This window comes from Reyranella soli, assembly GCF_007992495.1.
GTDB classification, from domain to species: domain Bacteria; phylum Pseudomonadota; class Alphaproteobacteria; order Reyranellales; family Reyranellaceae; genus Reyranella; species Reyranella soli.
On sequence record NZ_BKAJ01000045.1, the window covers coordinates 55,592 to 110,209 of the forward strand.

The window sequence follows — 54,618 nt, forward strand, 5'->3', positions numbered from 1 at the left end:
GAAGGCAGCGGATGTCATGAAGTCTCCTGATTGATCTTCTACAAGGTGACCAGGTGCATGCCCGGCTTGGTCTCTTCCAGCAAGGTCACGATGCCCGCGACCGTGAAGGGAACGTCGCGGCGCAGGCCGGCACGGTCGATGCCGAGCGAGCGCAGGCCCATTTCGCACACGATGAAGCGTGCGCCAAGCTCGACGCAGGCGGCCAGCAGGGTCTCGAAGTCACCGACGCCGACCTTGCGGTTGACGGCGTCGCGGTGCCAGTCGGCGAGGGCAGGCGGCGGCCCTTCGAGGGCACGGATGCCGGCCATGGTGAAGAACAGCACCGCGGGCTTGTTGACGGCGAGCGCCGCCGCAGCCAGCGCCAGCGCGTAGTGCACGCTCTCATAATCGCCCGCGCGGACGATCACCGACACGCCGCCTTCGGGGGATTTCATTTCACCCCGCCCAACGAATCGCTGCACGTCGGGCAATCGTCGCGCTTGGCGATCGCCATCTCGTCGAAGGAGCCGGCCAGCGCGTCGTACATCAGCAGGCGGCCGGTGAGCGATCGGCCGATGCCGAGGATCTCCTTGACCACTTCGGTCGCCTGCAACGCGCCCAATGTGCCGGCCAGCGCGCCTAGAACGCCGGCCTGCGCGCAGCTCGGCACCGCGTCTTCCGATGGCGCCTCGGGGAACAGGCAGCGCAGGCAGGGATGGCCGGCGCCGTGCCAGGCCTTGTAGGTCGAGATCTGGCCGTCGAAGCGCAGGATGGCGGCGGCCACCAGCGTCTTCTTCAGGCGATAGCAGACGTCGTTCAGCAGGTAGCGCGTGGCGAAGTTGTCGCTGCCGTCGGCCACGATGTCGTAGCCCGCGATGATGCGCTCCGCATTCGCTGCGGTAAGTCGCTCACCGTGCGGTTCGACGCGCACTTCCGGATTGATGTCCGACAGCGCGCGGCGCGCGCTTTCGACCTTGGAGACGCCGATGTCCGCGGTGCGATGGATGACCTGCCGTTGCAGGTTCGACAGATCGACACTGTCGTGGTCGATCACGCCCAAGGTGCCTACGCCTGCGGCGGCAAGATATTGCAGCAGGGGCGCGCCAAGCCCGCCGGCGCCGACCACCAGCACCCGCGCGGCGATCAGCCGCGACTGGCCCACGCCGCCGATCTCCGCCAGCACGATATGGCGCGCGTAGCGGCGAATCTGCGGCTCGGTGAGCTCGGGCAGCATCGACATGGTCCGCTTATAGCATGTCCGCTATAGAAGCCGGCCCCAATGACAACCTCCGCCACCTCGACTCGCCCGACCCTGACCCCACTGCTGTTGGTGTTATTGGCGCTGCTGTCGTCCTTCACGCCGCTCAGCATCGACATGTACCTGCCGGCCCTGCCGGTGATCGCCGTCGATCTGCGCGGCACGGCGGGCGACATCCAGCTCACCCTGTCGGCTTTCATGATCGCCTTCGGCGCCGGCCAGATCTTCTATGGCCCGGCGGGCGACCGCTTCGGCCGCCGGCCGGTCATCCTGAGCGGCCTGGTCGTCTACGTGCTGGCGAGTGCGGGCTGCGCCTTCGCGGCAGAGGCGGGTCATCTCATCCTGCTGCGTATGATGCAGGGGCTGGCGGCCTGCGGCGGCGTGGTGCTGGCGCGTACCATGGTGCGCGACCTCGCCGAGAAGGATCAGGCGGCGCGCGCCATGTCGCTGATGATGGCCTGCACCTCGATCGCGCCCATGTTGGCGCCGCTGATCGGCGGCCAAGTGCTGTGGTTCCTGGGCTGGCGGGCGATCTTCTGGGTGCTGGCGAGCGTCGGTGTCTTCGCCCTGGTCGCGGCCTGGCTGCGCCTGCCCGAGACGCTGAGGCCCGAATATCGCCAGCCGCTGGTCCTGTCCTCGATCCTGAAACGCTTCGGCCAGCTGTTCCGCCACCGCGCCTTCATGGGCTACGCCTTCACCAGCACCTTCATGTTCTCGGCTTTGCTGTCCTTCCTGTCGGGCTCTCCCTTCGTGTTCATCGAGAAGTACGGCGTGGCACCGCGCGCCTATGGCCTGATCTTCGGTGGCATGGTCGTGTTCATGACGCTGGGCAGCCTGCTCAATGCCAAGTTCGCGCCGGTGTTCGGCGCCGGCCTCATCCTGCGCTACGCGGTGATCGTGCCCGCAGTGTCGGGGACGGCGGCGCTGATCATGGGCCTCATCGAGGCGCGCTACGGCACGATCGGCATGTGGCCGTTCCTGCTGTGCTTCGGGCCGCAGATCGCGACCATCAGCCTGATCGGTCCCAACTCGATGGCGATGGCCCTGCAGCGCTATCCGCACATGGCGGGCACGGCATCGTCACTGATGGGCGTCATGCAGTTCGGCATCGGCGCGATCTTCGGCGCTGTCGTGGGTCAGACTTTCGACGGCACCATCGCACCCATGACCACGGCGATGGGCGTCGCGGGTATCCTCTGCCTGCTGTCGCACCGCGCGTTGGTGCGGCGCGGCTAGCGGCGCAGGTCGAGGACCAGCAGCGTGCCGGCCTCGTTGCCGACCGCGAGCTTGTAGCCGTCGGGCGACCAGGCGAGGCCGGTGATCGCGGAGCCGTCGGCCATCTTCAGCACGACCGAGCGCCGGGTCTTGATGTCGCCGAGCTGCAGCTCGCCTGAGTCGTAGCCGCCGGCGACGAACTCTGCTGCCGGATGGGCGGCCACGACGGAGATGAGGCCGGCACCTTCCTCGCCGAACTGCAGCGGTGGCTTGCCTTCTGGGCCCTTGCCGGAGAACGGCCAGGCGGTGAACACCGGCTGCGCCGAGGTGTAGAGGAAGCGCGCATCGGCGGTCCACGACAGCGACTTCACCTTGGCGGGATAGCCCTGCATGCGCATGTCGGTGGCCTGCGCCATGCGCCAGACATGGATGTCGTTCTCCTGCGTGCCGGTGGCGATGAACTTGCCGTCGGTGCTCCACTTCAGGGCGACGTGGCTGCCGCGCCAGACGAATTTCCGCGGCGGCAGGGTGACCTGGCCGATGCTCCATACCGTGACGCCGCCATAGTGGGCGCAGGCGATGCGGCTGCCGTCCTTGCTGAAGTCGAGACCGGCCACCGTGCTCTCGTGCGGGCCGAACTCCTTGACCTCGCCACCCTTCACGACAAAGGCGGTCTTGCCGGCCGACGCAGCGACGGCGCCGGTCGCGCGATGGCCGGCGAGGTGCTCGAACCACTTGCCCTTCTGGTTGACGATCTCGCTCGCCGTGCCGTCGGTCGCGATGCGCAGCAGCCTTCCGTCATCGCCGCCGCTCACGAAGCCGTCGCCTGCCGGATCGCCGACCAGAGCCAGCACCACGCCGCCGTGCAGCGGCTCGGCAGCCGGCGTCTCGCCAGCGTTGATGTCGCCTGGCAACAGGCGCACGCGGCCGTCGCCCAGGGCGAAGGCCGCAATCGAGCCGTCCTTGCTGAAGGCGCAGGCGGCGACGGGTGCGTCGCCGGCAACGGCGCGGCCCGGCGGCAGGGTCTGGTGCCAGGCCGGATTGGAAAGATCGAGCTTCACGTCGTTACTTCAGGCAGTCGTTGAAGCCGCGCTGGAGGTTCTCACCGTCGAGGTTGCGGCCGATGAAGACGAGCTTGCTGAAACGCTTCTCGCCTTCCTTCCAGGGCGTGCCCCAGTCGGAATCCATCATCATGTGCACGCCCTGATAGACGTAGCGCCGCGGCGCGCCGTCGATGGCCAAGATGCCCTTGCTGCGGAAGATGTCGGGGCCGCGCAGCTGCAGCAGGGCGCCCATCCACTTCTGGAAGCGGTCGGGATCGACCGGCCGGTCGGCAGTGAGGGACAGGCTTTTGACCTCTTCCTCGTGGTCGTGATCGTGGCCGTGATGCAGGAAGTCGGGTTCGAACTCGAGGATGCGCTTCAGGTCGAACGCACCCTTGTCGAGGATGGCCGACAGCTCGATCTGGCTCTTCTGCGTGCGGAAGATATGGGCGTAGCGATTGATCGAGTTGATCTTGCCCTCGACCTTCTTGAGCTCGTCCTCGCTCACCAGGTCGGTCTTGTTGAGCAGGATCACGTCGGCGAAGGCCACCTGTTCCTCGGCTTCGTCGCCCTGCTCGAGCTGTCCCAGGAAGTGCTTGGCATCGACCACGGTGACGATGGCGTCGAGCCGCGTCTTGGCCTTGACCTCGTCGTCGGTGAAGAAGGTCTGCGCCACCGGCCCCGGATCGGCGAGGCCCGTCGTCTCGACCAGGATGCCGTCGAACTTGTCCTTGCGCTTCATCAGGCCTTCGATGATGCGGATCAAGTCGCCGCGCACGGTGCAGCAGATGCAGCCGTTGTTCATCTCGAATACTTCCTCGTCGGCATTCACCACGAGGTCGTTGTCGACGCCGAGCTCGCCGAATTCGTTGACGATGACGGCGTATTTCTTGCCGTGCTGCTCACTCAGGATGCGGTTGAGCAGGGTGGTCTTGCCGGCGCCGAGATAGCCGGTCAGCACGGTCACGGGGACTTGGGGCTGGGCCATGGAAAATCCTTGGAAAATCGGCCTCTGAGATAGGGTGCCCGGGGCTCTTAGTCCAGCCGGTAGACGGGCCGATTTCGTTTCGGCCGCAACCGAACTGTTCGCCTGCCACCGCATGCTAGCACGGGCCATGTCCCGGTTTTTCTATGGTTGGCGCATCGTCGCTGTCTGCCTGGTTGCCGCGGTGTTCGCCAATGCGCTTGGCCTGTTTGGTGCCGGCGTCTATTTGCATGTTCTGGTCGAGTCCAAAGGGTGGTCGACCGGCGCAGTCTCGAGTTCGATCGCGCTATTCTATATCAGCAGCGCGCTGCTGCTGGTTCCCGTGGGCGGGATCATCGGCCGGGCCGGCCCGCAACCGGTCTTTGCCGTTGGCGCCGCAGCCCTCGCCGCCGGCGTGGCCGCGGTCGGCCAAGTGACGCAACCCTGGCAAACCTACGTGGTGTTCGTGGTGATGGGCATCGGCTGGGCCTGCCTGTCGATGACGGCGGTGGCCACGACTCTCGCCCCCTGGTTCGAGCGCCACCAGGGTCGCGCCGTGTCGATCGCCTCGCTCGGCGCCAGTGTCGGCGGCATGGTGGGTGCTCCAATTCTCATCGCCGGTATCGCGTGGCTGGGCTTACCCGCGACCACTGGGATTTCCGCTGCGACGACGTTGGCCGTGGTGCCGCCGCTTGCGTTGCTCGTGATGAAACGCCGGCCACAGGATCTCGGCCTGTTGCCCGACGGTGCTGTCGACGTGCACAGCGTGACTTCCAGCACCACCCAGTCCTGGAGTCGCCGCAGCGCGCTTCGCACCGTCGCTTTGCGCAGTGTGATGCTTGGCTTTGCCATCGGCATGATGATGCAGATTGGTTTCGTCACCCATCAGGTAACGCTGCTTTCGCCGTCGCTCGGCGCGGGCGGCACGTCGCTTACGGTTTCGGCGACTGCAATCGCGGCGTTGCTCGGCCGCTTGGTGCTCGCACGCTTTGCCGACCAGATGAGTGCACGCCTGACGGCGTCGGTCATGATGACGCTCGCAGCCGCGGCCCTCGCGATGCAGGCTTTGTTTCCGGTGCCGGCCGTGCTGATTCTGGGCAGCGTGCTCATGGGTCTTACCATCGGCAATGTCACGACCTTGGCGCCGATCATCGTGCGTCGTGAGTTCGGACCCGAGTCGTTCGGGGCGCTTTATGGAGTGGCCTCCTGCGTCATCCAGCTCGGCATGGGATTGGGGCCCGGCTTCTATGGGCTGCTGCACGACGCATCCGGCAGCTATCGTGTGCCGTTCCTCTTGGCGGCAGCAGCCGATCTCGTGGCAGCGTTGGTCGTGTCCGCTGGTGCGGCCAGAGCCGTTAGCCTTCAACCCAGGCGATAGACGAGCTGGCGATAGCCGTGCAGGACGGTCTCGCCCGCCGGCAGAAGGCCGACCTTGTCGGCGACGCGCCGGGAAGCCTGGTTGTCGGCATGGATGAAGGCGACGAAGGAGTGCATCCGCAGGTTTTCGCGCGCATATTGCAGCATGGCGCCGACAGCCTCGCTGGCGACGCCGCGGCCCCAATGGGCCCGCACCAGGCGCCAGGTCAGCGCGTTGCAGGCCGGCAGATGGCAAAGCCCGAGGCCGCATTGGCCTAGAAAGCCCGGGCGGTCGCGCCATTCGATCGCCCAGCGGTGATGGGACGGCCGCCCGTCGACGATGTTGGCGCGGACCTCGGCGCGATGGGCCTCTGCGGGCGGCGGGCCGCCCATGAAGCGGCGTACCTCGGGATCAGCATCCATCGCCAGGATGGCGTCGAGATCGTCGAGAGTACGCTCCCGCAATCGCAGACGCGGAGTGGCGAGCATCTGCATGGCCGCTACGGTCGTTCGCCCCTGATCAGCTTCGGCAGGTCGCCGACCAGGCCCATGGCGTGGCGAACGAAGAAGCGGCGCAAGGGCGGCACCCGATGGACGGCGGCGAGGCCGATGTCGCGCGCCAGGCGGATCGGCTTGACGTCGTTGGAGAACAGCCGGTTCAGCAGGTCCGTCGCCGCCACCATGGCGAAGTTGTCGGCGCGCCGCCATTGCGCGTAGCGCTCCAGCGTGTCGCCGCCGCCGACATCGAGGCCGAGCCGCTTGCTGTCGACAAGGACCTCGACCAGGGCGGCGATGTCGCGCACACCGAGATTGTAGCCTTGGCCGGCGATGGGATGGATGCCGTGCGCGGCGTCACCGACCAGGACCAGGCGCGTGTCGATGTAGCGCTCGGCGTGGACCAGCCCGAGCGGATGCCACCAGCGTGGGCCCACCGGCTCGACATGGCCGAGATAGTCGCCGAAACGGCGCGCGAGCTCGGCCTGGAAGCGCGGGGCGTCGAGCTCGAGCAGGCGCTTGGCCAGGTCAGCACGCTCGCTCCATACGATCGACGAGCGATGCTCGCCGTTCTCGCTGTCGCGCATCGGCAGGATGGCGAACGGGCCGCCGGGCAGGAACTTCTCCTGGGCGACGCCGCGATGCGGCCGCTCGTGGCGCGCCACCAGCACGATGGCGACCTGATCGTACGACCAGGCGCGGGCGCCGATGCCGGCATCCTCACGCATGGTGCCGAAGCGGCCCTCGGCCGAGGCCACCAGGCGCGTGGCGATGCGGCGGCCGCTCTTGAGGACGAGCTCGGCGCGGTTGGGATCGCGCCTGGTCTCGACCACTTCGTCGGGCGCTAGAAGCTCGACATGCGGGCAGGCTGCCAATCGGCGCAGCAGTGCCGCGCGCAGAAACCGGTTCTCGACGATCCAGCCCATCGGCGCCGCCGTGTCGTCTTCGGTGCCGGCTTCGCGATGGTCGAAGTGGAGGAACATCGGGCTCGGCCGGCCGTCGTGGCCCGCGTCGGAAATGCGGATGTCGAGGATGGGTTCGGCCTGGTCGGCCAGCTCCGGCCACACGCCCAGCGCCGCGAACAAGCGTTGGCTGGTATAGGCGATGGCGGTGGTGCGGCCGTCGAAGCCCGCCTCGGTCAGCGACTTCAACGGGACGCGGTCGATGAGGACGGTATCGAGGCCCGTTTCACCCGCGGCGAGCGCCAAAAGGCTGCCGTTCAGGCCGGCGCCCACGACAGCGAGATCGAACCGGTCGCCTTGCATGCCCCATAAATGGCAGCGGCCCGGCTCGCGAGCAAGCCGGGCCGCCAGACGCCCAAGACGACGGGGAGAGAGACCCTAGAACGTCTTGCTGATGGTAAAGACCGCCCGGGCGTCGCAGTTCATGGTGTTGCCGCAGTACGGGACATCGAGGTTGGTGTCGATATAGGCGATGGTGAGATCGACGCCGTAGACCGTGGCGGTGAAGCCGATCTGCCAGTCCCAGTAGTTGTTGTTGCCGATGCCGTAGTTGGTGAAGCGCTCCACATACTGATTGCCGATGGCGCCATAGAGCTTGAAGGCGAAGTTCTCATTGAAGGTGTAGGGAATCGGCACGGTGACCTGGCCCCATTTGTACCAGGCGTTGCCGGAGTTGCCGAAGAAGTTGGGGCTGTAGCGCACGGCGCCCTGGATCTGGGCGACGCCGAAGTCGTAGCCCAGCACCAGGCCGAACTCGTTGAAGTCGTAGAACAGGTCGGACGGCGCGCCGAGATAGTTGTAGCGGATGTAGCCCAGATCGCCGGTCAGCTTGCCTTCGAGCGCCTTCAGCCTGAGGCCGGCGATGAGATCGATCTCGGCGATCGTCGGGTTGGTGTTGCCGAAATAGACGTTGCTGCCCCAGGCGCCGACATAGGCGCTGAGCGGCACCTTCTCGCTGACCGCCGCGGTCTCGTAGGTAAAGGAGGGCTGGACCGCGACCTGGCGCTGGGTCTGCGAGATGCCGCGATACGAATAGTCGGTGGCGGCGGCGAAGGTCGCGGTGAAGCTGCCACCGAACGGCCCCTTCCAGACTTCTTTCTCGGGAGGCGCTTCAGTCGTCTGCGCCGGGGCTTGGCCGGGTGTGGGTTGCTGCGCCTGCGCATTCTGCACTTCGGCATTCTGCTTGTTGGATTCAGGCGACGGCGCCTGCGCGTTTGCTGCGCTAGTTGCGCACGCTATGAGCAACCCCAAGGCGAGTACGGCTTGGTTTTTGAGCAACATGACCACCCCCAACGCATAATTGTTAGTTCTGTCGCACGGTGTGCAAACCAAGTGCCAACCCATTGAAACAACGAGGAAACAGGTTGGCACGCGCCTTGCTTTTTATAGGGCAGAGAATTTGGGGGCGGGCATTCCGCCTGTTGGAGGAGCACCGAATGAAAATGATCATGGCCATCTTCAAGCCGTTCAAGCTGGACGATGTGCGCGACGCGCTGACGTCGCTCGGCATCCAAGGCCTGACGGTCAGTGAAGTGAAGGGTTTTGGCCGGCAGAAGGGCCAGACCGAGATCTACCGCGGCGCCGAGTACGCCGTGAGCTTCCTGCCCAAGGTCAAGATCGAGGTGGTGATCGACGACGCGCTGGTCGAACGCGCCGTCGAGACGATTCGCAAGGCAGCCGGCACCGGCAAGATCGGCGACGGCAAGATCTTCGTCACCTCCATCGAGCAGGCGATCCGCATCCGTACCGGCGAGTCCGGCACCGAGGCGCTGTGAGCTGCCACCATTCACCCAATCAACGAACCGAGGGAAGTACGATGAAGTCCAAGTTCAATCCGCTGCTCGCCGGCCTTGGGGCGGCCGGCACGCTGCTTCTGCCGGCCCTGGCGCTGGCCGCCGATGAGAAGCCCAAGCTCGACACCGGCGATACGGCCTGGATGCTGACGTCGACGGCGTTGGTGCTGATGATGACCATCCCGGGCCTGGCGTTGTTCTACGGCGGCATGGTGCGCAAGAAGAACGTGCTGGCGACGGTGATGCAGAGCTTCGCCGTCACCTGCCTGATCACGGTGCTGTGGCTGATCGTGGGCTACAGCCTCGCCTTCTCCTCCGGCAGCACCATCATCGGCGGGCTGAGCCGCGTCTTTCTTCGCGGCCTGACCTTGGACGGCGTGCATGACCTCGCCAAGACCATTCCGGAGACGGTGTTCCTCTCCTTTCAGCTGACCTTCGCCATCATCACCCCGGCGCTGATCGCCGGCGCCTTCGCCGAGCGCATGAAGTTCTCGGCCATGATGTGGTTCATGGCGCTGTGGTCGCTGATCGTCTACGCGCCGATCGCCCATTGGGTGTGGGGTGGCGGCTTCCTGGGCGACTGGGGCGTGCTCGACTTCGCCGGCGGCACCGTGGTGCACATCAACGCCGGTGTCGCCGGCCTGATCTGCGCGCTGGTCATCGGCAAGCGCAAGGGCTTCGGCACCGAGAACCTGGCGCCCTACAACCTGGTCTATTCGGTGATCGGCGCTTCGCTGCTGTGGGTCGGCTGGTTCGGCTTCAATGCCGGCTCCGCCGTCGGCGCCAACGGCAATGCCGGCATGGCGATGGCCGTCACCCAGTTCGCGACGGCCGCAGCGGCACTCGCCTGGATGTTCGCGGAGTGGGCGACGCGCGGCAAGCCCTCGGTGCTCGGCATCATCTCGGGCGCCGTCGCCGGCCTGGTCGCGATCACGCCGGCCTCGGGCTACGTCAACCCGATGGGCTCGCTGGTGATCGGCATCGTCGCCGGCCTGGTCTGCTTCTGGGGCGCCACCGCGCTCAAGCGGGCGATGGGCTACGACGATTCGCTCGATGCCTTCGGCGTGCACGGCCTCGGCGGCTTCGCCGGTGCGATCCTGACCGGCGTGTTCGCCGTCGAGGCGATCGCGGGCGAGGGCAAGAAGGGCCTGATCGACGGCAACCCCGGCCAGGTGCTGACGCAGCTGTGGGGCTCGCTGGTCTGCATCGCCTGGTGCGCCATCGCCACCTTCATCATCCTCAAGGTCGTCGACGCCCTGATCGGGCTGCGCGTCACCAGCGAGGAAGAGGTCGAAGGCCTCGACATCAACCTGCACGGGGAGACGGTGCACTAAGCGCCTCCCGACCCAAGTTCCTCCTCCCGCCGCATCCGTGTCGCGGCGGTTCCTCAAGGCCCGGCGAGTCTCTCGCCGGGCCATTTTTCGCCGCCACGTTTGACGTCTTCCGCGCCAGACGCCAGTCTGTGTGCATATTCCAGAGGAGAGGTCATGAAGCTGGTGTCCGCCATCATCAAGCCGTTCAAGCTCGACGAGGTGCGTGACGCCCTGACCGGTGTCGGCGTTTCGGGCCTGACGGTGAGCGAAGTGAAGGGCTTCGGCCGCCAGAAGGGCCAGACCGAGATCTATCGCGGCGCCGAGTATCTCGTGAGCTTCCTGCCCAAGGTGAAGATCGAGATCGTCGTCGACGACACCCAGGTCGAACGCGCCGTCGAGGCCATCCAGAAGGCTGCGCACACCGGCAAGATCGGCGACGGCAAGATCTTCATCACGCCGGTCGAGCAGGCGCTGCGCATCCGCACCGGCGAGACGGGCTCCAACGCACTCTGATCAGAACTGAATTCAAGAAAACAAGACAAGCAAGCCAAGACGACACGGGAGATAAAATGGTCAAGACGGCATTGCGCTTCGGCGCGCCTTTGGCGTGCGCGTCGACGTTCGGCTTGATGTCTGCAGATGCGGCTTTCGCCGCCGACAACCCCCCCCCATCGATACCGGCGACACGGCCTGGCTGCTGGTCGCCACCTGCCTGGTCCTGATGATGAACATCCCGGGACTGGCACTGTTCTACTGCGGCATGGTGCGCAAGAAGAACGTGCTGGCGACGGCCGTCCAGGCCTTCGCCGTCGCCGCCCTGGTGACGGTGATGTGGTTCGTCGTCGGCTATTCGCTCGCCTTCACCAACGGCGGCGACCTCAACGGCGTGATCGGCTCGCTCGCGCGAGCCTTCGGCGCCGGCCTGCAGGGCAGCGTGCACGAGCTCGCCAAGACGGTGCCCGAGAACGTCTTCCTGATGTACCAGGCGACCTTCGCCATCATCACGCCCGCGATCATCGCCGGCGCCTTCGCCGAGCGCATGAGGTTCTCGGCGATGATGTGGTTCATGGCGCTGTGGCTCCTGTTCGTCTACGTGCCGGTGGCGCACTGGGTATGGGGCGGCGGCTTCCTCGGATCGGCGGGCGTGCTCGACTTCGCCGGCGGCCTGGTCGTCCATCTCAACGCCGGCATGGCGGGGCTGGTCTGCTGCCTGGTGATCGGTAAGCGCCAGGGTTACGGCGTCGAATACATGGCGCCGCATAACCTCGTGCTCACCCTGATCGGCACCTCGCTGCTGTGGGTCGGCTGGTTCGGCTTCAATGCCGGCTCGGCGCTGGCCTCGGGCGAACTCGCGGGCTCGGCCATGCTCAACACCCACATCTCGGCCGCCGTCGCGGCGCTGGTCTGGATGTCGGTCGAATGGGCGAGCCGCGGCAAGCCTTCGGTGCTCGGCATTCTGTCGGGCGCGGTGGCCGGCCTCGGCACCATCACGCCAGCCGCGGGCTATGTCGAGCCGTGGGCCGCGATGGTGATCGGCTTTGCCGCCGGCCTGGTCTGCTACTGGGCGTCGGTCGTGGTGAAGACCAGTCTGGGCTATGACGATTCGCTCGACGTCTTCGGCGTGCACGGCGTCGGCGGCATCTTGGGCACCATCATGGCCGGCGTGTTCGCCACCAGGCTGATCAATGACGTCAACAAGGGCCAGCCGGTTGGCCTGATCGACGGCAATGCCGGCCAGGTCCTGACCCAGCTCTACGGCGTGGTGGCCGTCACCATCTTCTGCGGTGTCGCCACCTGGATCATCCTGAAAGTCGTCGATGCCATGGTCGGGCTGCGGGCGACGCGGGACGAGGAGACCGAGGGGCTCGACGCGGCCCTGCACGGTGAGAGGGTGCAGTAGGGCGCCCAGCACTTGTGACCATATGGAAGAAGGGGCCCAAACCCTTCTTCCGTATGAAGAATACGGGCTATTCCCTTGTTGTTATTGGCTAATTTGTTTCATACAATGCGGCAATAGTTTATCCGGCCGGGGCCCCTCCCGCCGGCGTCGTCGCGTCGCTCCGGCCCTTGGGGGGGCCGTTGGAGTTTCGATGTTCAATCCGCGCCTCACGGAGACGCTGACCGATTTTCCGTTCGCGCGGTTGAATGCTCTCATCGCTCCGATCGCGCCGCCGGCGCACCTGTCGATGATCAACATGTCGGTCGGCGAGCCGCAGGGCGCCATGCCCGCCTTCGCGCGCCAGATCGTCAATGACGAGATCGACGGCTGGAACCGCTACCCGCCCAACCAGGGCCTGCCCGATCTCAACCTCGCCATCGTCGAATGGCTGAGCCGCCGCTATCGCCTGCCGGCGGGCCTGCTCGATCCGGCGCAGCACGTCATCCCGACCGCCGGCAGCAAGGAAGGCGTCTACATCATCTCGACGGTGGCGACGCCGCAGCAGAAGGCGGGCGCCAAGCCGATCGTGGCGCTGCCCAACCCGTTCTATCAGGCCTATCTCGGCGGCGCGGTGCTGTCCGGCGCCGAGCCGCTGCTGGTCAACGCCAATGCCGACAACGGCTTCCTGCCCGACTTCCTCGGCCTCGATGAGGCGACCTGGAAGCGGATGTCGGTCGTCTATCTTTGCTCGCCTGCCAACCCGCAAGGCGCCATTGCGAGCATCGACTATCTGCAGAAGCTTCTGGCCAAGTGCCGCGAGCACGACGCCGTGCTGGCGGTCGATGAGTGCTACGCCGAGATCTATACGCGTGAGCCGCCGCCCGGCGCGCTCGAGGCGGCGCTGGCGATGGACACGACAGGGGGCAAGGATCCGTTCAAGAACCTCGCCGTCTTCCATTCGCTCTCCAAGCGCTCCAATGCCGCCGGCCTGCGCTCCGGCTTCATGGCGGGCGATCCGCGTCTGGTGGCGATGACGCTGCGCTGGCGCACCTATGGCGGCCCGCAGATCCCCTTCGCCGTTCAGAAGGCGTCGGCGGCGCTGTGGCGCGAGGAGACGCATCCGCTGCAGACGCGCGAGTGGTACCAGAAGAATTTCCGCGTCGCCGAGCAGATCCTGCACAACCGCTTCAGCTACTACACACCGGGTGGCGGCTTTTTCCTGTGGCTCGATGTCGGCGACGGCGAGGAGGCCACCCGCAAGCTGTGGCGCGAGGCGCACGTGAAGGTGCTGCCGGGCGCCTATGTCTGCCGCGAGACCGACGGCATCAACACCGCCGAGCGCTACATCCGCGTCGCCCTGGTGCATGACGAGCAGACCACTCGCGAGGGCATGACGCGCCTCGCCCAGGTGCTGTGATGAGGCGCGAACTCTCATGCTCCTCCCCCATCATACGGGGGAGGATACAGGAGGGGGCAAGCCTCATCCGAGGTGCTGCAAGTTTCAGATCTGAACTGGTCGAGATCGTTTGTGCGACTCGCCCCCTCCCCACCCTCCCCCGTATGACGGGGGAGGAGGAAAGAGCCGGGGTGCTCTGATGGCCATCATCGGCGCCACCTCCATCGCTCCCCGCAAGACCGCGATCCTGCCGGAAGGCGGGCGCGACTTCCTGCGGCGGCGCATGATGGAGCTGGTCGGCGCCGCCGTCGCGGCCCTGGGCGTCGTACTGCTGCTGGCGCTGTTCACCTACAGTCCTGGCGATCCCTCGCTCAACCACGCGACGGGCCGCGCGCCGCACAACACCATGGGCGTGCCCGGCGCCTACATCTCCGACCTGCTGCTGCAGACCTTCGGTCTCGCCATTGTCCTGGTGCCGGTAGCGCTGATCACCTGGGGCGTGCGCATGGTGCGCACCCATCATCTCGGCTTCTTCGGGCTCCGTCTTTCGCTGCTGCTGTTGGCGCTGCTGATGATGAGCGTGGCCTGCGTCGGGCTGGGCGATGTCGGCGCCGCCGCCACCCACGCCGGACCAGGCGGCCTCGTCGGCCTCGCGCTCGTCGGTCGCTTCCGCGAGCTGGTGCTGACCCATTCGAGCGGCGGCAGCCTCGCCTTGATCGAGCCAGCCTGTGCGGCACTCGCCTTCATCGCCATGGCGCCGGCGCTGGGCATGAACCGCACCGACCTGCCGCTGATCTTCCGCATTCTGCGCGCGCCGTTCCTGGGCAGCGTGTGGCTGGTGCGGGCCGGCATCAGCCTGTGGCGCGGCAAGCCGCAGTCGCTCGACGAGGAGCTCGACATGCCGGCGCCGCCGATCGGCTATGCCGAGATCCCGGGCGAGATCGACGCCAGCCAGTACGACCCGGCGCACTTCCCACCGCGCTTCGAGCAGATCCCCGAAGAGGGTGCGCCGTTGCCGTCGCGCGAATCGCTGATGGTTGATGCACCCTATGCGCCGATTGAGCGACCGGCCGAGGAGATTCCCGAGCTGCCGCCGGGCCACCAGCCCGTGCAGGCGCCGACGGCGGCGGAATCGGTGCAGGAGCGCACGTTGTTCGACCGAGTGGCCGGATTGCGTATCGAGCCGATCCTGGGCCGCCTGCGGCCCGCCGCACCGGCTGCCGAGCGCATCGAGCCGACCGTGCCAGCGCCGGCCGCGCCGATGCCCGAGCAGCTGGCGGAAACGGCGCAAGCGCCGCAAGCGGCGGCGCAGCCCGAGGCCGAGACCGACGACGACAATCCATTCACGCCCGACACGCTTGCCGACCCGACGCCGCCGGCGGCCGCAAACGGCGTCACCATCGTGCCGCGCAAGTCGGCCGCGGCCCAGGGCAAGCGCGCCGCCAAGGCCGGCCAGCGCGAGCTCGATCTCGTGACCGGCGAATACAAGCTGCCGCCGCTCGACATCCTGTCGCTGCCCTCGCGCGTCAGCAGCGAGACCAAGATCGACGAGGAGGCGCTGGAGCAGAACGCCCGCCTGCTCGAGACGGTGCTCGACGATTTCGGCGTCAAGGGCCAGATCGTGAAGGTGCGGCCGGGGCCGGTCGTGACGCTCTACGAGCTCGAGCCCGCGCCCGGCACCAAGTCGAGCCGTGTCATCGGTCTCGCCGACGACATCGCCCGCTCGATGAGTGCGGTGTCGGCGCGCGTCGCCACCGTGCCGGGCCGCAACGTCATCGGCATCGAATTGCCCAATGCGCGGCGCGAGACGGTCTTCCTGCGCGAGCTGCTGTCGACCCGGCAGTACGAGGACAACCGGCTCGGCCTGCCGCTGGCGCTGGGCAAGGACATCGGCGGCGATCCGGTGATCGCCGACCTCGCGCGCATGCCGCATCTGTTGATCGGCGGCACCACCGGTTCGGGCAAGTCGGTGGCGGTCAACACCATGATCTTGTCGCTGCTCTATAGGCTGCCGCCGGATCGCTGCCGTTTCATCATGATCGATCCCAAGATGCTGGAGCTCAGCGTCTACCAGGACATCCCGCATCTGCTCACGCCCGTCGTCACCGAGCCGCGCAAGGCGATCGTGGCGCTGAAATGGGTGGTGCGCGAGATGGAGGACCGCTATCGCGCCATGAGCGCGCTCGGCGTGCGCAACATCGCGGGCTACAACGAGAAGCTGGGCGACGCCAGGCGCAAGGGCCAGGCGCTGACCCGCCAGGTCCAGACCGGCATCGATCCAGAGACGCGTCGGCCGGTGTTTGAGGAAGAGGAGATCGACCTCAATCCGCTGCCCTTCATCGTGGTCATCATCGACGAGATGGCCGACCTGATGCTGGTCGCGGGCAAGGAGATCGAGGCCGCGGTGCAGCGTCTGGCCCAGATGGCGCGCGCCGCCGGCATCCACGTGATCATGGCGACGCAGCGGCCGTCGGTCGACGTCATCACCGGCACCATCAAGGCCAACTTCCCCACCCGCATCTCCTTCCAGGTCACCTCCAAGATCGACAGCCGCACCATCCTGGGCGAGCAGGGCGGCGAGCAGCTGCTGGGTCAGGGCGACATGCTGTACATGGCGGGCGGCGGCAAGATCGCGCGCGTGCACGGCCCGTTCGTCTCCGACACAGAGGTCGAGGAGGTGGTGCGGCATCTCCGGGCCCAGGGTGCGCCGTCCTATATCGAATCGGTCACCAGCGATCCCGACGCCGAGGAAGGCGGGCTCGGCCTGCCGGGCGACGGCGAGGAAGGCGAGAGCGACCAGCTCTACGACCAGGCGATCGCGCTGGTGGCGCGCGAGCGCAAGTGCAGCACCAGCTTCATCCAGCGCTACCTGCAGATCGGCTACAACCGCGCCGCCCGCATCGTCGAGCGCATGGAGCGCGAGGGTGTCGTCAGCCCGGCCAACCATGTCGGCAAGCGCGAGGTCCTGGCGCGCGACATCGACGACCGCGAGCGCTGACCGCTTCAACGGCCGATTGCGAAGCCCGAAGTTTTTCTGATAGAGCGGCCCGCTGATTGGGGGGCGCGATGAGTCAGAAAGCGTCAATTCATCTTACAAGATCCGGACTTCGTTCACGTCGAGAGATCTTCCGCCTGACCGCCGGCGCGGCGCTGGCGAGTCTGCCAGGCTGCGCTTTGCCGGAACGCGGCTCTGCCGTGCCGCTTGATCGAACCAGTCAGGCGACCGTGCTCGGCATTTCCAACGAGCGATTCTTTCCAGCCTTGGGAATCGATGCGCTCGAAGCCGAGTTCATCGCCGCCCTGGAGCGGCAGCGCCGCGCGCGCGGCCTCAAGTCGCTCGCCGACATGCCGCAGCTGCAACTTCTCGCCGTGTCGGGAGGCGGCGAGAACGGCGCCTTCGGTGCGGGACTGCTGTGCGGCTGGAGCGTGCAGGGTACGCGTCCCCCGTTCGATCTGGTGACCGGCATCAGCACCGGCGCGCTGACGGCGCCCTTCGCCTTTCTCGGACCGGACTACGATCCGCAATTGCGCGCCGTCTATACCGAGACTGCGCCGCACCAGATCATGCTCAAACGCGCGCTCACGGCCGCCTTGTTCGACGATGCCATGGCCGACAACGCGCCGTTGTTCGAGACCATCTCGCGCTATGTCGACGCCCGCATGCTGGCCGGCATCGCTGCGGCCTACGATGCCGGGCGCCTGCTGCTGATCGCGTCGACCAACATCGATGCGCAGGTGCCGGTGATCTGGAACATCGGCGCGATCGCCAAGAGCGGCCATCCGAAGGCCGCCGACACGATCCGCCGTATCCTGCTGGCTTCGGCCGCGATCCCCGGCGCCTTTCCGCCGTCCATGATCGAGGTGACGATGGACGGCAAGACCTACCAGGAAATGCACGTCGACGGCGGCGCCGTCGCGCAGACCTTCCTCTATCCCTCGGCCCTCACTCGCAATCGCGCCGAACGCAAGCGCGCCGGCCAGCCAGTGGTGGAGGCGCGCGCGTTCATCATCCGCAACGGCCGACTCGATCCGGAATGGGCGGCGGTCGAGCGCCGCACGCTCGGCATCGCCGGACGCGCCATTTCGACCATGATCGCCGTCTCCGGCTACAACGACGTGGTCCGCATCTACTCGATCACCCAACGCGACGGCATCGACTACAACCTCGCCTTCATCGGCCGGGACTTCAACAAAGCCCTGCCGGCGCCTTTCGATGCTACCTACATGCGCGCGCTGTTCGACTACGGCTATCAGCAGGCGCTGCGCGGCTACGACTGGGCGAAGAAGCCGCCGATCCTGTAAGGCCCGGGCGGACGAAACGATCTCATCCAGAGGTCATTTTCGATTAATAAGCATAAGATGATCTTGCACAAAGAGTATTTGACTCTTTGACTTTACGATCGTAAGGTGAATTATCTTGAAGAAGCCGAAATTGCCGTCGTCGCGGACCTACCAAAGTCCGTTGCGCGAAGCGCAGGCGGCCCTGACACGCGAGCGCATCTTGATGGCGGCCAAGGCCTATCTCGAAAAGCACGACCTGGAGACCCTGTCGCTTCGGCACCTCGCAGAGCTCGCGGGTGTCTCGCCCCCTACGGTCTACGCGCACTTCCGGACGGTCGACGACCTGGTCGAAGCCTTCTTCAACTGGCTGAGCCCGCGGCTCGGCCTGCGCAATTCGCTGCCGCCGCTGGAGCAGTTCGGCGAGCTGCCCCATCAGCTCTTCCCGAACTACGAGGCCTACGGCGCGCTCTTGCGCAACCTGATGAACAAGCCGTCGTGGGACCGCCAGCGTACGGCGGATCGCGGCCAGCGCCACGGCAGCTGGATCGCCGCGGTGAGCGAGGCGATGCCCCACCTGACGCCCGAGCAGCGCCGGCGCGGCGCCAAGGTCGTTTCCGCTTTCTTCACGCCGACGGTCTGGCGCTGGCTGGTCGACAGCGGCGAGTTCGAGCCCAGGGAGGCCGAACAGGTCGCCGCCTGGACCATCAACGCGCTGATCGAAGCCTTGAAGCGCGACGCGTCGGGTCTCGCCGACGCAGCCCCAACCAAGCCCACTCGCACTGCCGTCAAACGAAAGGAGTCCGCGCGGTGATCCATCATTTTTCCATTCCCGCGCGCGATCCCATGGCGGTGGCGCGCGTGCTGGCCGAGCTGATCGGAGGCCGCGCCTACCACTTTCCCGGTCCCTTGCCGGGCGCGACGATGGCGGTGAGCGGCGACCGTCACGGCACGATGATCGAGATCTATCCCGAGAGCACAGTGATGGCGCCGGGCAAGAACGAAGACCAGGTGACCTTTCGAACGGCGCCGACGGATCGCGCGCACGCAGCCTTCCATGCGCTCCTGTCGGTACCGCACGATCGCGCCGCCATCGAGCGGATCGGCACCGCCGCCGGATGGCGCACGCGCTTCTTCAGTCGTGCGGCGCCCGGCCTGCCGCCGGTGTTCCACGTCGTCGAGGTGTGGGTCGAGAACCGGCTCATGCTCGAGGTCGTGCCGGCCGACATGATTGAAGTCTACGAGACGTACATGCAGATCGCGCGCATGGACGCGCTCGATCTCGCACTCAATCCGTAACTATCCGACGCGCTTTGAAGGGGGCATCGATGTCTGTGGAGAATGCTGCCGAAGTTCTGATCGTGGGCGCCGGGCCGACCGGCCTGTCGCTGGCCATCACACTGCGCCGCTACGGCATTCCGGTGCGCATCATCGATCGCAACGCCGAGCCCAGCACGGTCTCCAAGGCCCTGGCCTTGTGGAGCGCCAGCCTGGAAGCCCTGCAGGGCATGGGCGTGGTCGACCGCTTCGTGGCCGAGGGACAGCGACTGAAGGCGTTGTGCGTCGGCGAGGGTGGCCGCAGGCTTGCGACCCTTGCCGTCGGCGAAGGTATCGACAGCGCCTTTCCCTTTCCCCTGCTGCTGCCGCAGTCGCGCACCGAGGAGCTGCTGACGGCGCGCCTGGCCGAGCTCGGCGTCACCATCGAGCGTAGCGTTGAATTGATCGGGCTGGGGCAGGATATGTCGGGCGTCACCGCCACCTTGCGCGGTGCCAACGGCACTGTCGAAGTCGTCCGAACCAAGTACCTGGCGGGTTGCGACGGCGCACGCAGCGCGGTGCGGCAGACGTTGGACATCCAGTTCGAGGGCTATACCGAGCCGCAGACTTTCCTGCTGGCCGACGTAAAAATCGACGGCGGCGATCTCGATCATCGCAGCATCTACCTGTGGTGGCGCGATGGCGGCACCATCGCGATGTTCCCGTTCGGCAACGAAGTCTGGCGCATCTTCTCAATGCGCGACCCCGATTCGGACGCGCCGGCGACACTCGAGGAGATGCAACATTGCGTCGATCAATACGGCCCCGGCAGCCTCAAGCTGCGCGATCCGAGCTGGCTGTCGATCTTCCGCATCAATGAGCGGCTGGCGGTACGGTATCGCGCCGGCCGCTGCTTCCTGGCGGGCGACGCGGCCCATATTCACTCGCCGGCCGGCGGGCAGGGCATGAACACGGGCATCCAGGACGCGGTCAACCTCGGCTGGAAGCTCGCCTACGTGCTGAATGGCGCCGCCGATAGCGAGTTGCTGCTCGACAGTTACGAGGCCGAGCGTCGGCCGATCGCCCGCGCGGTCATCGCCGCGGCGGCGCAAAAGCAGCATCTGTCCTTCGGCGCCAGCAAGCTGACCAGCCGGATCCGCAACATGGCGGTCTCGATCTTCGGCAACATTCCCGCCGTGCATCGCAAACTGCAGGTCGAGCTGTCGGAGACCGAGTTTGCCTATCGTGACGGTCCGCTGGTCGCGCTGGCAGCCGGCAAGCTTGGCGGCAAGCGCACAGATGTCGGGACACGGGCGCGGGAGGCCTCCATCGTCGACGGGCCGGATGGCAGGAATGCCAGCCTGTGGCCTTACCTGTCGGCGCCGCGTCACAGCCTTCTGGTTTTCGAAGACGAAAATCACCCCATTCCGCTCAACGACGCCGTGGCGCAAGCCGGCGACACGTTGCAGGTCTTGCGTCTCGGCAGCAGCTGGGACCCCGACGGTGAAGTCCGCTCGCGCTATCGGCTGAACGGCCCGGGCTGGGTGTTGGTGCGGCCCGACCAGGTCGTCGCGGCGCGCGGCGTCGGTGCCGACTTCACCGCGCTCCACGCCTATGCTGCCCGCGTGCTGCGGCCGAAGCCCGCGGCCTAACCGATCGGCACGCAATCGCCTTCAGGTATGCTTGCAGTCCGGATGATTTAAGTTACTTTCCGGGCCGGGGACGAGCAGACTGAAGGAACGATGACTGATCACGGAGGGCATGTAGAGCTGCCGACAGCGGGCGTGCACCGTCGCCGCCGCATTCCGCTGATCTGGATCGTGCCGATCGTGACTGGCCTGATCGCCATGTGGCTGGCCTGGGACACCTTCTCCAAGAAGGGCCCGACCATCACCATCGCCTTTGACAGCGCCGCCGGGCTCACCGCCGGGCAGTCGCAGCTGAAGTACAAGAATGTGGTGATGGGCACGGTGAAGAGCATCGCGATAGCGCCCGACCTCACCAAGGTGATCGTGACGATCGATACGGTGCGCGAGGCCGAGCCGCTGCTCACCGACAAGACGATCTTCTGGGTGGTCAAGCCTGAGCTCTTCGCGGGCAACATCACCGGCCTGGAGACCCTGATCTCGGGGTCCTACATCGGCATGCGGCCATCGGCCGAAAAGGGTTCGTTCAAGCGCGATTTCATCGGTGAGCAGGATCCGCCCGTGCTGACGGCCTGGACCAAGGGCACGACCTTCCTGCTCGACAGCAAGCGGCTGGGCTCGATCAGCCTCGGCTCGCCGATCTTCTTCCGCGACATAGAGGTCGGCACGGTGCTGGGCTGGGACATCGGCGACCTCGCCAGCCGCGTCACCATCCACGCCTTCGTGCGCGCGCCCTACGACCAGTACGTCCATACCGATACGCTGTTCTGGAACGCGTCCGGCATATCGCTGAAGCTGGGCTCCGACGGCGTTCAGTTCCGCATGGAATCGCTCCGCGCGCTGCTGCTGGGCGGCATCGCCTTCGAGACGTCGCTCGACACCAAGCAGCCGGCCGCCACCGCAAAGCAGGAGTTCACACTTTATCGCAACTTCGAGGAAGCGAGGGCTGTCGGATTCGGGCGGCAGATCCGACTGCTGTCGTATTTCCCCGGCTCGGTCGCAGGCCTCGAGCCGGGTGCCCATGTCACGCTGCACGGCCTCAGGATCGGCGAAGTGACCGACGTCGACCTGGTCTACGATCCCAAGCTCGACCGCATCGTCGTGCCGGTCCACTACCGGGTCGAAGCCGGCCGCATCAGCAATATTGCGGCGGCCGATCAGACCAACCCGGAGAAATTCGCCGAGGAGATGATCAGGCGCGGCATGCGGGCAACCCTGCAGTCGACCAGCATCATCACCGGGTCGAAAGAGATCGCCTTGGAGCGCGTTGACGAGGCGGTGCCGGCCACGCTGGAAAAGAGAGGCGATGTCTACGTCGTCCCAACTTCGGAGGTCGGCGGCTTCGACGCCATCACGCGGTCGGCGGCCGAGCTTCTGACCAAGCTCAATCGCATCGAGTACGACAAGATCGGCAGGAGCCTCGAAGGCGCCGCGGCCGGTCTCGATACGATGATCAACGGCGACCAGATGAAGCGCACGCTGACGGCACTCGAGAAGGCGATGGTCGACGTCCAGGACATCGCCAAGAAGCTCGACACCGAGGGTACGCCGGCGCTGAAGCGCCTGCCGGCGATCGCCCAGCAGCTGCAGGAATCGCTGACCTCGGCCAACCGCCTGTTCGGCTCGTTCAATACCGGCTACGGCGACGATTCGCGTTTCCGCCGCGACCTCGACCGCCTGCTGCCGCAGCTCACCGACGCGGCGCGCTCGATCCGCGCGCTCAGTGATCTCTTGTCACGCCATCCCGAGGCCCTGATCAAGGGTCGCACCAACACGGGCAAGGAATGAAGGACCTCTCTCTCGGCCGCCGTCGGTTCGCCCTCGGTTTGCCGCTGGTTGCCGCGGCTTGCGGCGCATCGCCCGAACCCAACTACTACACGATCGTGCCGCGCACCGGCCCGACCCTGCCGCGCGGACCGAAGGTCATCCTGCTGAAGGATATCGGGCTCGCAAGCTACCTCGACCGGAAAGAGATCGTGCGCTCGTCGGAAGGCTACAAGCTCGACATCCGCGCCAACGACTGGTGGGGTGAACCACTGGCGGGCCTGATCGGTCGCGTGCTGGTGGTCTCGCTGTCGCAACGCCTGCCCGGCAGCACGGTCTACGCCGAAAGCGGCGCCATCAACGCCGACCATAACTGTATCGTCGGCGTCAATATCCAGCGCATGGACGCCGACAAGGCGGGCTCGCTGATCCTGATCGCCCAGGTCGCCGCCGAATTCAACCGACCGCGGCGGACGGCGGCGCGTACCTTCACCATCACCAAGCCGCTCGCCACCCCGGACACGCCGGGCCTGGTGGCGGCGATCAGCGACGCGCTCGGCGAGCTGGCCGACGGCATCGCCACGCTGTTGCAGTGAGCCTCTTCTCCGTAAGGGGGGCTCACAGGTCCTTTCATGACGCCAGGCTGGCGGCGCGCGCGCGGATGACCAAGCCGCAGCTCCGGGAGTGTCCGGGCTGCGGCTTGTTCCAGATCGTGCCAGCGATGGCGCCTGGCTTGCGCAGCAACTGCACGCGCTGCGGCACTGTGCTGCGCGTCAGCCGCGTCGACCCGCTGAACCGGCATCTCGCGCTCACCTTCGCCGCCATGGTGCTGTTCGTCGTCGTGTGGGAAGGCATGCTGATGAAGGTCTCCGCCGTCGGCATCGTGCGCGAGACCATCCTGGAGTCCGGACCGCGCGAGCTGGTCGCGCGCGGCCTGTGGCCGATCGCCATCGCGGTCGCCTTCACGACGGCCTATGCGCCGCTCGGCAAGTTCTTGGCCACGCTCTATGTGCTGATCGGGCTCAAGCTGCGGCACCCGCCGCCCAGGATTCGCGACGCCTTCCTGCTGTCCCGCCGGCTCAACACCTGGTGCATGCTGGAAGTTCTGCTGCTCGGCGTGTTCGTGGCCTACACCAAGCTCGGCGACCTGGTGACCATCGAGCTCGGTCCCGCCGTCTATGCGCTCGGTGTGCTGACCGTCGTCTGGGTATGGGCCGAGGTCGCGTTCGATCCGCACGCTGCGTGGGAGGAGATCGAGCGGCGCGGCCTGACGCATGCGCCCATGCCCGCTGATCCGCCGCTTGCCTGGCGGCCGGGCGCCATGGGTTGCGAAGGCTGCGGCCTGGTCTGCGTGCCGGCCGAGACCGACGGCCATTGCCCGCGCTGCGGCTCGATGGTGCATGAACGCAAGCCCAACAGCGTGTCGCGCACCTGGGCCTTGGTGCTGGCCGCTGTCGTTCTCTACATACCGGCGAACGTCTATCCGGTGCTGACGGTGATCCAGCTTGGCGCCGGTGAGCCCAGCACCATCATGGGCGGCGTCGAGGAGCTGCTGGATTCCGGCATGTATCCGCTGGCCGCCCTGGTGTTCTTCGCCAGCATCATGGTGCCGCTGTTCAAGCTTTTAGGACTGGGCAGCATGCTGACGGCAACCCAGCTTGGGCGTCCCGGAGCGGGCGCGTCCATCCTGATCCACGAGCGCACGGTGCTCTATCACGTCGTCGCCTGGATCGGCCGCTGGTCGATGGTCGACATCTTCATGGAATCGCTGCTGGGTGCGCTGGTGCAGTTCGGTCGCGCCGTCACCATCGAGCCCGGCGTCGGCGCGCTCGCTTTCTGCGCCGTGGTCTTCATCACCATCTTCGCCGCCGAGACCTTCGATCCGCGCCTGATGTGGGACGCCGCGGGCCGCAACCCGCACCGTGCGCCCGCATCCCGTCCGGACGGCGCGGCTCTTGCACCCTCGGCCTCGGCCTCGTAGTTTCGGGGCCGGCCGGCAAGGCGGCCACCCGTCCGCGGAGAGGGCCAAGCCCACCTTCTGATTTCGCCTTTGGTCATTTCGACCTTTCCTGCCCGCGAGCGGACACCGGGTCTTTTGGGAAAGGGAGAACCATGTCCGAGCTTCCTGCTCGTCCTTCCAAGGAACATCTGCGCAAACAGGCCAAGCGCCTGGCCCGCGACAAGTCGCTGGGTCTGGCCGAGGCGCAACGCAAACTCGCTGCCGACTATGGCGCACCGAATTGGGCCGAGCTGATGCGGCGCGTCGATGCGGCGCGCGGCGGCGAAGCAGCACCGCTTCCGCCGCTCGCCGCGGCCGCACGAGCCGGCGACTTGGCGGCGGTCCGACGCCTTATTGCCGAAGGGCAGCCGACCGACGAGGGCAGCGCCAAGATCGGACCGCCGCTATGGCAGGCCTGCGCCTCCGACGCACCAGCCGAGGTGCGGATCGCAATCGCCGACGCGCTGCTTTCTGCCGGCGCCAGCCCTCGGCACGACGGTGGCGGCGAGACCGCGTTGCATGCCGCGGCCAACCGCGGTCCGCTGGCCCTGGCCGAGCTGCTGATTCGCGGCGGCGCTCTGGAATGGCAACTGGATGCCAAGGGCCGGACGCCGCTCGACGCAGCGTGCCGGGGCGAGGCGGTTGACAAGGCTGCCATCATCGAGCTGCTCGCCCGGCCGGTGATCCGCGATCCCTCGTTCCGTGCTGCCGTGACGGCCCTGCAAGGCGGCGACGCGACCGGGCTCGCGCGCCTGCTCGACGATGAGCCTCGTCTGTTGCGCGAGCGCATCCTGGAACCCGAGTGCTATCGCGAAGCCAGCCGATCGCAATACTTTCGCGATCCCAAGCTGTTCTGGTTCATCGCCAACAATCCGACGCTGATGAAGCGCATGCCGGACAACATCGTCGAGGTTGCCGACGTGATGATCGCCCGCGGCGTCGACCGAACCGACCTCGACTATGCTTTGGAGCTGGTCATGACGAGCTCACCGGCCCGCGAGCAGGGGCTGCAGATCCCATTGCTCGAACGGCTGATGAAGGCCGGTGCGACGCCGACCTCGAGGGCCATCGACGTGACGTTGGCCCATTGGGAGCTCGAGCCCATTCAGGCATTGCTGCGGGCCGGCCATCCGATGACGGCGCCGATCGCGGCAGCGCTTGGCCGTACCGACCGGCTTGAGCCGTTGTTGCGCGAGGCATCGGCCGCGGACATCCAGAACGCCTTCGGCATGGCGGTCATCAATCGCCAGACTGAAGCTGCGCGCCTTGCGCTCGATGCTGGCGCCGACGTCAATAGCTTCCTGCCCGTGCATAGCCACAGCACGGCCCTGCACCAGGCGGCGATCGACGAGAACCTTGCGCTGATCGACTTGCTGCTGGCGCGCGGCGCCCGCGCCGACATTGCAGACAAGCTGTGGGACAGCACGCCGCTCGGCTGGGCGCGGCATCAGGGGAAGGACAGTACTGCGGACTATCTGGAGCGCTTGATGGGTCGGCCCTAGCGCTTGGTGTCATCCCGAGCGTAGCGAGGGACCTTTCCTGTTGCCATAAAGGTCCCTCGCTTGCGCTCGGGATGACAGCTTTTCGGTAACCCGCGCTATGCGTCAACGCAGGCTCCTCGCGGAACGCTTTTTGCTCCACCGTGCTTACTGAACTGGAAGGGAGCATCTGACGATGGGCAAGGAGATCCTGTGTGGCTTCGGTATCGACGTCGACGCCGTGGCCGGCTGGTTGGGCAGCTACGGCGGCGAGGACTCGCCGGACGACATCTCGCGCGGCCTGTTTGCCGGTGAGGTCGGCAGCCCGCGACTGCTGAAGATGTTCGAGCGGCTTGGCATCAAGACCACCTGGTTCATTCCCGGCCATTCGATCGAGACGTTCCCCAAGGAGATGAAGGCCGTGGCCGATGCCGGTCACGAGATCGGCATCCACGGCTACAGCCACGAGAATCCCATCGCCATGACGCGCGAGCAGGAGATGGAGATTCTCGACAAGTGCATCGACCTTGTAACCAAACTGTCAGGCAAGCGCCCGACCGGCTACGTGGCGCCCTGGTGGGAATTCTCGGCCGTCACCAACGAGCTGCTACTGGAACGCGGCATCAAGTACGACCATTCGCTGATGCACAACGACCACCAGCCCTACTATGTGCGCGTCGGCGACAGCTGGACCAAGATCGACTACGCCAAGAAGCCGCATGAATGGATGGTGCCGCTGAAGCGCGGCCAGGAGACCGACCTGATCGAGATCCCGGCGAGCTGGTACCTCGACGACCTGCCACCCATGATGTTCATCAAGAAGTCGCCGAACAGCCACGGCTTCGTCAATCCGCGAGACATCGAGGAGATGTGGCGCGACCAGTTCGACTGGGTCTATCGCGAGTACGACTACGCGGTGTTCCCCATGACCATCCATCCCGACGTGTCGGGCCGGCCGCACGTGCTGATGATGCTGGAGCGCCTCTACCATCACATGATCGGCCATCCCGGCGTGCGGTTCGTGACCATGAACGAAATGGCCGACGACTTTGCGCGGCGGTCTCCGAGGAAGAAGTGATGACGCACTTGCCGTCATCCCGACCGAAGCCTCGCGTAGCGAGGCGCAGCGGAGGGACCTGTTCATGCAACGTCTGCACAAGAACAGGTCCCTCGACTTCGCTTCGCTTCGCTCGGGATGACGGTTAGGCCATGTGCTCCCTGTGCGGCGTCCTCGGCGGCAGCGGTCACTGGACCGACGCTGCCGCGCGTCCCGGCATCTTCACGCGCAACGTCGACAGCCCGCAGCGGCGGCGTGAGCGGGCACATCGTATCGCCTGCGCCAGCCGGGTGCTCGCCTACTACGGCCTGACACTCAGCGACTGGCAGGCGAGCTCGTTTGTCCTGTCGACGGCGACCGGCAAGACCGAGCTGGTCGAGGACCTCGGCCATCTGTGGGCTGCCGCCGAAAGGCTCTTAGGCCGGCCCTGCGATCCGCTCGATCCTGACCTCATCGTCCGGCTGGAAGGCAGCGGTCTTCATGACTGAGGGCCCCGATGCCTGAACCCGTCTTCACGCCCGTCAACCTGATCACGGGCTTCCTGGGCTCGGGCAAGACCACGCTGCTGCAGCGCCTGCTCGCTGACCCTGCTCTGGCCGACACCGCCGTGCTGATCAACGAGTTCGGCGAGGTCGGGCTCGATCATCACCTGCTGGAGCGCATCGACGACACCATGGTGCTGCTGCAGTCGGGTTGCCTGTGCTGCACCATCCGCGGCGAGCTTTCGATGGCGATCAGGGACCTCCATTCCAAACGAGAGCGCGGGACGGTGCCGCGCTTCCGCCGGCTGGTTGTCGAGAGCACGGGGCTCGCTGATCCGTTCCCCATCCTGTCGACGGTGCAGGCTGATCCCGTGCTGCGCCATCACTTCCGGCTGGGCAACGTCATCACCACGGTGGATGCCGTCAACGGCCTCGGCCAGCTCGCCCGTCAGGTCGAATGCACCAAGCAGATTGCCGTCGCCGATCGCCTCGTCCTGACCAAGACCGATCTCGCCGAAGCGGCGGCCGCCGATGCCCTCGTCGAGCGCCTCGGCCGCATCAATCCGTCGGCGCCGCTGTGGCGCGCCGCCGAAGAGCCGATCGATGCCGAGGCGCTGCTGTCGCACGACCTGTTCGCAACGGCGGGCAGAAGCGAGGCCGCGCGGCGCTGGTTCTCGGTGGAACTGGGCGACGGATCCGCTGAGGCGGGCGATCGCAATCGGCATGACGAAAGCATCCACGCCTTCGCCCTGGCCTTCGAGGGCCCGCTCGATTGGACCCTGTTCGGCCTATGGCTCAGCATGTTGCTGAACCGCCACGGTGACCGGGTGCTGCGCGTAAAAGGAATTTTGAACGTCGCCGATGCCGCCGCGCCGGTCGCGATCCATGGCGTCCAGCGCCTGGTTCATCCGCCTGTCCATATGGCGGCCTGGCCGGACGACGACCGGCGCTCGCGCCTGGTCTTCATCGTCGACGGGCTGGATCGTGGGCTAATCGAGCGTTCGCTCATGGCGTTCCTGCAGGCCGGCCCACAGCCACCCGCCGCCGCTTTTAGGCCCAGTTTGCAACCCACCTTGTAGTTGCAAGCCTGTAGGTGCCGTCATGTCAAAAGTCTTGGTCGTCCTGGCCGCCGTCGCGGCCGTCTGCCTGCCGCCGGCAGCTTATGCCCAGCAGGGCAGCCGCGCCGCCGATCTGCAATATTGCGCTCAGCTCAGCAACCTTTACGTCCGCTATGTCGGACGGTCGGAAGCCGGCCCGAACGCGCCCGTGAGACCCGACGTCAACGGCGGCGTCGCGCTCGCCAAGTGCAAGGGGGGCGACACGGTGGCCGCGATCCCGGTTCTCGAGCGCAAGCTCGTCAATGCGGGCTTCACCTTGCCACCGCGCGGCTAGGATCTATTCAGCCGCTGTCGCCAGCGGCGGCGTAGTCCTCGCTTCAGCGGCCAGCGTGCGCTCGACCAGCCAGCGGTAGCGGCTGAGTGCCAGGTCGGCGCGGATGGCCGTCATCCGGAAGTCGGGCCGCTTGGCGAGGTTTCTGGCCTGCGCCATCACCATGGTGCGGTCCTCCTCGAAGGCCTCGACGATGCTCTGATGGATCGACGCCGTGACCTCCGGGCGGTCGATGGCGAAGTTGTGCGGCTGGCCGAAGAAGTAGTGGGTCGTCGTTTCGCTCTCGGGCGTCAGCGCCTGGCAGCTATGGAACATGACGGCGTTCTCGCGATTGCCCTGCTGGGCGCCGGTGCCGGCAGGGCTCATGCCCGAATCCATCAGGAAGAGGCCGGGGATCAGAAAATCATAGATGTTCCAGCGGTCGACCAGGCCGTCGAAGGGCTGCACCTTCTGCACGAACGGCGGTGGCGCCGTGTTGAGCGCCCAACGGGTCACCCTGAGGCCGCGCTCCAGCATCTCGACGGTGGCGGGGTTGCGCGCGTAGTCCTCCGAGCCGCCGAGCGTCGTGGGATGGACGTAGGGCAGGTGCGCGAGATCGAGCAGGTTGTCGCAGATCAGCAGGTAGTTCGTGTCGTAGTGGGTGTAGCCGTCGAGGCTGCGCCAGCCCGGATCGTCGAGCCAATGCGTGTCGGGGATCAGCGCGGGATCGGCCTTGGCCGCGTCGCCCATCCAGATCCAGATCCAGCGATGGCGCTCGACCACCGGGAAGGTGCGCACGCAGGCATTGGCGGGGACGGTGTCCTGCGACGGCACCTCGATGCACTTGCCGCTGCGGTCGAACAGCAGACCGTGATAGAGGCAGCGCACGCTGTCGCCTTCGCGCCGGCCGCGCGACAGCGGCGCGCCGCGGTGGCAGCACATGTCCTCGAAGGCCACGACCTTGCCCGCTTGGTCGCGCCACAGCGCCACTGGCAGGCCGAGAAGCGTGCGCGCCAGGAAGCCGTCCTGCGGTACCTCCTTGCTCCATCCCGCCACGCACCAGGTGTTCTTGATGAACATGGTTTCCTCCCGATCAGGTACGGGGGTAAGCCTGCGGCTCGTTTGTTGACTTGTCAACGTTCCGGCGGGACATCGATCGGCGCGTTCATGGCCGGGATGCGCCTATGCAGGCGGTTCAGGAGGCCGATCAGGACCTCGCGCTCGGCGGCGGACAGGTCGCCCAGCAGGCGCTGCTCGCGGGCGAGCGAGATCGCCAGGATGCGGCCATGCAGGCGCCAGCCCCGGTCGGTGAGCGCATAGACCAGGCTGCGGCCGTCGGAGTGATGGGAGCGGGCGCGGACCAGTCCCTTGTCCTGCAGCATGGCGAGCGACCGGCTGACCGCGGCCTTGTCGAAGCCGATCACCTTGCAGACGCGTCCGGCGGCGATCCACGGCTCGACCCCGAGCATGGCCATGATGCGCCATTCCGTGGTGCCGACGCCGAAGTGCCGGCGCAGGATCGCCGACGCGCCGCTGGTGAGCTTGTTGGCGAGAAACACCAGCAAGGCCGGCACGTAACGCTCGAGATCGAGCACTTCGCGCGTCCGCCCGCGCCGGGATGATTTCGTCTTCGCCATTGTTCAGCCGGACCCTAGCCCGGTCGAACGGGGATGCCTACGGGCCTGTCGCTCCGCCGCCGGTCGCTGCCTGATGGCAGGCTCGTTCGCATTGCCGGCACGTTTCGGCGCAGATGCGGCAATGCTCATGGTGGCCGGCGTGCCGGTCGCATTCGTCGGCGCACAGACGGCAGAAGTCGGCGCAGGTTTCCAGCATCTGCACCATCAGGGCCGACGTCGCGGCGGTCCGCCGGGTCAGTACCGACCCGGTGCTGGCGCAGGCATCGGCGCAATCGAGATCGAGGCGGATGCAGCGCGAGAGCTGCGAGGAGTTGGCCTCGGCGAGGCAGGCGTCGGCGCAGGAGATGCAGGTCTGGGCGCAATCGAAGCAGGCTTCTATGCATTGAACCAGGGCGTCATTGACCACGCCGGCCGCTTCGGGATGGCTGGACAACATCTCGCGCACGCGCATGCCGCTCTCTCCTGTGGGGAATAGGACAGAAACGCCTGGCGCCGGAGATAGGTTACCGCGCGCCTGCCGGATTAGCTGTGGAAGTCCGGCCGAGGATGGCGATGGCCAGCAGGCAAAAAGCCACGAGCTGCAGGACGGCGCCTACGGCATGGGAGTATTCCCATTGTCGACGCAGCATCTCCCAGCTGTCAGGCGGCTGGGTCCAATTTACCGTGGCGACGTTCGCCGGATAGGTGAACAGCCAGAACACGACCTGGGCCGCCACGACCGAGACCAAGGCAAGAAGGATAAGCGTCAGTGTGCGCGGATTCATCCGCGCCAGGTAAGCCGCCGCCGCCAGCGACGCGATCTGAACGAGCAGCAGCCAGCCGAGCTGGCTCCAACCGCGATAGGCTTTCTGGACGATGAAGTATTCATCGCGCGGCAGGTCGATCTTGTTGGGCAACTCGAAGAGGTGAGCCAAGGCGGGGCCGAGGACCAGGGCCGATGCCAGCAAGGCCACAAAGAAGACGATGTTCGTGCCGCGCAGAGATGACATGCCGGGCTAACGCCTGATCATCGAAGCGGTTTCGGACGGCCGTCACGGCTTCCAGCGCAGGAAGTTCGCAATCAGGCGCAGGCCCGTCGCCTGGCTCTTCTCGGGATGGAACTGCGTGCCGACGAGATTGTCGCGGCCGACGACGGCGGTGATCGGCCCACCATAATCGGTGAGCGCCAGCACCGTTTCCGGCCGGCTCGCCTTGAGCTGGAAGGAGTGCACGAAGTAGGCGTGATCGTGCGCGGCGATGCCTTCGAGCAGTGCATGTGGCTTCAGCGAATCGAGCTCGTTCCAGCCCATGTGCGGGATTTTCAGATGATCCTTGCCCGCCGCCCCTTGGGGATCGATGCGCACCACGTCGCCCTGGATCCAGTCGAGGCCGGCATGGATGCCGTATTCGACGCCGCGCGTGGCCATGAGCTGCATGCCAACGCAGATGCCGAGGAAGGGCTTGCCCTGCTCGATCACCGCGCGCTGCAGCGTGTCGACCATGCCCGGCACGCCGTAGAGGCCGGCGCGGCAGTCGGCGAAGGCGCCGACGCCCGGCAGCACGATGCGGTCGGCGTTGGCCACTTCGCGCGGGTTGGAGGTCACCAGCACGCGGTCGTCCACGCCGGCCTCGCGGGCGGCGCGTTCGATGGCTTTGGCAGCGGAGCGGAGGTTGCCCGATCCGTAATCGACGATGGCGACGGTCATCGTATTGCGTTCAGAGAACGCCCTTGGTGCTGGGAACCGCCGTGGTCTGGCGCGGATCGATCTCGACGGCGACGCGCAGCGCGCGCGCGAGACCCTTGAAGCAGCTCTCGACGATATGGTGGTTATTGTCGCCGTAGTGGTTCCACACGTGCAAGGTCAGCCCGCCGAGCTGGGCGAAGGCCTGGAACCACTCCTTGAACAGCTCGGTGTCCATAGTGCCGAGCTTGGGCTTGGAGAAATCCACCTTCCAGATCAGGTAGGGCCGGTTGGAGGCGTCGAGTGCCACCTCGGTCAAGGTCTCGTCCATCGGGATGTGCGCGGCGCCGTAGCGGCGGATGCCGGCGCGATCGCCCAGCGCCTTGGTCAGGCACTCGCCCAGCACGATGCCTGAATCCTCGGTGGTGTGATGGTAGTCGATGTGCAGGTCGCCCTCGGCGCGCAGCGTGATGTCGATCAGGCTGTGGCGGCTCAACTGCTCCAGCATGTGGTCGAGGAAGCCGATGCCGGTCTTGATGTCGTACTTGCCGGTGCCGTCGAGATTGATGGCGGCGGCGATGCGCGTCTCCTTGGTGGCGCGCGACACGAAGGCCCGCCGACCGCCCGAGCCGGGGGTGGTGAGCATCTGGGTCACGGTTGCCTTGGGAGCAGCCTTTTTCTTGACGGGCGAGCTACTGGCCTGGCGGGCCATTTTAAGTCCTCTAAGTTGCCAGCCCGTTCATACAGGAACCCGCGCCGCACGGTCGAGCGCCACGCGCGTCAGAATGACGCCCAGGAGCACGATCAGGCCGCCCAGCACGCGGGCTGCGGTCAACGGATCGCCGAAAAAGGCGGCCGACAGGCCCACGCCAGCTATCGGGATCAGGTACATGTAGACCATGACCCGGCTCACCCCGAGCCGCTCCAGCCCGGCTGTCAGGCCGAGGAAGGCCACGCCGACGGGGAAGATCGCGGTGTAGAGCCAGAAGCCCAGCAGGCGGTCGTCGAGGCGGGCGAATTCACCCGGCGAATCGAACAGGAGCGCGATCGGCAGCAGGATCAGCGAGCCGATCAGGGTGGTCCAGGCGATGACCGGCAGAGCGCCCAGCCGCAGGTTGTAGGGCGCACTGCGCTCGACATAGAGCGCCCAGGCAAAGGCGGCCACCATCCAGATCAGCGTCCCGTCCAGGCTGCCGAAAGAGAGCGTGAAGCGCGTCAGCGAGTTGTTGACCACGACCACGACGCCCGCGAAGGCGATGACGATGCCGAGCCAGCCCAGCGCCGGCAGGCGACGGCCGGCGAACCACGCGAGGATGGCCGAGAAGGCCGTCGTGGTGGTCATGACGATCGAGCCGACCGATGGCGGCGTGCGTGCCATCGCCAAGCCCCAGGAGGCCTGGAACAAGGCGACCCCGACCAGCGACAGCAGGAACATCGGCAGCCAGTCGCGGCGCGCCAGGGCGATGGGTTTGCGCAGCAGCACCGCCACGGCGAACAGGAAGAGGCCCGGCCAGCAGGTAGCGCGAGGCGCTGTAGAGCAAGGGGCTCATGACAGCGAGCACATCCTTGGCGAACGGATAGCTCGAGCCCAGCAGCATCGCCGTGCCGAACATGATGGCATCGCCGGTGAAGCGGTCCTTCATTCCTCCCCCGTCATACGGGGGAGGGTAGGGAGGGGGAAAGCCACACAGGTGATTCCCGAAGATTCCAGATCTGACATGAAATGCATCTCGACGGAGGCCTGCCCCCTCCCGGCCTCCCCCGTATGACGGGGGAGGTGGATGAGGACGAGGTCACCCCTTCGGCGCCGTCGACGCCTTCTGTGCTCCCCAGAAGCCGAACAGCGCGCCCGCCACGCGGCGGATTTGGATCTCCTCGGAACCCTCGGTGATGCGATAGCGGCGATGGTGGCGATAGATGTGCTCGAACGGCGTGTGGCGCGAGTAGCCGATGCCGCCATGGACCTGGATGGCGCGGTCGGCGGCGTCGCAGACCAGGCGGTTGGCGCGATAGTTCGACATCGCCACCCATTCGCTGACGTTCATGTGGTGCTCGCGGTCGAGATGCCAGGCGGTCTTGCGCACCAGGCCGCGCGTCATCTCGGCCTCGGTGTGCAGCTCGGCGAGCGGAAACTGGATCGCCTGGTTGGACGCCAGCGCCTTGCCAAACACCCTGCGGTTCTTGGCGTAGGCCACCGACATGTCGATGCAGTACTGCGCGGCGCCGAGGCTCGAGGCGGCCTGGCGGATGCGGTTCTCGTGCACGAAGGTCTGCGCCACGTCGAGTCCGCGGCCTTCCTCGCCCAGCATGGTCGAGGCCGGCACCTTGACGTCGGTCAGCGACACCTCGGCGTGGTCCGACGGCATGTTGAAGGTCCACCACATGTGCTCGACCTTGAAGCCCTCCGACTTGACCGGCGTCAGGAACGCCGAGATGCCGCGCGCATCGCCGGGCTTGCCCGAGGTGCGGGCAAAGACGAGATCGACTGTCGCCGTATGCATGCCGGTGTTGAACCGCTTCATGCCGTTGATCACCCAGTCGGAGCCCTGCTTCGTCGCCGTGGTCTCCATGAAGGTGGCGTCCGAGCCGTGGTTGGGCTCGGTCAAGCCGAAGGCGATGCGCTCCTTGCCGGTCAACATGCCTTCGAGATAGCGCTCCTTCTGCTCCTTGGTGCCGAAGCGGTGCAGGAGCAGGGCGACGGGGAAATTGCCGACGATCGAGCTCTCGTTCTGCAGGTCGTTGTGCAGGCCGAGCCCCTTGTGCGCCAGATGCTCGCGGATGATGGCCATGGCGAGGTTGGAGCCGTCCTTGCCGCCCAGCTCCTTCGGGAGTCCGAAGCGCAGATGGCCCGCCTTGTCGGCGCGGCGGCGCATCTCGGCCAGAAGCGCCTCCCATTCGTGGCGTGGCTGGCCGTCATTGTCCCAGTCGGTGCGGGCATGCTCGCGGCGATGGTCGAAGAAGCGGATATTGTCATTCTCGCGCTCCAGCGGCCTGATCTCGCGCTCGATGAAGGCATCGAGCTCCCTCAGGTACGCCGAGATCTCGGCAGGAATGTCGAAATCCATGGGGCCGCTCCTCCGGTAAACGTCCGTTCACCTCGTATCTTTAACGGCCGGCAGGTCGATGCGGAAGCGGCTGCCGCCGCTGTCCGCCGCCAGGCAAACGGCGTCGCCGCCGTGACGGCGGGCGATGTCGAGCACCAGGGCGAGGCCAAGCCCGCTGCCGCGGCCACTCTCGCTGCCGCCGGCCAGGCGATAGAAGGGCTCGAAGATCCGTTGTCGCTCCGCTGCCGGCACGCCAGGCCCGTGGTCGGAGACCTCGAGGACCGCACGTCCACTGTCAGCGGTGACGGAGACCGCGATCGGGCCATCGCCGGCGTAGCGCCGGGCATTCTCCAAGAGATTGCGGATCAGCCGCCGTAGCAGCGTGCGATCGCCCGATACGGTGACCGGCTGGCCGGTGGCGTCGAGGTCGAAGCGTGCGGCCTCTTCGGCGGCCAGCGCCAGAAGGTCGACCGGTTCGCGATGCTCCAAAGTCGGCAGGGCTTCCAGTCGGCTGGCCAAAAGGATCTGCTCGATCAGCTGGTCGAGCTCCTCGACGTCGTGCTTCAGCGATTCGCGGGTCTTGGCGTCGGCGCCCTCGCCCAGCAGTGAAGCGGCGACGGCGATGCGGGCGAGCGGCGTGCGCAGCTCGTGGCTGCAATTGGCGAGCAGCATGCGATGGGCGGCGACGAGCTGCTCGATGTGCTCGGCCGAGCGGTTGAAGCTCTGCGCCAGGGCTGCGACCTCGTCGCGGCCCTCGACCTTCACCCGCGCGCCAAGATCGTTGCCGAACTGCTCGACGCCGGCCTTCAGACGCTCGAGCCGTCGGCCGAGCCCCCGCACCACGGGATAAGCGCCGACGGCGACCGCCAGCGCCACCAAGGCGAGAAAGGCGGTGATCCAGAAGGTCGGGCTGATCGGCCGGTCCCGCACCTGGCGGGCGACCAGCCAGCGTCCGTCGGGCAGCAGCAGGGTGAAGTTCGGTCCCCCTGGACCCCGCCGCCAGCCCTGTCGTGCGTTTCTGTGGTCGAAGCGCGGCGGTGGCTTGCCCGCCATGGCGATCATGGTGCCGTTGGGCCGGTAGAGCGCGATGTCGAAGCGAAGCTTGCGATACAGCGATTCGACCGCCGCCTGCTGCTCGCGCGCCGGCGCATCGGCATCGGGCAGCAGCGCACCGGTGAGCTCCGCGGCGACCTCGAAATATTGCGGTGTCCGCGCATCGTCGTCGGCCAGCCGCCACAACAATGCGGCCGCGCCGACGAACACCGCCAGCACGACGAGGATGGTGAGATAGAACTGGAGGTAGAGGCGCTGCATCGCTCAGACCTCCTCATTCTCCTCCCCCGTCATACGGGGGAGGGTAGGGAGGGGGAGAGCCGCACCGGTGATGCCGAAGATTTCAGATCTGAAATACGCCGACACCTCGACGGATGCCTTCCCCCTCTCGGCCTCCCCCGTATGACGGGAGAGGTGAAAGAGGGAGTCGAGGTGAACGAGGGGCATCACCGGTCCTGATCCTTGGCGAAGACGTAGCCCGCGCCGCGGATCGTCAGGATGCGCCGGGGCTTCTTCGGGTCGTCCTCGATGGCGGCACGGATGCGCGAGATGTGGACGTCGACCGAGCGGTCGAAGGCCTCGAGCTTCTCGCCCTTCAGCAGGTCCATCAGCGCGTCGCGCGACAGCACGCGGCCGGCGCGCTCGGCCAGCGCCAGCAGCAGTGCGAACTGGTAGGAGGTGATGGTGCGCTCCTCGCCGTCGACGCGCACCACGCGCGCGCCCTTGTCGATCTCGAGCCGGCCGAAGCTGAGCGTCTCGCTCCTCGCCGGCGTGCCCTTGCGGCGCAGGATGGCGCGCAGGCGGGCCTGCAGCTCGCGCGGCTCGAAGGGTTTGGCGAGATAGTCGTCGGCGCCGACCTCCAGGCCGATCACGCGGTCCATCGGCTCGCCGCGCGCCGTCAGCATCAGGATCGGCAGGTCGCTCACGGTGCGCAGGCGGCGGCAGAGATCGAGGCCGTCGGCGTCTGGCAGCATGAGATCGAGGATGATGGCGTCGAAGGTCTCGCGCTTCAGCAGCGCCTCTCCGTCACGCGCGGTGCCGGCGATGGTCAAACGAAAGCCCGCCCCGCCGAGATAGTCGGAGACCATCCCGGCGAGGCGGCTGTCGTCATCGATCATCAGGATGCGCTCGGCCATCATCTCAGTATCAGGCCGCATCGCACCGGATGTCATCTAGCCTTAGCCGTGCCGCTTGCCGTGCCCCTCGCTCCACGCCTTGAAGAAGGCCTGGCGCTGCGAAGCATTCAGCACGTTCCCGGCATCGACCAGCGCCTTGGTGAAGCGCTTGGAGCTGGCGTCGGCGATCTTCATCTGCTCGGCGCGGATCTGCTCGATCTTCGCCGGGTCGATGGTCGGGGCCTGCATTGCCGCTTCCATTGCCTTGCGGTTCTCGACGCGCTGGCCGTGGAACGCCTTCATGTCGGTGAAGGCGGCCTGCAGGATCGTGCTGACCTGCTTCTTCTGGTCGGTCGAGGCGTCGGTACCCGACAGGGCCTTGTCCACGCGCTTCTCGATGCGCTGCTGGAACTTGGCAGGGTCGAAGGCCTGGCCGTCGGCCTTGGCGAACGCCACGCCGCCGGCCGTCGCCGCGATGCTGCCGGCCAGGAGGGCCGCGAACATCGTCTTCATACTGAGGTTTGCCATGTCAATCTCCGTTGTTTCGGGTGAGGTGGTCCCTGTGGCGGTGATATGGGGCCGGCCGGTTTCGCGTCCCTCTCTGGGGTGTAAAGTTCTGTAAAGATGACCCTGCTCAAGACGGACCGGCTGACCCTTCGGCTGCTCGTGCCCGACGACGCCGAGCCCTACGCCGTCATGCGTTTCCACCCGGAAGTGGCGAAATGGCTGCCGCCGGCGCAAGGCGATCCCTTTGACGCGGCGCGCGCCACCATCAGCCGCTTCGCCGCGGCTTGGCAGGAACGGCGGTACGCGCCGTGGGGCGTTTTCCTTGGCGACAGGCTGATCGGCCATGGCGGCTTGAATTTCGTGCCGGAGTTCGAGGCGACCGAGGTGCTGTGGGCGTTGCATCCGGATGCCTGGGGCCGCGGCTACGCCACGGAGGTGGCGCGTGCGGCGCTCGCCTATGGCTTCGACACGCTTGAGCTCGACCTGATCTTCGCCATTACGCTGCCCGACAACCTCGCCTCGCAGGCGGTGATGAAGCGGCTCGGCCTCACCTATCGCCGCCGCGTCGACTACAAGGCGTTCACCGACATCGTCTGGTACGACATCGACCGCGATTCCTGGAAAGCACTTTAGACCGAGGCTGCGCCGGGCAGGTCGATCTGGAAGACGGCGCCCTCCGTGGACGGCAGCAGCGACAGCGTGCCGCCTGATTCGCGCACGATGCCGAAGGACAGCGACAGGCCGAGGCCGGTTCCCTGGCCGGTCGGCTTGGAGGTGAAGAAGGGCTCGAAGATGCGCTCGCGGATCTCGACCGGCACGCCGGGTCCGTTGTCGGCAATGGTGATGAGAACGTGACCGTCGCCGCCGCGTCCGACGGACAGCACGATCGTCTTGTCGGGACGCATCGATTGCAGCAGCGCATCGCGGGCATTGACCAGCAGGTTGACCAGCGCCTGCTCCAGCAGGTTCTGGTGGCTTTGCACCATCAGCGCCTGTTCACCGAGCTCTTCGCGGACCGTGATGCCGCCGTTGCGCAGGCGCTGGCCGACCAGGATGAGCGCGCCGCGGCATGCCTCGCGCACATCGAACAGGGCAGGCCCGCGGTCAGGCGTGCGCCCGAACACGCGCATGCGGGTCAGGACCGAGGCGGCGCGGTCGACCTGGGCCATGATGCGGCCGAGCTTGCCGGCGACGAACGGGCGCAACTCGCTATCGCTGAGAGGTGGGCGAAAGCCCGGTTCGCGGGGCTCTGGCGGTGCGACCTCGGACAGGGCGTTTTGCGCCGCCATCTTGATGACGTTCAGGGGCTGGCTGAGTTCGTGTGCCATGCCGGTGGTCATTTCGCCCAGGGTGACGAGCTTCGCCGTCTGGGCGATGGCCTGCAGCGCCTGGTGACGCAGCGTCTCGTCGTGTCCCATCAGGATCGTGCAGTCGCCGATCTCGGGCAGCGATCGATGTGACAGCGAGAAATGCAGGTAGTGCGTGGCGTCGCCGGGCCGCACAAGCTGGAGATCGACCTCGATGCCGCGCGCGTCGTCGCCGGCGGCGAAGGCGAGGATGGGCGCGGCGCCGCGCACGGCTTCGTCGCGCAGGATGTCGCCGGCCTCCTTGTCGCGGGCGATGACCTGGCGAAAGCGGTCGTTGCAGTAGATCACGTGGCCTTGGCGGTCGAGCACGGCGCACAGCGCCGTCGGGGTGTCGATCAGGGCCGTCAGCAGGCGGCGCTCCGAAGCCAGCCGCGCCGCCGCTTCGGCGCGCGCGCTCAGCCGCAGGATCTGGGCGGCGACGAGGACGGCGACGGCGCTCAGCAACAGCGCCAGGGTCAGGATGAAATAGAGGCGTTCCCGCCACTGGCCGAGATAGGTCTTGTCGCCGATCGTCACGGTGATCAGCACAGGAAAGCCATCGACCAGGCGTGACGAGACGATGCGTCGTTCCGAATCCGATGGCTGCCACCATGTCGGTTCGCGCGTGATCTCGGCGGCGCCGGAGAGGCCGTTGCGGATCATACGGATCGGCTGGGCGTCGGCGTAGGTCTTGCCCATCAGGTCGGGCACGTTCAACGTCGTCGCAAGCAGTGCCCCGTCGGTCCGGAACAGGGATACCGAGCTGTTCTCGCCGAGCGAGATCAGGCGAAACAGGTTGGAAAAGGAGGCGGCTTCGATGCCGACGACGGCGACGCCCAGCAACTGGCCGTTCTTGGATTTGATCCGGCGCGACAGATAGAACGTCCAGCGCTCGCTGCTGACGTCGGGCAGGGCGCGGCTGATCGAGACCGGCGGGCTGTCGGGGCCGACCTGGGCCAGGAAGGTCTCGCGCTCGCCGATATAGACCGGCGGCGGCGGCCAGTCGGTCGACGAGTTGAGGATATGGCCCTCCTTGTTGAAGATCGAGGCAACGCTGACCTGAGGCAGGCCGGCCAGGCGATCGCGTATGGCCTCGTGGAAGCGACGCTGCTTCATGGCATCGGCGAACTGCGCCTCCGACACGATGTCCTCGTCGGTGATCCAGTCCAGCATCGACCGCAACATGAGGTCGGTCGCGACCAGGGTCTGCTGGGCATAGGCCGCGGTGGTCAGGCTGAAATTGGCCGCCGTCCGCTTCCAGTCGCCCACGGCGTCGCGGTGGCTTTGCCAGATCACGCCGCCGGTGACGCCCCACAACAGCACAATGTTGAGGGCCGCAATGACGAGGATCCCGCGTCCGCTGGAACTCCAGAGTGAGCCCTGCTGCCGCCGCCCGGAGCGCCGGGCTTGCAACAAGGTGTCTAGCTGGCTCAAAGAGCTCCCTCCCGAGGAGACGCTTTGCAGATATTTGCGGACGCACACAACCGGGCAGCCAACGCCTGCCAAAAACCCCGTCGCAATATGCACCGCTTGACGGCCGGGCGTTCCCGCAAAAGTATCCAATTCGGATGCATTCGCCGGGAGCGAGGCAAATGGAAAGGCCGGAGACGACCGCCCAGGACGAACGATCGCTCGACGTCCTGGTGGTCGATGACGACCGGGACGCCGTCGAGGAGCTCGTCGAGTACCTCAGCAAGGCCAACCTGCGCTGCTGGCCCGCCGCCGACGGCTGGGCGGCCCTGCAGGTCCTGGCCGACGGCCATCGACCGCAGGTCGTCGTGACGGACCTCAGGATGCCGGAGTTGAGCGGCATGGAGTTCGCCGAACGGTTGAGCCAACTCGGTGAAGGCGAGCGGCCCGAGATCATCTTTGTCAGCGGCAATGCCGGTTTCGATGATGCCGTGCAGGCGATCAGGCTGGGCGCGCGCGACATGCTGACCAAGCCGATCGATGGCCCGCGCCTGGTCCGGGCGGTGAAGTCCGCCCAGCACGCCCGCCAGATGAGGCTGCGCGCGAAGGAAGCAGCGCCGGCACCGCCGGTCAGCAAGGCAAAAGCGGCCGAGGACGGCGGTCCGATCGCCCGTAAGCGCGCCGCCCTCAGCGAGCTCAAGACCATGCGCCGGCTGCGCAGCCAGTACTTTCCGGCCGAGCTGTTCTCCGACCCGTGCTGGGAGATGCTGCTCGATCTCTACGATGCCGCGCTGGTCGGCGCCGAAGTGACGGTGACCAGCCTGGGCGCCGCGTCGGGTGTGCCGCAGACGACGGCGCTGCGGCGCATGGAAACGCTGCAGGCCCACCTTCTGATCGTTCGGGCCGAGGACAAGGCCGACAAGCGCCGGACCATCATCAAGCTCAGTGATGTCGGCATGCACGCCGTTGAGAACTTCTTCGAGACCTACCTTGGGAGCCGGACATGAACCGACGCTCCAGCTTCCAATTTACTTGAGAGTGCAAAAAGACAGTTGACCTCAGGATATCGTCGAGCCTTAAATTCCGACAAGCGCCTGTGTAATTCCGCCGTAAGCGAGGGGTGAACCCTCCTGCAGCCGGGCTCGCTGGGAAACGGGCAATGAACATCCTGGTTGTCGAGGACGACGCGGATCTATGCGTCGAGATCGTCGAATACCTGGAACGTCGCAACCATCAGGTCAGCGGGCGAGGGACCGTGGCGGCCGCGCGCCAGGCGCTGGCGGCGATGGTCGCCAAGGGAGAGCTCGACGGGGTCGTGTGCGACGTCGGGCTGCCGGACGGCGACGGCTTGCGCCTCTACATCGACAGCGCGGCGCTGGCGCCCAACTGCCGTTGGATCCTGATGTCGGGCGCCCACGACACGGAGCGTCTGCGGCTCGCGCTCAAGGACATGAAGACCAAGCCGGTCGTCCTGGAGAAACCGCTGCCGCTCAAGTTGTTGTGTAACGCGCTGGAAGAGGGTCGCGACCGATAAGGCAGCGATCCGAACGATCCCGGACACATTTCCCGAGCCGATTCGAGGCCGTAAATCCAAGCGGTTTACGGCCGCCACGTGCTGACATCTCCAATCCGGATCGATCGTCCCTCCATAGCGGACCGGTTGAGCAGCGACAGCCGTGACAGACCTTGCAGAATGCCGACGTTCATTAAGCGTGGGGGCTCTGCATGGTCATCAACGGTACAGCGGTTCTCGCCTTCGGCATCATGTCGGTGATCGGTGTTGCCGTTCACAACAACCATCGAGCCAATGCCGCCAGTCCGACCATTGCCGCCGTTGAGATGGCCGCGGCCTCGCGCGAGAGCGCTACGAGCGAACTGCCACCCGGCTATTGGGGCAACCCTGCTACGTCGCCCCTCGCCGGTTTCACGCCGCTCGCGCTACCGCCTGCGCGTCCGATCCTGCGGCTCAACTGAGCTGCGGCGGAAGGCTGGCGATCAGCCGAGCTGGCGACGCTTCTCTGGCGCGCCGGAATCGTCGCCGTTCAGCACGGCCGAGGCGGCGCGGTGGGTGGCGGGATCGCCCGCCGCCAGCACCGATCCGTCGGAATTCATGTCGAGCTCGCTGCCCTGCCAGTCGGTGATCAGGCCGCCCGCGCCTTTGACCACGGGGACGAGGGCTGCGAAGTCGTAGAGCTTCAGGGAATTCTCGACCACCAGGTCGACATGGCCCGAGGCCAGCAGCCCGTAGGCGTAGCAGTCGCCACCCCAACGGAAGAGCTTCACCCGCTGGGTCAACGCCGCGTGGCGCTTCTCCCATTCGCCCGGGAACATGATCGGCGCCGTCGAGTACATGTAGGCATTCGCGAGGTCGGCGCAGGCACGCACAGCGATCGGCTGGCCGTTGAAGGTCGAGCGTTCGCCCGCAACGCCCAGCCAGCGCTCGCCGAGGATAGGCTGGTCGATGATGCCCAACACGGGCTTGCCGTGATGCAGCAGCGCGATCAGCGTGCCGAAGATCGGCAGGCCGGTGATGAAGGCCTTGGTGCCGTCGATCGGATCGAGCACCCAGACGTAGTCGGCGTCTGTGCGCACAGCGCCGTGCTCCTCGCCGAACACGCCATGCTGCGGCACGTGCTCGGTGAGCAGCGCGCGCATGGCGGTCTCGGCCTCGCGATCGGCGATGGTGACGGGGCTCGCGTCGGTCTTGTCGTCGACCGCGACGGCAGTGCGGAAGTAGCGCCTGGCGATCGGCCGTGCCGCGTCGGCAAGACGCTCAGCCAGCGCGACCAGCTCGGCAGGAACCGACCCCGCCATGTTGTTGTCCGGGCCTTAGGGCAGCGGCTGCGGCGAGTCCGACATGGTACGCAGGAAAGCGATCACGTCGGCACGCTCCTGCTCCTTGGGCAGACCGGCGAAGGCCATCTTGGTGCCTTTGATGTAGGCCGTGGGCTTGAAGATCATGTGGTCGATGTCTTCGTAAGTCCACTCGCCACCCTTGGCCTGCATGCCCGACGAGTAGCTGAAGCCCTCGTGGCTGCCCTTCTTGCGGCCGACCACGCCCCACAGGTTGGGACCGACCTTGTTCGGCCCACCCTTGTCGACGGTGTGGCAGGTGAAGCACTGCTTCTGGAAGATCGCCTTGCCGGCATCGACATTCGCGCTGGCGAGCTTGGGCCCGATCGGCGGCAGTTCCTGCGCAGGGGCTGCAGCGGCGGCCGTCTGCGGCGCCTCGTCGGACACCGCGATCGCGGGCTTCTCGAGCTTGTGCGGATGAACCAGGGCGTTGGAGACTTTGCCCACCACCATCGCGAACAACGCCGAGGCCAGAACGCAGCCCGCAACCGTGTTGAAACTGGCCATAGTCAGATCCCGAAGCGCCCAAAAATTCCGGACGTTGCTGTAGCACGCCCTCAGTGCGGCCAGTAGTATCCGATCACGGCTTGGCGCTCGCGCGGCGGAACGTCGCAAGTGCCGGATTTTGCGAGGTTTTTCCGCTCTTCGGCGCAGCGTCGCCGGATGATTGACGCGGCTGATCCGGCGGGCGAAACAACCCGCCGGCCACGGCGTAAGGCGTTAAGTTCGGGGGATCGACGAGATGGCAAAGGGGCGGACCAACCGCGGCAGCACGGCGAGCAATACCATCGCCTTCCAGGGCGAAGCCGGCGCCAACTCCGACATGGCCTGCCGGTCGGCCCGTCCCTACATGACGACCCTGCCGTGCCCGACTTTCGAGACGGCGATGGCCGCGGTCCAGGCCGGCAAGGCCGAGCTGGCGATGATCCCGGTCGAGAACTCGATCGCCGGCCGCGTCGCCGACCTGCACAGCCTGTTGCCCCACACCAAGCTCAAGATCGTCGCCGAGCATTTCCAGCGCGTTGAGCATTGCCTGGTGGCGCTGCCCGGCGCCACGCTGAAGTCGATCAAGACGGTGAAGAGCCATGTCCAGGCGCTGTCGCAGTGTCGCAACTTCCTGAAGCGGCACCGCTACACGCCGCTGGTCCACGGCGACACCGCGGGTGCGGCGCGCGAGATCGCCGAGGACGGCGACAAGAGCGTCGGCGCCATCGCCTCCTCGCTGGCGGCGCGGATCTACGACCTGAAGGTGCTGGCGCGCAACATCGAGGACGCCGACCACAACACCACGCGCATGCTGGTGTTCTCGCGCGACGAAGCGCCGGTCGAGTGGCGCACCGTGGATTGCATGACCGCCTTCCTGTTCCGGGTGAAGAGCGTGCCGGCCGCGCTCTACAAGGCGCTGGGCGGCTTCGCCACCAACGGCATCAACATCGTGAAGCTCGAGAGCTACCTGTCGGGCGCGCATTTCGAGCAGGCGCAGTTCTATGCCGAAGTCGAGGGCCATCCGGCGCAGCGGTCATTGAAGCTCGCCCTGGAGGAGCTCGGCTTCTTCTCCGAGGAATTCAAGCCGCTCGGCACCTTCCCGGCGCATCCCTTCCGCCGCAAGGGCTGGGAAGCGCCGACACGTCCCGGTACCTGACCGCCATGCCGCAACAGCCGGTCCGCATCGCTCCCTCGATCCTGTCGGCCGATTTCGCCGCCCTGGGCCGCGAGATCGAGGCGGTGACGGCGGCCGGCGCCGACTGGATCCATGTCGACGTCATGGACAACCACTTCGTGCCCAACCTCACCATCGGCCCGATGGTGGTGAAGGCGCTCAGGCCGCACAGCAGGCTGCCGTTCGACTGCCATCTCATGGTGACGCCGGTCGACCCGCTGGTGCCGGCCTTTGCCGAGGCCGGGGCCGACACGATCTCCTTCCATCCTGAGGCGGGGCCGCACGTCCATCGCACCATCCAGCTCATCAAGAGTCACGGCAAGAGAGCGGGCTGCGTGCTCAATCCGGCGACGCCGCTTGCCGCCATCGAGAACGTTCTGGCCGACCTCGACCTGGTGCTGGTGATGAGCGTCAATCCAGGCTTCGGCGGCCAGGCCTTCATCGAAAGCCAGTTCGCCAAGATCGCAGCCCTGCGCAAAGCGATCGATGCGCTGGGCAAGCCGATCGACCTCGAGGTCGACGGCGGCGTCAATGCCGAGACCGCCAGGCGCTGCATCAAGGCCGGCGCCGACGCGCTGGTGGCCGGCACCGCGGTGTTCAGCGGCGGTCCGGACAAGTACGTCGCCAACATCAAGGCGCTGCGCGCGTGAGGGTCACGCAGCAGGCGCTCGCGATCGCGCGCATCCAGACCGGCTCGGGTCCCCCCGAGGACAAGGCGCGGGTCATGGCCTGGGATCGCCTCAACGGTATGCTCTCGACGCTCGATTCCAAGACGTCGGTGCTGTTGCGCTTCAACGCCATCGTCGTCGCCGCCCTGGCCTATGTCCTGGTCATCGCCCCCACCGAGCCGTTCATGGGCACCAATCCGACCGTCAGGCTGGTGGGCCAGGTGATCGGCCACGGCAGCCTGCTGGTCAGCGTCATGAGCTGCGGCTTCGCCTTCCCGGTGATCAACGTACAGTGGGATTTCTTCGGCATGCGGCTCGACCGGCCGCTCGACGGCGAGTCGCCGTTCGACGATGCCGCCCTGCAGCGCCTGGGCGATCTCGTCGCCTGGCGCACGCGGCTCTATTCCTGGGCGTGGCGGCTGGCCGTCGCCGGCGGAATCGGCTTTGCGATCCTGGTCGGAATCGGCACCCTGCACTGAAAACAGGAGAGCCCATGGCCGACGTCATCCTCCATCACTACGCCGCTTCGCCGTTCGCCGAGAAGGTGCGCGTCGCCCTTGGCCTGAAACAGGCGGCCTGGAAGTCGGTCGACATCCCCAACGTCATGCCCAAGCCCGACCTGATGCCGCTGACCGGCGGCTATCGCAAGACGCCGGTGATGCAGATCGGAGCCGACATCTACTGCGACACCCAGCTCATCATGCTGGAGCTCGACCGGCGCTTGCCGACGCCGAGCCTCCTGCCCAAGGGCCGCGAGGGTGAAGCGCGTGCGATCACCATGTGGGTCGACCGCAACATCTTCGGGCCGGCCGTTGGCGTGGTCATGAGCCAGATCCCGATCGAGGGCCGGTTCGGCGAGGCCTTCAAGAAGGACCGCAGCGAATTCTCCGGCCGCAATTTCGACCCCGAGCGGTTGCGCGCGGCGCTGCCGATGGTGCGCGACCAGACCTATGCGCTGTTGTTCATCGCCCGGGCGATGCTGAGCGACGGCCGCAAGTTCCTGCTGGGTGCGGAGCCCTGCCTGGCTGACTGCGCGCTCTACAATCCAGTGTGGTTCATCCAAAGCCAGCTCGGCGAGACGGCCGCGCCGCTCGACCAGCTGCCCGAGATCGTCGCCTGGTCGCAGCGCATGAAGGCATTGGGTGCCGGGAAACGCACCGACATCAAGGCAAGCGAGGCGCTCGACGTCGCCAAGGCGGCCAAGCCTGGCGACACCGCTGTCGACTCCGGCGATCCCAGTGGGCTCAAGGCCGGTCAGAAGATCAGCGTTACACCGGATGATACCGGCAGGGTGCCGGTAGAGGGTATCCTGGTCGGCCTCACGCCCGATCGCGTCTCGATCCTGCGCAGCGATCCACGCGTCGGCGACGTCGTCGTCCATTTTCCGCGCGCCGGCTTCGTCGTGGTGCCCTCGTGACCGATCTCATCTTCCATCATTTCGCGACCTCGCCCTTTTCCGAGAAGGTGCGTATCGCCTTCGGCATCAAGCGGCTCGCCTGGAAGTCGGTGCTGATCCCGAACATGATGCCGAAGCCGGATCTCATGCCGTTGACCGGCGGCTATCGACGGACTCCTGTCCTGCAGGTCGGCGCCGACATCTACTGCGACAGCCAGCTCATCCTTCTGGAGCTCGAGAAGCATGTGCCCCAACCGCCGCTGCTGCCGGCCGACAAGGCGGGTGAGGCGCGGGCGCTGGCCACCTGGATCGACCGCACCATATTCTGGGCTGCCGTCGGCATGGTGATGGGCGCCATGGGCGACAAGCTGCCGGCGGCCTTCCGCGAGGATCGCAGCGCCTTCTCCGGCCGCTCGTTCGACGTCGACGCTCTGAAGGCGGCGGCGCCTGCCGCCCGTGACCAGACCTACGCCCAGCTCGTGCTGGCCGAGCAGATGCTGGCGGATGGACGGCCCTTCCTCACCGGCGCGGCGCCGACGATCGCCGACTGCGCGCTCTACAACCCGGTGTGGTTCCTGCTGGAGCGGCTGGGTGGCGGCAAGCCGGTGCAACCGCTCGATCTCCTGCCGCGGCTCGTCGACTGGTCCGGTCGCATGAAGGCCTTCGGCAACGGCACCCCCATCGAGATCACATCGACCGACGCGCTGGACATCGCCAGGTCGGCGACGCCTGCGGCCTGCGCCGTCGACCCGCGCGATCCCAGCGGATTGAAGGCAGGCCAGAAGATCAGCGTCACGCCGGACGACACCGGCAAGGTGCCGGTCGAGGGTGTCCTGGTGGGTCTCACGCCGGATCGCGTCTCGATCCAGCGCAGCGACCCGCGAGCGGGCGACGTGGTCGTCCACTTCCCGCGCGCGGGCTTCGTCGTGCTCTCGCTATAGCGAGATCTCGCCCTTCAGCACCGGCACGCAGCCGCCGCCGACGCTGGCGCGGATGCCATCCGGCGCGCGCCAGGCCGAGCAGGCAAGCAGGCTCGGCCGGCCCATCTCGACGCCCTGGGTGATGTCGTAGCGCGCGTTGTCGGCCGTGCCGAGCGACAGCAGCAGGGCGGCCAGCGGGGTTGCCGCGCTGCCCGTGGCGGCATCCTCGATCGTGCCGGAAAGCGGCGAGAACATGCGGGCGCGCAGCCGCATCGCCTCGGCACTCTTGCCGTCGTGAGCGTAGAGGTAGAGCGGCAGCCGGCGAGGGCCAAGGTGCGGGAAGGCATCTCGCGCCGCCTTGAAGCGCGCGAGGTCGGGTACCGCGCGCGTCAGCGCAGCGGGCGTGACTTCGGCGACGACGAAGGAATTGCCGACCGACGCTGCGACGGGCTGGTGGGCAGAGACGATGACCTCGCTCGCGTCGATGCCGACACAACTCGCTACCAAATCAGCTGGCATCTCTTGTGCGAGCGACAGCGGCTGCGGGGCGGCGATGGTGACCGTACCGGAGCCGTCGGTGCGGACCTCGACAAGGCCGGCGATCTCCTCGAAGCGCAACAGCCCGTCGCGGGTGCGGCCCATGTTCGCCAACACCCAACCGGTACCGACATTGGGATGGCCGGCGAACGGCATCTCGGCGGTGCGGTTGAAGATGCGCACGCGCGCGGTGTTCGCGGGATCGGCCGGTGGCAGCACGAAGGTCGTCTCACTGAGATTGAACTCCGCGGCCAGCGACTGCATCTCGCCGTCGCTGAGACCCCGAGCATCGGGAAACACCGCCAGCGGATTGCCGCCGAAACGCCGGTCGGTGAAGACGTCCACCGTCACGAACGAGAAAGAGCGCATCACGTTTCCCTTCAGACGACCTCGACGCCGATCTCGTCGGCGATCCGGCGCAGGCCGGCCAGCGAACGCGCGGTGGCGTTGCGTCCGTCGTGTGGGCAGTGGGTCTCGATGCTGGCCAGCACTTCCTTGGTCTCGACTCCGCTCAGCAGCCGCTTGAGCTCGGCCGGCCACGGCACGTCGCCGTCGCCCAGCGGCACCGTGCGTTTTGCCGTAAGGTCACGGTCCTTGAGATGGATGGCCGTGGTGAACCGGGCGAGGGTGGCGATATCGGCGTCGCTTGGCCTCTCGCCGGTCGACCAGGAATTGGCGATGTCGACCAGGGGCCGCAGGTAGCGCAGCTTTGGTTGCGCATCCTGCTGCTCGAACTCCTCCTCGTCGGGATTCACCTCCAGGGAGGCCTTCTCGTCGGCCACGAAGAAGGCGGCCAGCTCGGCGATGTTGCCGACGTTGCAGACCGGCTCGTTCTCGAGCTGCAGCGTGATGTCGTAGTGGTGGGCAAGCCCCAGCAACTTGTTCAATTGGTCGGTCAGCCTCCTGAGATCGGCGGGCCGAAAGCCACCGTAACGCAGATAGCTGAAAATCCGCATGTGGGGTGCGCCAAGGATCACCGCGATCTGCATGGCATGCTGCACCCATTCCTCGGCCGGGCAGTCATCGGGATCGAAGGCGAAGTCGACCTTGCCGCCGCCAATGGCCACTCTACCGGGTGCCTTCCACTTGAATGCCGGCGATACGAAGGCCGGCACGGTAATTCCCGCTTTCTCGAGCGTCCGGCTGATATGGATGACCTCTTCGGTCTTCATGCTGAGGAGATTGCGTCCGCCCACAGTGCGCATGTCGAGACGTTGGAGCCCGTGTTCGTGGGCAAAGGAGATCATTTCATCCAGGGTCGGGCCGATTTCGTCGCCGATGACGGATAGCTGAAGGCGCGGAAGAGTCATGTCGCCAGCCTACTATGGCTCCCTAACTTTGGCTAAAGTCGAATGTGCGACCGATGGAGACGGCATGAGCGACGATACGGCGATCTTCGTAGGAACGAGCGACGCCGACCAGTTCCTGCTCCTGAAATACGCCAATCGGCACGGCCTGATCGCCGGCGCCACCGGCACCGGCAAGACCGTGACCCTGCAGACGATCGCCGAGGGTTTCTCCGCCTACGGCGTTCCGGTGTTCATGGCCGACGTCAAAGGCGACCTGTCGGGTGTCGGCCAGATGGGTGCCGACAATCCGCGTGCGATCGAGCGGGCCAAGCAGCTCAAGATCGAAGGCTATGCCGGCCGCGCTTTCCCGACGATCTACTGGGACCTGTTCGGCGAGAAGGGCCATCCGGTGCGTACCACGGTGACCGAGATCGGTCCCGTGCTGATGGCCCGCCTGCTGCAGCTCAACGCCACGCAGGAAGGCGTCTTGAACATCGTCTTCAAGGTCGCCGACGAGCAGAGCCTGCTGTTGCTCGACTTCAAGGACCTGCAGTCGGTGCTGCAGTGGACGGCCGAGAACGCAGGCTCGCTCACCACCAAGTACGGCAATGTCAGCAAGCAGACCGTCGGCACCATCCAGCGCTCGCTGCTGACCTTGGAGCAACAGGGCGGCGAGCGCTTCTTCGGCGAGCCGGCGCTCGACCTCAAGGACATGATCGGCCGCGACGCTTCAGGCGCCGGCTACATCAACATCCTCGCCGCCGACAAGCTGATGCAGAGCCCGCGCCTCTACGCAACGTTCCTGCTGTGGCTGCTGTCGGAGCTGTTCGAGGTCATGCCTGAAATCGGCGATGCCGATCGGCCGAAGTTCGTCTTTTTCTTCGACGAAGCGCATCTCCTGTTCGACGATGCGCCCAAGGCGCTTCTGGACAAGATCGAGCAGGTCGTGCGCCTGATCCGCTCCAAGGGCGTCGGCGTCTACTTCATTACCCAGAACCCGCTCGACGTCCCGGAGTCGGTGCTGGGTCAGCTCAGCAATCGCGTGCAGCATGCCCTGCGTGCTTTCACGCCGAAGGACCAGAAGGCGGTGAAGACCGCCGCCGACACGTTCCGTCCCAACAAGAAGTTCAACGCCGCCGAGGCCATCCTCGAGCTCGGTGTCGGCGAGGCGCTGGTCTCGTTCCTCGACGTCAAGGGGGTGCCCGAACCGGTCGAACGCTGCTTCGTCGCACCGCCGCGCGGCCGCATTGGTCCGGCGACCGACGCCGAACGTGCGGCTGCGATCAAGGCGAGCCCGCTTGCCGGAAAGTACGACCGCGCGGTGGACCGTGAATCGGCCTACGAAGTGCTGAATGGCCGCGCCGCTGCCGGCAAGGTCGAGCATGACGAAACCGCGCCCGCCCCAACGCCAAGCCGGCGCGGCCAGTACGATGCTCCGCCGCCGGTGAGCTCGGGTCCGTGGGGGCGCACCCGGATCCCGCAGACCGAGCAGGAAGAGGTGCCACCGCCGCCGAAGCCCCGGGCGCGCGCCAGTGCGCCGAGAATACCGGCCGAGCCCAAACCGCCGCGGACGCCCGCAAGCCGCAGCGATTCGATCGGCACGACGGTCGCCAAGACGGCGGCGCGTACCGTGACCAATGTCCTGGTCCGTGAGGTGACCAGGGCCGTGTTCAAGGACGGCGGCTCGATCCTGCGCGGCGTGCTGGGCTCGCTGCGCAAGTAGCCGTCAGGCTGCGACGATCAGTGTTCCATCCATGTCCTCGTGGCCGCCGCCACAGAAGACATCGCAGAAGAAGGTGAAGCTGCCGGGCTTGGTGGGCAGCAGCGCTACGCGCGTCTCCTGGCCGGGCACGATGTCGGTGCGCACGCCGAGGTCGGGCATCTTGAAGCCGTGGATGCGGTCTTCTGATGTGAGCACCAGCATCACCGGCTGACCGGCCTTCACCGTCACCCGGTTCGGGTGGAACTCGAACTTCTTCGCGCTGATCCGGATCTCCGCTGGCGTCTCGGCGGCGAGGCGCGCGGCTCCCAGCGCGCTGCCGGCCAGCAGCGCGATCATCGTCCTGCGATGCATGGCGTCAGCTCCGGGTTACCGGCAATTCGACCAGCGTGACCTTGTCCGTCATGGTGACGTCGCGGGTGCCCAGTCCTTTGCCCGGCATGGCCGCGTCATAGGCGAGCGGCGCCCGCTTGGGCTGCGAGCCCGGGGCGGGCAGGGCGAAGATCAGGGAGTTCGCCGCATGATGGGCGATGTGCCCGGTCATGTGGTGATGTTCCTGATGGATGTGGCCGTAGAACACCACGACGTTGCTATAGGGCATCAGGAGCTCGATCGCCTTGGCGCCGTCGGCGGTGGTCCAGTCCCAGCTCGGCTGCAGGTCGAACAACGGCCGATGGGTCATCACGACGATGCGATCGTCGGTCTTGCGCTGCTTCAGGTCGGCGGCGAGCCAGGCGAGCTGCTCGTCGCCCAGCTTGGCGGCCGGGTCGGAGACATTGTCGAGGGCGATGAAGTGCACGCCCTTGTGGTCGAACGTGTAGTGCGTGGCGCCGAAGAACTCCTTGTAGGCCTCGCCCTTGTCGAGCGAGGCGTCGTGCTCGCCCGGCATGAAGCGCACGTCCTTGACGGTGAGCGCCGAGACGATCTCGCGGAAGCGCTTCATGCGTTCGCGGCGCTGCTTTGCATCATCAGTGGTGTGGGTCAGATCGCCGGTGAAGACGATGAAGTCGGGCTGGCGCGCCAGGCCGTTCACGGTGGCGACGGCCTTTTCGAGGGTATGCTCGGCATCGGGATTTGCAGGCCCGCTGTAACCCCAATGGGTGTCGGAGAACTGCACGAAATGGAAGTCGTTGGCCTGCGCCCGGGCGCGTTGGTTGGGGAACAGGCCGGCAGTGAAGGCGACGCCGGCAAGACCGGTGAGTTTCAGGAAGTCGCGGCGATCCGATTGCAGCATGATGACAGTCCTCCGCAGTGAAGTCGCAGGGACTACCGCTGCAGCGCCGCCGTTATTCCGGGATTTACCGTATGGAATAAAATCGACGGTCGGCCGGTATTGATGTCCTATGCGCTGCATGTCGGATGCGCCTAAACCCGATGCCGGCACGGTCGATCGTTTTCGCACCGTCATGCTGCCGCATCTCGACGCCGCCTACGGGTATGCGCGCTGGCTGACGCGCGATCCGGTGCAGGCCCAGGATGTCGCGCAGGAGGCGATGCTGCGCGCGCTGCGCTACTTCCACGCCTTCCGCGGCGAGGATGCGAAGCCATGGCTGCTGCGCATCGTGCGCAATACCTGGCTCGACCTCGCCCGTCGCCACGCGGCGGAGAAGGTGCCGCTGGAGGAGATCGAGGATCGCGCCGGCGACGGCCTCGATCCGGAGCAGAGCGCGCTCGCGGGCGACCGGCGGCGCCAGATCGCCGCCGCGCTCGCGGCTTTGCCGGCCGAGGCGCGCGAGGTGCTCGTGCTGCGCGAGATCGAGGACCTTTCGTACAAGCGTATCGCCGTGGTGCTCGATCTGCCGATCGGCACCGTCATGTCCCGCCTGGCGCGGGCGCGGGAGAAACTGGCGGCCGGGCTGCGCGGCCACCTGGAAAGGAGAGGTCATGGACTGCCCGACATGTGAGGCGATGGTCGGCGCCTATGTCGATGGCGAGCTGTCGGTCGCCGAAAGCGCCGAGTTCGAACGCGCGCTGGAGGCCTGTCCTGACTGCCGCCGGCGCCTGGAAGAGACGCGGATGGTGAGCGGCCTGCTGCGCGACCTGCCGGCCGACCCCGCGCCCGATCTCTTGCGCGCCAAGGTCGAGCGCGAGTTGCGTGCGATCGCTGGCCGCCCACGCCCATACCCGCGCCAGCACCTGCGCTGGATGGCCACGGCCGCAAGCCTCATCGTCGCACTGGGCATCGGTTGGACCGGGGCAACCCTCGTCAGCCAGAGCGGCCGCGAGACCGATGCACTGATGGCGGGGTACCTGCGCATCGCCATGAGCGATCATCCGGTCGAGGTCGCCTCGTCGGATCGCCACACGGTCAAGCCGTGGTTCGCCGGGCGCATCGACTATGCGCCCCCGGTGCACGATCTCACGACGGCGGGCTTTCCGCTGGTCGGCGGCCGGCTCGACATCGTCGACGGCCGCAAGGTCGCGGTGATGGTCTATCGCCGCAATCGGCACTGGATCGCGCTCACGGCATGGCCGGCGACGTCGGCCGGCGATGCGGCGGCCAGTGTCGCCCAGCGCGACGGCTTCGCGCTGGGCGACTGGCGCCATGGCGGCTTCGAATTGCGAGCTGTCGGCGACCTCGCGCCGGCCGACATGAAGTCGTTCGTGACGGCGCTCGATCGCGCCGTCGACAGCGATCGGTAACCTACGCCAGTCGGTCGAGTTCCTTGACGATGGCGTCGCCCATTTCCTGGGTGCCGACCTTCTTCACGCCGTCGGTCTTGCCGCCGGCCAGCAGGTCGGCGGTGCGATAGCCGGCCTTCAGCACGTTCTCGACGGCGGTCTCGACCAGGTCGGCTTCCTTGCCGAGGTCGAAGGAGT

59 protein-coding genes (2 of these 59 only partly in view) are annotated in these 54,618 nt (G+C 66.6%); 32 read left to right on the forward strand and 27 right to left on the reverse strand.

The window, feature by feature from the left end:
- The 3 genes in view from RSO01_RS14535 to RSO01_RS14545 are tightly spaced (at most 20 nt apart) and all read right to left on the reverse strand, a layout consistent with a single transcriptional unit that may run on beyond the window.
- Window positions 1-18, reverse strand: partial view of an adenosine kinase gene (locus tag RSO01_RS14535; protein WP_147149825.1) — the 5' end (the start) only. The gene continues 960 nt to the left of window position 1, outside the view; the window shows 18 of its 978 coding nt (coding positions 1-18); it begins with the start codon at window positions 16-18; the stop codon falls past the left edge of the window.
- A 20-nt stretch (window positions 19-38) separates the two neighbouring features.
- On the reverse strand, window positions 39-434 hold the full coding sequence (locus tag RSO01_RS14540) for a DsrE family protein (protein ID WP_147149826.1): 396 nt from the start codon (window positions 432-434) through the stop codon (window positions 39-41).
- On the reverse strand, window positions 431-1,219 hold the full coding sequence (locus RSO01_RS14545; protein ID WP_218037338.1) for a HesA/MoeB/ThiF family protein: 789 nt from the start codon (window positions 1,217-1,219) through the stop codon (window positions 431-433). The genes RSO01_RS14540 and RSO01_RS14545 overlap by 4 nt, the downstream gene beginning before the upstream one ends.
- Window positions 1,220-1,258: 39 nt before the next feature.
- On the opposite strand from RSO01_RS14545, the gene RSO01_RS14550 reads away from it, so the two are divergent.
- Window positions 1,259-2,473 (forward strand): Bcr/CflA family multidrug efflux MFS transporter, encoded by a 1,215-nt coding sequence (locus RSO01_RS14550; RefSeq protein ID WP_147149827.1) that lies wholly within the window; start codon window positions 1,259-1,261, stop codon window positions 2,471-2,473.
- On the opposite strand, the gene RSO01_RS14555 is transcribed toward RSO01_RS14550, so the two are convergent.
- Together RSO01_RS14555 and RSO01_RS14560 are read right to left on the reverse strand one after the other, a co-directional pair.
- Window positions 2,470-3,513 carry a WD40 repeat domain-containing protein gene (locus tag RSO01_RS14555; RefSeq protein WP_147149828.1) on the reverse strand — a complete coding sequence of 348 codons (1,044 nt, stop codon included), beginning with the start codon at window positions 3,511-3,513 and terminating at the stop codon, window positions 2,470-2,472. The two genes, RSO01_RS14550 and RSO01_RS14555, sit on opposite strands and share 4 nt — an antisense overlap.
- A 4-nt stretch (window positions 3,514-3,517) precedes the next feature.
- Entirely contained in the window at window positions 3,518-4,483 is a 966-nt protein-coding gene (locus tag RSO01_RS14560; protein WP_147149829.1) for a CobW family GTP-binding protein, read from the reverse strand.
- Window positions 4,484-4,610: 127 nt separating this feature from the next.
- Here RSO01_RS14560 and RSO01_RS14565 point away from each other — a divergent pair, with 127 nt between their 5' ends.
- The gene (locus tag RSO01_RS14565; protein ID WP_170303063.1) at window positions 4,611-5,837 is read left to right on the forward strand and encodes an MFS transporter; all 1,227 of its coding nucleotides are present in this window, start codon (window positions 4,611-4,613) and stop codon (window positions 5,835-5,837) included.
- Here the strand turns inward: RSO01_RS14565 and RSO01_RS14570 are convergent.
- The 3 genes from RSO01_RS14570 to RSO01_RS14580 all read right to left on the reverse strand — a co-directional run bounded on the left by RSO01_RS14570 (window position 5,822) and on the right by RSO01_RS14580 (window position 8,442).
- Entirely contained in the window at window positions 5,822-6,310 is a 489-nt protein-coding gene (locus RSO01_RS14570; RefSeq protein WP_147149831.1) for a GNAT family N-acetyltransferase, read from the reverse strand. The two genes, RSO01_RS14565 and RSO01_RS14570, sit on opposite strands and share 16 nt — an antisense overlap.
- Window positions 6,311-6,315: 5 nt before the next feature.
- Entirely contained in the window at window positions 6,316-7,575 is a 1,260-nt protein-coding gene (locus RSO01_RS14575) for a UbiH/UbiF/VisC/COQ6 family ubiquinone biosynthesis hydroxylase (protein WP_147149832.1), read from the reverse strand.
- A 75-nt stretch (window positions 7,576-7,650) separates the two neighbouring features.
- Window positions 7,651-8,442, reverse strand: a complete 792-nt coding sequence (locus tag RSO01_RS14580) for a TorF family putative porin (RefSeq protein ID WP_170303064.1) — start codon at window positions 8,440-8,442, stop codon at window positions 7,651-7,653.
- Window positions 8,443-8,708: 266 nt separating this feature from the next.
- On the opposite strand from RSO01_RS14580, the gene RSO01_RS14585 reads away from it, so the two are divergent.
- The 18 genes from RSO01_RS14585 (at window position 8,709) to RSO01_RS14670 (ending at window position 29,006) form a co-directional block, all read left to right on the forward strand.
- On the forward strand, window positions 8,709-9,047 hold the full coding sequence (locus RSO01_RS14585; protein WP_147149834.1) for a P-II family nitrogen regulator: 339 nt from the start codon (window positions 8,709-8,711) through the stop codon (window positions 9,045-9,047).
- A gap of 41 nt (window positions 9,048-9,088) precedes the next feature.
- Window positions 9,089-10,399 (forward strand): ammonium transporter, encoded by a 1,311-nt coding sequence (locus RSO01_RS14590; RefSeq protein WP_147149835.1) that lies wholly within the window; start codon window positions 9,089-9,091, stop codon window positions 10,397-10,399.
- Window positions 10,400-10,432: 33 nt separating this feature from the next.
- Window positions 10,433-10,891: a P-II family nitrogen regulator gene (locus RSO01_RS14595; RefSeq protein ID WP_507763592.1), complete on the forward strand. Its 459-nt coding sequence runs from the start codon at window positions 10,433-10,435 to the stop codon at window positions 10,889-10,891.
- 94 nt (window positions 10,892-10,985) lie between these two features.
- A complete protein-coding gene (locus RSO01_RS14600; protein ID WP_373867907.1) occupies window positions 10,986-12,278 on the forward strand; it encodes an ammonium transporter in 1,293 nt (430 codons plus the stop codon).
- 190 nt (window positions 12,279-12,468) lie between these two features.
- Entirely contained in the window at window positions 12,469-13,674 is a 1,206-nt protein-coding gene (locus RSO01_RS14605) for an aminotransferase class I/II-fold pyridoxal phosphate-dependent enzyme (protein ID WP_147149837.1), read from the forward strand.
- A gap of 178 nt (window positions 13,675-13,852) precedes the next feature.
- Window positions 13,853-16,651: an FtsK/SpoIIIE family DNA translocase gene (locus RSO01_RS14610; protein ID WP_170303065.1), complete on the forward strand. Its 2,799-nt coding sequence runs from the start codon at window positions 13,853-13,855 to the stop codon at window positions 16,649-16,651.
- A 197-nt stretch (window positions 16,652-16,848) separates the two neighbouring features.
- Entirely contained in the window at window positions 16,849-17,955 is a 1,107-nt protein-coding gene (locus RSO01_RS14615) for a patatin-like phospholipase family protein (protein ID WP_218037339.1), read from the forward strand.
- Between the two features lie 115 nt (window positions 17,956-18,070).
- Entirely contained in the window at window positions 18,071-18,745 is a 675-nt protein-coding gene (locus RSO01_RS14620; RefSeq protein ID WP_218037340.1) for a TetR/AcrR family transcriptional regulator, read from the forward strand.
- On the forward strand, window positions 18,742-19,230 hold the full coding sequence (locus RSO01_RS14625) for a hypothetical protein (RefSeq protein ID WP_147149839.1): 489 nt from the start codon (window positions 18,742-18,744) through the stop codon (window positions 19,228-19,230). Before RSO01_RS14620 ends, RSO01_RS14625 begins: the two co-directional genes overlap by 4 nt.
- Before the next feature lie 29 nt (window positions 19,231-19,259).
- Window positions 19,260-20,840 carry an FAD-dependent oxidoreductase gene (locus RSO01_RS14630; protein ID WP_147149840.1) on the forward strand — a complete coding sequence of 527 codons (1,581 nt, stop codon included), beginning with the start codon at window positions 19,260-19,262 and terminating at the stop codon, window positions 20,838-20,840.
- Window positions 20,841-20,930: 90 nt separating this feature from the next.
- The gene (locus RSO01_RS14635) at window positions 20,931-22,622 is read left to right on the forward strand and encodes a PqiB family protein (protein WP_147149841.1); all 1,692 of its coding nucleotides are present in this window, start codon (window positions 20,931-20,933) and stop codon (window positions 22,620-22,622) included.
- Window positions 22,619-23,194, forward strand: coding sequence for a PqiC family protein (locus tag RSO01_RS14640; protein WP_147149842.1), 576 nt, complete (start codon window positions 22,619-22,621; stop codon window positions 23,192-23,194). The genes RSO01_RS14635 and RSO01_RS14640 overlap by 4 nt, the downstream gene beginning before the upstream one ends.
- Window positions 23,195-23,319: 125 nt before the next feature.
- Window positions 23,320-24,579: a paraquat-inducible protein A gene (locus RSO01_RS50260; protein ID WP_170303066.1), complete on the forward strand. Its 1,260-nt coding sequence runs from the start codon at window positions 23,320-23,322 to the stop codon at window positions 24,577-24,579.
- 131 nt (window positions 24,580-24,710) lie between these two features.
- Entirely contained in the window at window positions 24,711-26,099 is a 1,389-nt protein-coding gene (locus RSO01_RS14650; protein WP_147149844.1) for an ankyrin repeat domain-containing protein, read from the forward strand.
- A 172-nt stretch (window positions 26,100-26,271) separates the two neighbouring features.
- Window positions 26,272-27,153, forward strand: coding sequence for a polysaccharide deacetylase family protein (locus RSO01_RS14655; protein ID WP_147149845.1), 882 nt, complete (start codon window positions 26,272-26,274; stop codon window positions 27,151-27,153).
- A gap of 131 nt (window positions 27,154-27,284) precedes the next feature.
- Window positions 27,285-27,620, forward strand: coding sequence for a hypothetical protein (locus tag RSO01_RS14660; RefSeq protein ID WP_147149846.1), 336 nt, complete (start codon window positions 27,285-27,287; stop codon window positions 27,618-27,620).
- Window positions 27,621-27,628: 8 nt separating this feature from the next.
- Complete coding sequence (locus tag RSO01_RS14665; protein WP_147149847.1) at window positions 27,629-28,693, forward strand: CobW family GTP-binding protein; 1,065 nt, start codon at window positions 27,629-27,631, stop codon at window positions 28,691-28,693.
- Between the two features lie 22 nt (window positions 28,694-28,715).
- On the forward strand, window positions 28,716-29,006 hold the full coding sequence (locus tag RSO01_RS14670; protein ID WP_147149848.1) for a hypothetical protein: 291 nt from the start codon (window positions 28,716-28,718) through the stop codon (window positions 29,004-29,006).
- 3 nt (window positions 29,007-29,009) lie between these two features.
- Here the strand turns inward: RSO01_RS14670 and RSO01_RS14675 are convergent, their stop codons facing one another.
- The 11 genes from RSO01_RS14675 to RSO01_RS14725 all read right to left on the reverse strand — a co-directional run bounded on the left by RSO01_RS14675 (window position 29,010) and on the right by RSO01_RS14725 (window position 38,020).
- The gene (locus RSO01_RS14675; protein ID WP_147149849.1) at window positions 29,010-30,062 is read right to left on the reverse strand and encodes an aromatic ring-hydroxylating dioxygenase subunit alpha; all 1,053 of its coding nucleotides are present in this window, start codon (window positions 30,060-30,062) and stop codon (window positions 29,010-29,012) included.
- 53 nt (window positions 30,063-30,115) lie between these two features.
- A complete protein-coding gene (locus RSO01_RS14680) occupies window positions 30,116-30,619 on the reverse strand; it encodes a MarR family winged helix-turn-helix transcriptional regulator (protein WP_147149850.1) in 504 nt (167 codons plus the stop codon).
- 37 nt (window positions 30,620-30,656) lie between these two features.
- Window positions 30,657-31,070: a four-helix bundle copper-binding protein gene (locus tag RSO01_RS14685; protein ID WP_147149851.1), complete on the reverse strand. Its 414-nt coding sequence runs from the start codon at window positions 31,068-31,070 to the stop codon at window positions 30,657-30,659.
- A 52-nt stretch (window positions 31,071-31,122) separates the two neighbouring features.
- Window positions 31,123-31,608 (reverse strand): DUF1772 domain-containing protein, encoded by a 486-nt coding sequence (locus RSO01_RS14690; RefSeq protein WP_147149852.1) that lies wholly within the window; start codon window positions 31,606-31,608, stop codon window positions 31,123-31,125.
- A 42-nt stretch (window positions 31,609-31,650) separates the two neighbouring features.
- Window positions 31,651-32,304, reverse strand: coding sequence for an imidazole glycerol phosphate synthase subunit HisH (gene hisH / locus RSO01_RS14695; RefSeq protein ID WP_147149853.1), 654 nt, complete (start codon window positions 32,302-32,304; stop codon window positions 31,651-31,653).
- Window positions 32,305-32,314: 10 nt separating this feature from the next.
- Window positions 32,315-32,926 (reverse strand): imidazoleglycerol-phosphate dehydratase HisB, encoded by a 612-nt coding sequence (gene hisB, locus RSO01_RS14700; RefSeq protein ID WP_147149904.1) that lies wholly within the window; start codon window positions 32,924-32,926, stop codon window positions 32,315-32,317.
- A gap of 93 nt (window positions 32,927-33,019) precedes the next feature.
- Window positions 33,020-33,778, reverse strand: coding sequence for a DMT family transporter (locus tag RSO01_RS14705; protein WP_281291457.1), 759 nt, complete (start codon window positions 33,776-33,778; stop codon window positions 33,020-33,022).
- Window positions 33,779-34,073: 295 nt separating this feature from the next.
- Window positions 34,074-35,345, reverse strand: coding sequence for an acyl-CoA dehydrogenase family protein (locus RSO01_RS14710; protein ID WP_147149855.1), 1,272 nt, complete (start codon window positions 35,343-35,345; stop codon window positions 34,074-34,076).
- A 27-nt stretch (window positions 35,346-35,372) separates the two neighbouring features.
- Window positions 35,373-36,638 carry a sensor histidine kinase gene (locus RSO01_RS14715; RefSeq protein WP_147149856.1) on the reverse strand — a complete coding sequence of 422 codons (1,266 nt, stop codon included), beginning with the start codon at window positions 36,636-36,638 and terminating at the stop codon, window positions 35,373-35,375.
- Window positions 36,639-36,823: 185 nt separating this feature from the next.
- Window positions 36,824-37,513, reverse strand: coding sequence for a response regulator (locus RSO01_RS14720; protein ID WP_147149905.1), 690 nt, complete (start codon window positions 37,511-37,513; stop codon window positions 36,824-36,826).
- A gap of 42 nt (window positions 37,514-37,555) precedes the next feature.
- Window positions 37,556-38,020, reverse strand: coding sequence for a Spy/CpxP family protein refolding chaperone (locus RSO01_RS14725; protein WP_147149857.1), 465 nt, complete (start codon window positions 38,018-38,020; stop codon window positions 37,556-37,558).
- 96 nt (window positions 38,021-38,116) lie between these two features.
- Between RSO01_RS14725 and RSO01_RS14730 the strand changes: the two genes are divergently transcribed.
- Window positions 38,117-38,632 (forward strand): GNAT family N-acetyltransferase, encoded by a 516-nt coding sequence (locus tag RSO01_RS14730; protein WP_147149858.1) that lies wholly within the window; start codon window positions 38,117-38,119, stop codon window positions 38,630-38,632.
- On the opposite strand, the gene RSO01_RS14735 is transcribed toward RSO01_RS14730, so the two are convergent.
- On the reverse strand, window positions 38,629-40,779 hold the full coding sequence (locus tag RSO01_RS14735) for an ATP-binding protein (protein ID WP_147149859.1): 2,151 nt from the start codon (window positions 40,777-40,779) through the stop codon (window positions 38,629-38,631). The genes RSO01_RS14730 and RSO01_RS14735 overlap by 4 nt on opposite strands.
- A 158-nt stretch (window positions 40,780-40,937) precedes the next feature.
- On the opposite strand from RSO01_RS14735, the gene RSO01_RS14740 reads away from it, so the two are divergent.
- The 3 genes from RSO01_RS14740 to RSO01_RS14750 all read left to right on the forward strand — a co-directional run bounded on the left by RSO01_RS14740 (window position 40,938) and on the right by RSO01_RS14750 (window position 42,729).
- Window positions 40,938-41,762 (forward strand): response regulator, encoded by an 825-nt coding sequence (locus RSO01_RS14740; RefSeq protein ID WP_170303067.1) that lies wholly within the window; start codon window positions 40,938-40,940, stop codon window positions 41,760-41,762.
- A gap of 152 nt (window positions 41,763-41,914) precedes the next feature.
- Window positions 41,915-42,289, forward strand: a complete 375-nt coding sequence (locus tag RSO01_RS14745) for a response regulator (RefSeq protein WP_147149861.1) — start codon at window positions 41,915-41,917, stop codon at window positions 42,287-42,289.
- 191 nt (window positions 42,290-42,480) lie between these two features.
- The gene (locus tag RSO01_RS14750; RefSeq protein WP_147149862.1) at window positions 42,481-42,729 is read left to right on the forward strand and encodes a hypothetical protein; all 249 of its coding nucleotides are present in this window, start codon (window positions 42,481-42,483) and stop codon (window positions 42,727-42,729) included.
- Between the two features lie 21 nt (window positions 42,730-42,750).
- Here the strand turns inward: RSO01_RS14750 and hisN are convergent, their stop codons facing one another.
- Together hisN and RSO01_RS14760 are read right to left on the reverse strand one after the other, a co-directional pair.
- Window positions 42,751-43,569 carry a histidinol-phosphatase gene (gene hisN, locus RSO01_RS14755; protein WP_147149863.1) on the reverse strand — a complete coding sequence of 273 codons (819 nt, stop codon included), beginning with the start codon at window positions 43,567-43,569 and terminating at the stop codon, window positions 42,751-42,753.
- Window positions 43,570-43,584: 15 nt separating this feature from the next.
- Window positions 43,585-44,115, reverse strand: a complete 531-nt coding sequence (locus RSO01_RS14760) for a c-type cytochrome (RefSeq protein ID WP_147149864.1) — start codon at window positions 44,113-44,115, stop codon at window positions 43,585-43,587.
- Window positions 44,116-44,350: 235 nt separating this feature from the next.
- Here RSO01_RS14760 and RSO01_RS14765 point away from each other — a divergent pair, with 235 nt between their 5' ends.
- Genes RSO01_RS14765 through RSO01_RS47240 form a run of 5 tightly spaced genes read left to right on the forward strand, consistent with a single transcriptional unit; the run spans window position 44,351 to window position 48,273 of the window.
- Window positions 44,351-45,250 (forward strand): prephenate dehydratase, encoded by a 900-nt coding sequence (locus tag RSO01_RS14765; RefSeq protein ID WP_147149865.1) that lies wholly within the window; start codon window positions 44,351-44,353, stop codon window positions 45,248-45,250.
- A 5-nt stretch (window positions 45,251-45,255) separates the two neighbouring features.
- Complete coding sequence (gene rpe, locus RSO01_RS14770) at window positions 45,256-45,918, forward strand: ribulose-phosphate 3-epimerase (RefSeq protein WP_147149866.1); 663 nt, start codon at window positions 45,256-45,258, stop codon at window positions 45,916-45,918.
- Entirely contained in the window at window positions 45,915-46,415 is a 501-nt protein-coding gene (locus tag RSO01_RS14775) for a hypothetical protein (protein ID WP_147149867.1), read from the forward strand. Before rpe ends, RSO01_RS14775 begins: the two co-directional genes overlap by 4 nt.
- A 14-nt stretch (window positions 46,416-46,429) precedes the next feature.
- Window positions 46,430-47,353 (forward strand): glutathione S-transferase family protein, encoded by a 924-nt coding sequence (locus RSO01_RS14780; protein WP_147149868.1) that lies wholly within the window; start codon window positions 46,430-46,432, stop codon window positions 47,351-47,353.
- Window positions 47,350-48,273, forward strand: a complete 924-nt coding sequence (locus RSO01_RS47240) for a glutathione S-transferase family protein (RefSeq protein ID WP_170303068.1) — start codon at window positions 47,350-47,352, stop codon at window positions 48,271-48,273. Before RSO01_RS14780 ends, RSO01_RS47240 begins: the two co-directional genes overlap by 4 nt.
- Here the strand turns inward: RSO01_RS47240 and RSO01_RS14790 are convergent.
- Window positions 48,268-49,158 (reverse strand): PhzF family phenazine biosynthesis protein, encoded by an 891-nt coding sequence (locus tag RSO01_RS14790; protein ID WP_147149869.1) that lies wholly within the window; start codon window positions 49,156-49,158, stop codon window positions 48,268-48,270. The genes RSO01_RS47240 and RSO01_RS14790 overlap by 6 nt on opposite strands.
- An 11-nt stretch (window positions 49,159-49,169) precedes the next feature.
- Window positions 49,170-50,099, reverse strand: coding sequence for a sugar phosphate isomerase/epimerase family protein (locus RSO01_RS14795; RefSeq protein WP_147149870.1), 930 nt, complete (start codon window positions 50,097-50,099; stop codon window positions 49,170-49,172).
- 64 nt (window positions 50,100-50,163) lie between these two features.
- On the opposite strand from RSO01_RS14795, the gene RSO01_RS14800 reads away from it, so the two are divergent.
- Entirely contained in the window at window positions 50,164-51,801 is a 1,638-nt protein-coding gene (locus RSO01_RS14800) for a helicase HerA-like domain-containing protein (protein WP_147149871.1), read from the forward strand.
- 3 nt (window positions 51,802-51,804) lie between these two features.
- Here RSO01_RS14800 and RSO01_RS14805 read toward each other — a convergent pair whose 3' ends face one another.
- Window positions 51,805-52,137 carry a cupredoxin domain-containing protein gene (locus tag RSO01_RS14805; RefSeq protein ID WP_218037341.1) on the reverse strand — a complete coding sequence of 111 codons (333 nt, stop codon included), beginning with the start codon at window positions 52,135-52,137 and terminating at the stop codon, window positions 51,805-51,807.
- A 19-nt stretch (window positions 52,138-52,156) separates the two neighbouring features.
- Complete coding sequence (locus RSO01_RS14810) at window positions 52,157-53,032, reverse strand: metallophosphoesterase (RefSeq protein WP_147149873.1); 876 nt, start codon at window positions 53,030-53,032, stop codon at window positions 52,157-52,159.
- 172 nt (window positions 53,033-53,204) lie between these two features.
- On the opposite strand from RSO01_RS14810, the gene RSO01_RS14815 reads away from it, so the two are divergent.
- On the forward strand, window positions 53,205-53,702 hold the full coding sequence (locus tag RSO01_RS14815) for a sigma-70 family RNA polymerase sigma factor (protein WP_170303069.1): 498 nt from the start codon (window positions 53,205-53,207) through the stop codon (window positions 53,700-53,702).
- On the forward strand, window positions 53,683-54,441 hold the full coding sequence (locus RSO01_RS14820; RefSeq protein WP_147149875.1) for an anti-sigma factor family protein: 759 nt from the start codon (window positions 53,683-53,685) through the stop codon (window positions 54,439-54,441). Before RSO01_RS14815 ends, RSO01_RS14820 begins: the two co-directional genes overlap by 20 nt.
- Window position 54,442: 1 nt before the next feature.
- Here RSO01_RS14820 and leuB read toward each other — a convergent pair whose 3' ends face one another.
- Window positions 54,443-54,618: the end of a 3-isopropylmalate dehydrogenase gene (gene leuB, locus RSO01_RS14825; protein WP_147149876.1), read on the reverse strand. 946 nt of this gene lie beyond the right edge of the window; 176 of the gene's 1,122 nt are visible here — the last part of the coding sequence; the start codon falls outside the window, past its right edge — the gene reads right to left on this strand; its stop codon occupies window positions 54,443-54,445.

Excerpts from the sequence above, each read along its gene's own strand:
- RSO01_RS14680 (WP_147149850.1), bottom strand. The coding sequence starts at position 30,619 with ATGGCGAAGACGAAATCATCCCGGCGCGGGCGGACGCGCGAAGTGCTC.
- hisN (WP_147149863.1), bottom strand. The coding sequence starts at position 43,569 with ATGGCGGGGTCGGTTCCTGCCGAGCTGGTCGCGCTGGCTGAGCGTCTT.
- RSO01_RS14560 (WP_147149829.1), bottom strand. The coding sequence starts at position 4,483 with ATGGCCCAGCCCCAAGTCCCCGTGACCGTGCTGACCGGCTATCTCGGC.
- RSO01_RS14675 (WP_147149849.1), bottom strand. The coding sequence starts at position 30,062 with ATGTTCATCAAGAACACCTGGTGCGTGGCGGGATGGAGCAAGGAGGTA.
- RSO01_RS14720 (WP_147149905.1), bottom strand. The coding sequence starts at position 37,513 with ATGGCCGAGCGCATCCTGATGATCGATGACGACAGCCGCCTCGCCGGG.
- RSO01_RS14640 (WP_147149842.1), top strand. The coding sequence starts at position 22,619 with ATGAAGGACCTCTCTCTCGGCCGCCGTCGGTTCGCCCTCGGTTTGCCG.
- RSO01_RS14540 (WP_147149826.1), bottom strand. The coding sequence starts at position 434 with ATGAAATCCCCCGAAGGCGGCGTGTCGGTGATCGTCCGCGCGGGCGAT.
- RSO01_RS14660 (WP_147149846.1), top strand. The coding sequence starts at position 27,285 with ATGTGCTCCCTGTGCGGCGTCCTCGGCGGCAGCGGTCACTGGACCGAC.
- RSO01_RS14575 (WP_147149832.1), bottom strand. The coding sequence starts at position 7,575 with ATGCAAGGCGACCGGTTCGATCTCGCTGTCGTGGGCGCCGGCCTGAAC.
- RSO01_RS14715 (WP_147149856.1), bottom strand. The coding sequence starts at position 36,638 with ATGCAGCGCCTCTACCTCCAGTTCTATCTCACCATCCTCGTCGTGCTG.
- rpe (WP_147149866.1), top strand. The coding sequence starts at position 45,256 with ATGCCGCAACAGCCGGTCCGCATCGCTCCCTCGATCCTGTCGGCCGAT.
- RSO01_RS14585 (WP_147149834.1), top strand. The coding sequence starts at position 8,709 with ATGAAAATGATCATGGCCATCTTCAAGCCGTTCAAGCTGGACGATGTG.
- hisH (WP_147149853.1), bottom strand. The coding sequence starts at position 32,304 with ATGACCGTCGCCATCGTCGATTACGGATCGGGCAACCTCCGCTCCGCT.
- RSO01_RS14795 (WP_147149870.1), bottom strand. The coding sequence starts at position 50,099 with ATGACTCTTCCGCGCCTTCAGCTATCCGTCATCGGCGACGAAATCGGC.
- RSO01_RS14805 (WP_218037341.1), bottom strand. The coding sequence starts at position 52,137 with ATGATCGCGCTGCTGGCCGGCAGCGCGCTGGGAGCCGCGCGCCTCGCC.
- RSO01_RS14670 (WP_147149848.1), top strand. The coding sequence starts at position 28,716 with ATGTCAAAAGTCTTGGTCGTCCTGGCCGCCGTCGCGGCCGTCTGCCTG.
- RSO01_RS14665 (WP_147149847.1), top strand. The coding sequence starts at position 27,629 with ATGCCTGAACCCGTCTTCACGCCCGTCAACCTGATCACGGGCTTCCTG.
- RSO01_RS14740 (WP_170303067.1), top strand. The coding sequence starts at position 40,938 with ATGGAAAGGCCGGAGACGACCGCCCAGGACGAACGATCGCTCGACGTC.
- RSO01_RS14800 (WP_147149871.1), top strand. The coding sequence starts at position 50,164 with ATGAGCGACGATACGGCGATCTTCGTAGGAACGAGCGACGCCGACCAG.
- RSO01_RS14750 (WP_147149862.1), top strand. The coding sequence starts at position 42,481 with ATGGTCATCAACGGTACAGCGGTTCTCGCCTTCGGCATCATGTCGGTG.
- RSO01_RS14590 (WP_147149835.1), top strand. The coding sequence starts at position 9,089 with ATGAAGTCCAAGTTCAATCCGCTGCTCGCCGGCCTTGGGGCGGCCGGC.
- RSO01_RS14550 (WP_147149827.1), top strand. The coding sequence starts at position 1,259 with ATGACAACCTCCGCCACCTCGACTCGCCCGACCCTGACCCCACTGCTG.
- RSO01_RS14815 (WP_170303069.1), top strand. The coding sequence starts at position 53,205 with ATGCTGCCGCATCTCGACGCCGCCTACGGGTATGCGCGCTGGCTGACG.
- RSO01_RS14780 (WP_147149868.1), top strand. The coding sequence starts at position 46,430 with ATGGCCGACGTCATCCTCCATCACTACGCCGCTTCGCCGTTCGCCGAG.
- RSO01_RS14655 (WP_147149845.1), top strand. The coding sequence starts at position 26,272 with ATGGGCAAGGAGATCCTGTGTGGCTTCGGTATCGACGTCGACGCCGTG.
- RSO01_RS14630 (WP_147149840.1), top strand. The coding sequence starts at position 19,260 with ATGTCTGTGGAGAATGCTGCCGAAGTTCTGATCGTGGGCGCCGGGCCG.
- RSO01_RS14745 (WP_147149861.1), top strand. The coding sequence starts at position 41,915 with ATGAACATCCTGGTTGTCGAGGACGACGCGGATCTATGCGTCGAGATC.
- RSO01_RS14760 (WP_147149864.1), bottom strand. The coding sequence starts at position 44,115 with ATGGCCAGTTTCAACACGGTTGCGGGCTGCGTTCTGGCCTCGGCGTTG.
- RSO01_RS14565 (WP_170303063.1), top strand. The coding sequence starts at position 4,611 with ATGTCCCGGTTTTTCTATGGTTGGCGCATCGTCGCTGTCTGCCTGGTT.
- RSO01_RS14650 (WP_147149844.1), top strand. The coding sequence starts at position 24,711 with ATGTCCGAGCTTCCTGCTCGTCCTTCCAAGGAACATCTGCGCAAACAG.
- hisB (WP_147149904.1), bottom strand. The coding sequence starts at position 32,926 with ATGCTCACCACCCCCGGCTCGGGCGGTCGGCGGGCCTTCGTGTCGCGC.
- RSO01_RS14820 (WP_147149875.1), top strand. The coding sequence starts at position 53,683 with ATGGACTGCCCGACATGTGAGGCGATGGTCGGCGCCTATGTCGATGGC.
- RSO01_RS14810 (WP_147149873.1), bottom strand. The coding sequence starts at position 53,032 with ATGCTGCAATCGGATCGCCGCGACTTCCTGAAACTCACCGGTCTTGCC.
- RSO01_RS14765 (WP_147149865.1), top strand. The coding sequence starts at position 44,351 with ATGGCAAAGGGGCGGACCAACCGCGGCAGCACGGCGAGCAATACCATC.
- RSO01_RS14790 (WP_147149869.1), bottom strand. The coding sequence starts at position 49,158 with ATGCGCTCTTTCTCGTTCGTGACGGTGGACGTCTTCACCGACCGGCGT.
- RSO01_RS14635 (WP_147149841.1), top strand. The coding sequence starts at position 20,931 with ATGACTGATCACGGAGGGCATGTAGAGCTGCCGACAGCGGGCGTGCAC.
- RSO01_RS14610 (WP_170303065.1), top strand. The coding sequence starts at position 13,853 with ATGGCCATCATCGGCGCCACCTCCATCGCTCCCCGCAAGACCGCGATC.
- RSO01_RS14605 (WP_147149837.1), top strand. The coding sequence starts at position 12,469 with ATGTTCAATCCGCGCCTCACGGAGACGCTGACCGATTTTCCGTTCGCG.
- RSO01_RS14685 (WP_147149851.1), bottom strand. The coding sequence starts at position 31,070 with ATGCGCGTGCGCGAGATGTTGTCCAGCCATCCCGAAGCGGCCGGCGTG.
- RSO01_RS14730 (WP_147149858.1), top strand. The coding sequence starts at position 38,117 with ATGACCCTGCTCAAGACGGACCGGCTGACCCTTCGGCTGCTCGTGCCC.
- RSO01_RS14545 (WP_218037338.1), bottom strand. The coding sequence starts at position 1,219 with ATGTCGATGCTGCCCGAGCTCACCGAGCCGCAGATTCGCCGCTACGCG.
- RSO01_RS14710 (WP_147149855.1), bottom strand. The coding sequence starts at position 35,345 with ATGGATTTCGACATTCCTGCCGAGATCTCGGCGTACCTGAGGGAGCTC.
- RSO01_RS14690 (WP_147149852.1), bottom strand. The coding sequence starts at position 31,608 with ATGTCATCTCTGCGCGGCACGAACATCGTCTTCTTTGTGGCCTTGCTG.
- RSO01_RS14570 (WP_147149831.1), bottom strand. The coding sequence starts at position 6,310 with ATGCAGATGCTCGCCACTCCGCGTCTGCGATTGCGGGAGCGTACTCTC.
- RSO01_RS50260 (WP_170303066.1), top strand. The coding sequence starts at position 23,320 with ATGGCGCCTGGCTTGCGCAGCAACTGCACGCGCTGCGGCACTGTGCTG.
- RSO01_RS14725 (WP_147149857.1), bottom strand. The coding sequence starts at position 38,020 with ATGGCAAACCTCAGTATGAAGACGATGTTCGCGGCCCTCCTGGCCGGC.